The 57,671-nt window shown below is 30.3% G+C and carries 47 protein-coding genes, 3 pseudogenes and 1 riboswitch (1 of these 51 running past the window's edge); of the genes and pseudogenes, 7 read left to right on the top strand and 43 right to left on the bottom strand.

Annotated features, from left to right (window positions below):
• The 10 genes and pseudogenes from Q0649_RS02280 to Q0649_RS02235 all read right to left on the bottom strand — a co-directional run.
• Window positions 1-352, bottom strand: the beginning of a protein-coding gene (locus tag Q0649_RS02280) for an MFS transporter (RefSeq protein WP_298836810.1). 860 nt of this gene lie to the left of the window's left edge; only the first 352 of its 1,212 coding nucleotides appear in the window; its start codon is at window positions 350-352; the stop codon falls past the left edge of the window.
• 165 nt (window positions 353-517) lie between these two features.
• Window positions 518-1,450, bottom strand: a complete 933-nt coding sequence (locus tag Q0649_RS02275) for an ABC transporter permease (RefSeq protein ID WP_298836808.1) — start codon at window positions 1,448-1,450, stop codon at window positions 518-520.
• The gene (locus Q0649_RS02270) at window positions 1,440-2,570 is read right to left on the bottom strand and encodes an ABC transporter permease (protein ID WP_298836806.1); all 1,131 of its coding nucleotides are present in this window, start codon (window positions 2,568-2,570) and stop codon (window positions 1,440-1,442) included. The genes Q0649_RS02275 and Q0649_RS02270 overlap by 11 nt, the downstream gene beginning before the upstream one ends.
• Window positions 2,560-4,098, bottom strand: coding sequence for an ABC transporter ATP-binding protein (locus Q0649_RS02265; protein ID WP_298836804.1), 1,539 nt, complete (start codon window positions 4,096-4,098; stop codon window positions 2,560-2,562). The genes Q0649_RS02270 and Q0649_RS02265 overlap by 11 nt, the downstream gene beginning before the upstream one ends.
• Window positions 4,099-4,250: 152 nt before the next feature.
• Window positions 4,251-5,321, bottom strand: coding sequence for a BMP family ABC transporter substrate-binding protein (locus tag Q0649_RS02260; RefSeq protein WP_298836802.1), 1,071 nt, complete (start codon window positions 5,319-5,321; stop codon window positions 4,251-4,253).
• A 158-nt stretch (window positions 5,322-5,479) separates the two neighbouring features.
• On the bottom strand, window positions 5,480-6,511 hold the full coding sequence (locus tag Q0649_RS02255; protein WP_298836800.1) for a LacI family DNA-binding transcriptional regulator: 1,032 nt from the start codon (window positions 6,509-6,511) through the stop codon (window positions 5,480-5,482).
• Window positions 6,512-6,678: 167 nt separating this feature from the next.
• Window positions 6,679-6,822, bottom strand: a complete 144-nt coding sequence (locus Q0649_RS02250; RefSeq protein WP_298836798.1) for a hypothetical protein — start codon at window positions 6,820-6,822, stop codon at window positions 6,679-6,681.
• A gap of 458 nt (window positions 6,823-7,280) precedes the next feature.
• A pseudogene (locus Q0649_RS02245) lies at window positions 7,281-8,591 on the bottom strand (DUF6198 family protein).
• 138 nt (window positions 8,592-8,729) lie between these two features.
• Window positions 8,730-9,371: a hypothetical protein gene (locus Q0649_RS02240; RefSeq protein ID WP_298836796.1), complete on the bottom strand. Its 642-nt coding sequence runs from the start codon at window positions 9,369-9,371 to the stop codon at window positions 8,730-8,732.
• A gap of 314 nt (window positions 9,372-9,685) precedes the next feature.
• Window positions 9,686-10,039, bottom strand: a pseudogene (locus tag Q0649_RS02235) (phosphatase PAP2 family protein); the annotation flags it as partial.
• Between the two features lie 281 nt (window positions 10,040-10,320).
• Between Q0649_RS02235 and Q0649_RS02230 the strand changes: the two are divergent.
• A complete protein-coding gene (locus Q0649_RS02230; protein WP_298836794.1) occupies window positions 10,321-11,427 on the top strand; it encodes a DUF362 domain-containing protein in 1,107 nt (368 codons plus the stop codon).
• A gap of 85 nt (window positions 11,428-11,512) precedes the next feature.
• Here the strand turns inward: Q0649_RS02230 and Q0649_RS02225 are convergent, their stop codons facing one another.
• The 5 genes from Q0649_RS02225 to Q0649_RS02205 form a co-directional block, all read right to left on the bottom strand.
• Window positions 11,513-11,980 carry a chemotaxis protein CheX gene (locus Q0649_RS02225; protein WP_298836791.1) on the bottom strand — a complete coding sequence of 156 codons (468 nt, stop codon included), beginning with the start codon at window positions 11,978-11,980 and terminating at the stop codon, window positions 11,513-11,515.
• A complete protein-coding gene (locus Q0649_RS02220; RefSeq protein ID WP_298836789.1) occupies window positions 11,962-12,837 on the bottom strand; it encodes a response regulator in 876 nt (291 codons plus the stop codon). Before Q0649_RS02220 ends, Q0649_RS02225 begins: the two co-directional genes overlap by 19 nt.
• A 166-nt stretch (window positions 12,838-13,003) precedes the next feature.
• A complete protein-coding gene (locus Q0649_RS02215) occupies window positions 13,004-14,221 on the bottom strand; it encodes a methyl-accepting chemotaxis protein (protein WP_298836787.1) in 1,218 nt (405 codons plus the stop codon).
• Window positions 14,181-16,139: an FAD-dependent oxidoreductase gene (locus tag Q0649_RS02210; protein ID WP_298836785.1), complete on the bottom strand. Its 1,959-nt coding sequence runs from the start codon at window positions 16,137-16,139 to the stop codon at window positions 14,181-14,183. Before Q0649_RS02210 ends, Q0649_RS02215 begins: the two co-directional genes overlap by 41 nt.
• Window positions 16,140-16,303: 164 nt before the next feature.
• A riboswitch (cyclic di-GMP riboswitch) is annotated at window positions 16,304-16,392 on the bottom strand.
• 229 nt (window positions 16,393-16,621) lie between these two features.
• Entirely contained in the window at window positions 16,622-17,758 is a 1,137-nt protein-coding gene (locus tag Q0649_RS02205; protein ID WP_298836783.1) for a hypothetical protein, read from the bottom strand.
• A gap of 444 nt (window positions 17,759-18,202) precedes the next feature.
• Here Q0649_RS02205 and brnQ point away from each other — a divergent pair, with 444 nt between their 5' ends.
• Entirely contained in the window at window positions 18,203-19,510 is a 1,308-nt protein-coding gene (brnQ, locus tag Q0649_RS02200) for a branched-chain amino acid transport system II carrier protein (protein WP_298836781.1), read from the top strand.
• Window positions 19,511-19,609: 99 nt separating this feature from the next.
• Here the strand turns inward: brnQ and Q0649_RS02195 are convergent, their stop codons facing one another.
• From Q0649_RS02195 to Q0649_RS02180, 4 genes are all read right to left on the bottom strand, one after another.
• Window positions 19,610-20,446 (bottom strand): ABC transporter permease, encoded by an 837-nt coding sequence (locus Q0649_RS02195; RefSeq protein WP_298836779.1) that lies wholly within the window; start codon window positions 20,444-20,446, stop codon window positions 19,610-19,612.
• Between the two features lie 7 nt (window positions 20,447-20,453).
• Window positions 20,454-21,368 carry an ATP-binding cassette domain-containing protein gene (locus tag Q0649_RS02190; RefSeq protein ID WP_298836777.1) on the bottom strand — a complete coding sequence of 305 codons (915 nt, stop codon included), beginning with the start codon at window positions 21,366-21,368 and terminating at the stop codon, window positions 20,454-20,456.
• Between the two features lie 148 nt (window positions 21,369-21,516).
• Window positions 21,517-22,746: an MFS transporter gene (locus Q0649_RS02185; RefSeq protein WP_298836776.1), complete on the bottom strand. Its 1,230-nt coding sequence runs from the start codon at window positions 22,744-22,746 to the stop codon at window positions 21,517-21,519.
• Between the two features lie 67 nt (window positions 22,747-22,813).
• Window positions 22,814-23,554: an alpha/beta family hydrolase gene (locus Q0649_RS02180; protein ID WP_298836774.1), complete on the bottom strand. Its 741-nt coding sequence runs from the start codon at window positions 23,552-23,554 to the stop codon at window positions 22,814-22,816.
• A gap of 236 nt (window positions 23,555-23,790) precedes the next feature.
• Here Q0649_RS02180 and Q0649_RS02175 point away from each other — a divergent pair, with 236 nt between their 5' ends.
• Window positions 23,791-24,579, top strand: a complete 789-nt coding sequence (locus tag Q0649_RS02175; RefSeq protein WP_298836772.1) for a tryptophan-rich sensory protein — start codon at window positions 23,791-23,793, stop codon at window positions 24,577-24,579.
• A 120-nt stretch (window positions 24,580-24,699) separates the two neighbouring features.
• On the opposite strand, the gene Q0649_RS02170 is transcribed toward Q0649_RS02175, so the two are convergent.
• From Q0649_RS02170 to Q0649_RS02155, 4 genes are all read right to left on the bottom strand, one after another.
• Window positions 24,700-26,016: an MFS transporter gene (locus Q0649_RS02170; RefSeq protein ID WP_298836770.1), complete on the bottom strand. Its 1,317-nt coding sequence runs from the start codon at window positions 26,014-26,016 to the stop codon at window positions 24,700-24,702.
• 123 nt (window positions 26,017-26,139) lie between these two features.
• Window positions 26,140-26,604, bottom strand: coding sequence for a YhcH/YjgK/YiaL family protein (locus Q0649_RS02165; RefSeq protein WP_298836768.1), 465 nt, complete (start codon window positions 26,602-26,604; stop codon window positions 26,140-26,142).
• A gap of 49 nt (window positions 26,605-26,653) precedes the next feature.
• Window positions 26,654-27,568 (bottom strand): ketopantoate reductase family protein, encoded by a 915-nt coding sequence (locus Q0649_RS02160; protein WP_298836766.1) that lies wholly within the window; start codon window positions 27,566-27,568, stop codon window positions 26,654-26,656.
• A gap of 41 nt (window positions 27,569-27,609) precedes the next feature.
• The gene (locus tag Q0649_RS02155; protein WP_298836764.1) at window positions 27,610-28,296 is read right to left on the bottom strand and encodes a cyclase family protein; all 687 of its coding nucleotides are present in this window, start codon (window positions 28,294-28,296) and stop codon (window positions 27,610-27,612) included.
• 143 nt (window positions 28,297-28,439) lie between these two features.
• Between Q0649_RS02155 and Q0649_RS02150 the strand changes: the two genes are divergently transcribed.
• Complete coding sequence (locus Q0649_RS02150; protein WP_298836762.1) at window positions 28,440-29,105, top strand: GntR family transcriptional regulator; 666 nt, start codon at window positions 28,440-28,442, stop codon at window positions 29,103-29,105.
• Window positions 29,106-29,179: 74 nt separating this feature from the next.
• Here the strand turns inward: Q0649_RS02150 and yaaA are convergent, their stop codons facing one another.
• The 8 genes from yaaA to Q0649_RS02110 form a co-directional block, all read right to left on the bottom strand.
• The gene (yaaA, locus tag Q0649_RS02145; RefSeq protein WP_298836761.1) at window positions 29,180-29,944 is read right to left on the bottom strand and encodes a peroxide stress protein YaaA; all 765 of its coding nucleotides are present in this window, start codon (window positions 29,942-29,944) and stop codon (window positions 29,180-29,182) included.
• 170 nt (window positions 29,945-30,114) lie between these two features.
• Window positions 30,115-30,804: a response regulator transcription factor gene (locus tag Q0649_RS02140; protein ID WP_298836759.1), complete on the bottom strand. Its 690-nt coding sequence runs from the start codon at window positions 30,802-30,804 to the stop codon at window positions 30,115-30,117.
• Entirely contained in the window at window positions 30,797-32,236 is a 1,440-nt protein-coding gene (locus Q0649_RS02135; RefSeq protein WP_298836757.1) for a cell wall metabolism sensor histidine kinase WalK, read from the bottom strand. The genes Q0649_RS02140 and Q0649_RS02135 overlap by 8 nt, the downstream gene beginning before the upstream one ends.
• 65 nt (window positions 32,237-32,301) lie before the next feature.
• Window positions 32,302-32,901, bottom strand: coding sequence for a zinc dependent phospholipase C family protein (locus Q0649_RS02130; RefSeq protein ID WP_298836754.1), 600 nt, complete (start codon window positions 32,899-32,901; stop codon window positions 32,302-32,304).
• A 287-nt stretch (window positions 32,902-33,188) separates the two neighbouring features.
• Window positions 33,189-33,776 (bottom strand): phosphatase PAP2 family protein, encoded by a 588-nt coding sequence (locus Q0649_RS02125; RefSeq protein WP_298836752.1) that lies wholly within the window; start codon window positions 33,774-33,776, stop codon window positions 33,189-33,191.
• Between the two features lie 225 nt (window positions 33,777-34,001).
• Window positions 34,002-35,807 carry an oligoendopeptidase F gene (gene pepF / locus Q0649_RS02120; RefSeq protein ID WP_298836750.1) on the bottom strand — a complete coding sequence of 602 codons (1,806 nt, stop codon included), beginning with the start codon at window positions 35,805-35,807 and terminating at the stop codon, window positions 34,002-34,004.
• A 148-nt stretch (window positions 35,808-35,955) separates the two neighbouring features.
• Entirely contained in the window at window positions 35,956-37,542 is a 1,587-nt protein-coding gene (locus tag Q0649_RS02115; protein WP_298836748.1) for an MBL fold metallo-hydrolase RNA specificity domain-containing protein, read from the bottom strand.
• Window positions 37,543-37,731: 189 nt separating this feature from the next.
• On the bottom strand, window positions 37,732-38,439 hold the full coding sequence (locus tag Q0649_RS02110) for a carbonate dehydratase (RefSeq protein ID WP_298836746.1): 708 nt from the start codon (window positions 38,437-38,439) through the stop codon (window positions 37,732-37,734).
• 177 nt (window positions 38,440-38,616) lie between these two features.
• Here Q0649_RS02110 and Q0649_RS02105 point away from each other — a divergent pair, with 177 nt between their 5' ends.
• Together Q0649_RS02105 and Q0649_RS02100 are read left to right on the top strand one after the other, a co-directional pair.
• Complete coding sequence (locus Q0649_RS02105; RefSeq protein WP_298836745.1) at window positions 38,617-39,318, top strand: hypothetical protein; 702 nt, start codon at window positions 38,617-38,619, stop codon at window positions 39,316-39,318.
• Between the two features lies 1 nt (window position 39,319).
• The gene (locus tag Q0649_RS02100) at window positions 39,320-39,703 is read left to right on the top strand and encodes a GerMN domain-containing protein (RefSeq protein ID WP_298836743.1); all 384 of its coding nucleotides are present in this window, start codon (window positions 39,320-39,322) and stop codon (window positions 39,701-39,703) included.
• Between the two features lie 156 nt (window positions 39,704-39,859).
• Here the strand turns inward: Q0649_RS02100 and Q0649_RS02095 are convergent, their stop codons facing one another.
• The 3 genes from Q0649_RS02095 to Q0649_RS02085 form a co-directional block, all read right to left on the bottom strand.
• A complete protein-coding gene (locus Q0649_RS02095; protein ID WP_298836741.1) occupies window positions 39,860-41,044 on the bottom strand; it encodes an ABC transporter permease in 1,185 nt (394 codons plus the stop codon).
• Window positions 41,037-41,765, bottom strand: a complete 729-nt coding sequence (locus Q0649_RS02090; RefSeq protein ID WP_298836738.1) for an ATP-binding cassette domain-containing protein — start codon at window positions 41,763-41,765, stop codon at window positions 41,037-41,039. The genes Q0649_RS02095 and Q0649_RS02090 overlap by 8 nt, the downstream gene beginning before the upstream one ends.
• Before the next feature lie 161 nt (window positions 41,766-41,926).
• Window positions 41,927-42,913 (bottom strand): hypothetical protein, encoded by a 987-nt coding sequence (locus Q0649_RS02085; protein WP_298836736.1) that lies wholly within the window; start codon window positions 42,911-42,913, stop codon window positions 41,927-41,929.
• Window positions 42,914-43,314: 401 nt separating this feature from the next.
• Here Q0649_RS02085 and Q0649_RS02080 point away from each other — a divergent pair, with 401 nt between their 5' ends.
• Window positions 43,315-43,827: a DsbA family protein gene (locus Q0649_RS02080; protein ID WP_298836735.1), complete on the top strand. Its 513-nt coding sequence runs from the start codon at window positions 43,315-43,317 to the stop codon at window positions 43,825-43,827.
• A gap of 190 nt (window positions 43,828-44,017) precedes the next feature.
• On the opposite strand, the pseudogene Q0649_RS02075 reads toward Q0649_RS02080, so the two are convergent.
• From Q0649_RS02075 to Q0649_RS02035, 9 genes and pseudogenes are all read right to left on the bottom strand, one after another.
• Window positions 44,018-45,102: pseudogene (locus tag Q0649_RS02075) on the bottom strand (hypothetical protein).
• 46 nt (window positions 45,103-45,148) lie between these two features.
• A complete protein-coding gene (locus tag Q0649_RS02070; protein WP_298836733.1) occupies window positions 45,149-46,222 on the bottom strand; it encodes a hypothetical protein in 1,074 nt (357 codons plus the stop codon).
• Between the two features lie 70 nt (window positions 46,223-46,292).
• Entirely contained in the window at window positions 46,293-47,333 is a 1,041-nt protein-coding gene (locus tag Q0649_RS02065; protein WP_298836731.1) for an AI-2E family transporter, read from the bottom strand.
• 288 nt (window positions 47,334-47,621) lie between these two features.
• The gene (locus Q0649_RS02060) at window positions 47,622-49,340 is read right to left on the bottom strand and encodes a methyl-accepting chemotaxis protein (RefSeq protein WP_298836729.1); all 1,719 of its coding nucleotides are present in this window, start codon (window positions 49,338-49,340) and stop codon (window positions 47,622-47,624) included.
• A 205-nt stretch (window positions 49,341-49,545) separates the two neighbouring features.
• Window positions 49,546-49,809 carry a hypothetical protein gene (locus Q0649_RS02055; RefSeq protein WP_298836727.1) on the bottom strand — a complete coding sequence of 88 codons (264 nt, stop codon included), beginning with the start codon at window positions 49,807-49,809 and terminating at the stop codon, window positions 49,546-49,548.
• Between the two features lie 16 nt (window positions 49,810-49,825).
• Complete coding sequence (locus tag Q0649_RS02050) at window positions 49,826-51,082, bottom strand: DNA polymerase IV (protein WP_298836726.1); 1,257 nt, start codon at window positions 51,080-51,082, stop codon at window positions 49,826-49,828.
• 221 nt (window positions 51,083-51,303) lie between these two features.
• Window positions 51,304-55,719 (bottom strand): hypothetical protein, encoded by a 4,416-nt coding sequence (locus Q0649_RS02045; RefSeq protein WP_298836724.1) that lies wholly within the window; start codon window positions 55,717-55,719, stop codon window positions 51,304-51,306.
• Window positions 55,719-56,429, bottom strand: coding sequence for a DUF6063 family protein (locus Q0649_RS02040; protein WP_298836722.1), 711 nt, complete (start codon window positions 56,427-56,429; stop codon window positions 55,719-55,721). Before Q0649_RS02040 ends, Q0649_RS02045 begins: the two co-directional genes overlap by 1 nt.
• Before the next feature lies 1 nt (window position 56,430).
• Window positions 56,431-57,671 (bottom strand): hypothetical protein (locus Q0649_RS02035; RefSeq protein ID WP_298836720.1); only part of this gene is annotated, 1,241 nt, incomplete at its 5' end.

Genomic DNA, 57,671 nt, shown 5'->3' with positions numbered 1-57,671 from the left:
ATGGGAACATAAACGCTTCTCCAATTCCTTCCACAAACCTTCCTATTACAAAAACATAAAAATGCAAACTACTAAGTGCAACAATTTCAAGTATAATACCTGTAATCCATAGTATTAAACTTATTAGGAGCAAATTTTTAATCCCAAATTTATTTATAATTTTACTCACGAGTATTGCAAATATTATCATTGTTAAAAATGCTACATTTGGTATCCAAGAAATTTGTGAAACACTCACCCCAAAAACTGCTTGTATATGTGGAAACATAGGTAAAAACATTACTACACCAAATACTGTAATAAAAGACATTAGAAAATCCACTATATAGATATTTTTTCTACTATTTTCCATTAAAATCTCCCTTTAATTAAAATGCGAATTACTTATGCTCACACTATCACTAACCTAGTTACTCATTAATTACCACACAATATCTCTAATGATTTTTTACATATTAATCCCCCCAGTAATTATATACCAGAGGGTCTAATTAGCTTGTATAAATATATCCTTTGATTATTGACCTTTATAATAAGGTATACCATCAGCCTTTGGAGCTGTGGAATTCCCAACAAAAGCGACTAATATAATCAATGTCAAAACATATGGTAACATTGATAATATTGAAGGTGGGATATGAATTGCAGAGGTACTTCCACCAAGAATTACAACCAATGCCTGAGCAAATCCAAAGAGAAGACACGCAGCCATTGTACCCTGTGGTTTCCATTTCCCAAAAATAACTGCTGCAAGAGCTATAAAACCTTGCCCTGATATAGTAGACTGTGTAAAACAGTTAACCACAGCTAAAGTCATTGCAGCTCCTCCAAATCCTGAAAGAACACCCGATGTAAATACAGACAAATACTTCACTTTATTTACATTAATTCCAAGTGTATCTGCGGCGGCTGGGTTTTCACCCACTGATCTAATTCGTAGTCCAAAACTTGTCTTGTATAATACAAACCACATAATAAGAACAAGAATGAAAACTATTGGTATAGTAAGTCTCACATTCAATGTTTTTAATAACAAATTAGATGAATTTGTAGCATAACTGCCAAATAAAGTTGGTATTTGATTTGGTACTGGTTTTGTCATTGTACTTCCATCAAATAATTTTCTTCCAAGAAATAGTGCAATTCCTGGTCCAAGAAAGTTAATAGCAACACCTGATATAGTTTGATCTGCTCTAAATGAAATACACGCAATCGCATGTATTAAAGCAAGCAGTCCACCAGCGAGTCCTCCCGCCAAAAATCCAAGCCACGGATTGCTTGTAAAGTAACCCACTGCGGCTCCTGAAAAAGCTCCAATCGTCATCATTCCCTCAATTCCGATATTTACCACACCAGCATTTTCGGATATTACACCTCCAAGACCAGCAAACATTAACGGTGCAGAATACATTAGGGTAATACTAATTGCTAGTAATATACTAGTGCCCATTTTCCACCCTCCTCTTCTTCAACTTTTCAGATATCATAGTAAACATAGAGGCTACTGCAACAAAGAATACAATAACACCAATCATTATATTAACTACCTCCGACGGTGCACCAAGGTTCATCTGTATTGTACTTCCACCAAACTGAAGACCTGATAAAAGAAGTGCTGTAAATATGCACCCTAGTGGTGAACTATTAGCCATCAGTGCAACTGTTATACCATTAAATCCATATCCTGGTGCAGTTGCAAGAGTTACTAACGCATGAGGAAGTGAACCTGCCATTTGAAGAGCACCAGCAAGGCCTGCAAGCGCACCAGCAATAAACATAGTCATAATAATATTCTTTTTAACACCAATTCCAGCAAATTCAGCTGCATCTTTATTAAGTCCTACAGCTCTAACCTGGTATCCAAATGTTGTTTTATACAGTATGAACCATATAAGTATGGCAACAGCTATTGCAATAATAATTCCATAATTTATGTCAGTCGCAAGTAATATAGTAGATAATGTCTGATGACTTGTTAAAAAAGCCTGTCCATGTGGTGTTTCTTTCCAGTTAACAAGTATATTGGTCCATGCATTATGATTAATAGCAACAGAATATTGTGTATTTTTTATACCAATGCCAGGTACTGATATTAGATAATTATTAAAGTATAAAGCTATCCAATTTAGCATAATGGTTGTTATAACCTCATGAATACCAAACTTCGCCTTAAGATATCCAGCGAAAGCTCCATACATACCAGCAGCCAGCATAGCCACAAGCATTATTACAATAATACTTATACCTGGTGGCAATTTTAGTTTACTACCAATTATAACAGCTGCCATTGCTCCCACAAGATATTGACCTTCAGCACCAATATTGAAAAGTCCGGTCTTAAATGCAAAAGCAACACTTAGACCTGTTAAAATATTAGGCATTGTCAAAATCATAACCTGAATCATATTGAGGGGATTTGAAAAAATACTAGTAATCATCATAGAATAGCAATCAAATGGATTATAACCAGCAAAGGCAAGTACAATTGCTCCCACTATAAACCCAAGTATGATAGCAAGTATTATTTTAGTTACTGCCTTATTTAGCAATTGAGCAATTTTATATTTCATTTTTCTTTTCCCCTCCTGCCATTAGAAGTCCAACAACCTTTTCGTCAACTTCACCTTGTAGAAACTCAGCTACTATCTGTCCATCATATAAAACACAAATTCTATCAGCTACGTTTATAATTTCATCAAGTTCAAAGGAAATAAGCAAAATTGAATGGCCACTGTCTCGATGTTTCACAAGTGTACTATGTACAAATTCTATAGCCCCTACATCAAGTCCCCTTGTTGGTTGAAATGCAACAAGAAGTATTGGGTCATTAGAAAGTTCCCTTGCAATTACAACTTTTTGTTGATTTCCACCGGATAAAGCACTCACAGGTTTCGATGCACAATCCTCTGGTCTAATATCATATTCCTTTATAGAATCCTCTGTAAATTTATTTATTGCTTTATTATTTAAAACAAAACGATTTGAGAATTTAGGTTTATTATATTTTTCAGTTATAAAATTATACTTCACCGGGAAATCAAGAATTAACCCCCGCTTTTGCCTATCTTCATGTATTGTAGAAATTCCATGTTCAATAACATTATGTGGCGATGTATTTTGGATTTCTACTCCATTTATAGAGATTTTACCTGATTTCACTTTTTTAAGGCAAGTTATTGCTTCAACAAGCTCTTTTTGGCCATTACCGTCAATACCAGCAATCCCAACTATTTCCCCTTTTCTAACAGACAAAGAGAAATTTTTTACTCTTTCTATTTTTCTGCTGTCTTCAACGATAAGGTTCTCTATTGTAAATACTACATCATTAGGTTTAGCTTTTGTTTTTTTGACTTTTAAATTAACTTCTCTTCCCACCATCATGGAAGCGAGCTCCTGCTCAGTAGTATTTTTTACATCAACCGTATCTATATATTTTCCACGTCGAATGATTGTACAATACTGCGATGATTTTTTAATTTCTTTTAGCTTATGAGTTATAATAATTATTGTTTTACCATTCTGCGTAAGATTGTTCATAATTTTTATAAGTTCCTCTATTTCCTGAGGTGTTAAAACAGCAGTAGGTTCATCAAGAATAAGAATTTCTACACCTCTGTATAGAGCCTTCAAAATCTCAACCCTTTGCTGCATTCCCACAGATATATCCTCTATCTTCGCATCAGGTTCAACATTAAGACCATATATTTCAGATAACTTTTTAACCTCGCTGCGAGCTTTCGCAATATCTAATATGCAACCAGCCTTAACTACTTCTTTTCCAAGAATAATGTTCTCAATTACTGTAAACTTTCCAACAAGCTTGAAATGCTGGTGAACCATTCCAATTTTATGTTCTATTGCAATATTAGGATTTTTCATTTCTACATTCTCACCATTGATAAGTATTTGCCCACTATCAGGTGTATACAGTCCATAAAGAATATTCATAAGCGTTGTTTTTCCTGCCCCATTTTCACCCAGAAGTGCATGTATACTTCCTTTAGCAATTTTAAGATCTATTGAGGAAAGCGCACAAAAATCATCAAAATATTTATAGATAGACTTCATTTCCACAGCATATTGTAGCTTACCTTCCATGGTTTATTCTCCTTTTTTATATCTTATATTAAACACACTAAACCATGAGTTTTCATAATTTAGTGTGTTTAATTAAATCTATTCATTCTTTGTATGAAAATATTATCTATAATATAAAAATGCTTTAATTATTTTAGATTGTTATTAAGTAATTATTTTAATGAAGTAATGTATTTACCAAATGTATCTTTGTTATAAGGAGGAACAATCTTACCACTTACAATATCTGCAGAAACTTTCTTTGTTTTATCAAGAACGTCTTGACCACACATTTTTATAGCTTGTGCTGTGTATGGAACTCCAACACCATTCTCTTTAAGACCATAATTAAGTGTCTTTCCTCCAACATTTACTCCATCTTTAATTTGTTTTGAAACTGCTTCTGTCACGTTACCAACGTTCTTAAGTGATGAAGTAAGCATATTGTTTGGTGCAAGATAGGACTGATCCATATCAACACCTATACAAAGCTTATTTTCACTTTTTGCCTCAGCAACCATACCCTGTCCAACGTTACCCGCAGCGGTAAATATAATATCTGCACCTTTAGCATACATGTTTTGAGAAATTGCCTTTCCAAGTGATGAATCACTAAATGAATTTGCATATTGTACATTAACTGTAATAGTTTTTCCAAGCTCTTTTGCGCCATATGCAACTCCAGCTCTATAACCATAATCAAATTGATCAATTACATTTCCTGTTATTCCTCCAATAAATCCAACTTTGTTAGTCTTTGTCTTAAGCGCTGCAATATAACCAACAAGAAAAGATGATTCTTGAGCCTTAAAAATAACACCAGTAACATTACTCATATGTGGAGTCATTGCATCATCAATAACTGCAAACTTTACATTAGGATATGCTTTTGCAGAAGCTTTTACTGCATCCTCCATTAAATATCCAATTCCCCATACAAGATTATATTTGTTACTTGCAAACTGATTTAAATTAGATGGATAATTTGAGCTCTGGACCGATTCTAAATATTTAACCTGAACTCCTGAATTTTTTTTAGCAAATGACTGAAGTCCCTTCCATGATCCTTGGTTAAAGGACTGATCGTTGACACCTCCAGTATCAGTAACCATTCCATCTTTAAACGTTACTTTTGTAGTAGTATCTGGTTTGGTAGCTGTTTTGCCTGAGCTTGAACACCCCGCAAATACCATTGCAATAACTGACATAGATGTAACTAAACTAACTAATTTTTTACATTTCATAATGATCCCCCTTTATTAATATAATATAGACTTAAACTGGTAAATTTAATATTTTGTCCAGTTCTAATCCATCTAACAATTACCATTACAATTATATAACTATTATTGCTTTTTTGTACAGTTAACTTTAAAATAAAGTACAATTAATTACTCTATTTTTATTTTTGAATTTGAATATCACATGTACTCTTTCTTATAATAAGTTTAGGTTCAACTATATTACATCGAAAAGAGAGTGATTTATTTAAAATTCTTTCGATCAAAAGCTCAACTGCTTTTCCACCCATATGATGAATTGGTAACGCAATGGTTGTCAGTGGTACATAAAGCATCTTTGAAAAGAAAATATCATCGAATCCAACAACTGATATCTGCTCAGGGATTTTAATACCTTTATCTTTAAAACATTCAAATACTCCATAAGCCATCATATCATTAAAAACATGTATAGCAGTTATACTAGGATCAATATTTAAAATTTTCTGAGCACCAATATATCCTGACTCTATATGATAATTTCCTTCAACTATAAGTTCTTTCCTTTGCTCAAGCCCCTTTTCTTCAAATGCCCTCTTGAATCCCTTAATTCTGCCGTTTGTGGCCTCCAAATGAGAAGGTCCTGTGATGCATGCAATGTTTCGATGTCCGAGTTCAATAAGATGCTTTGTTGCAAGGTAACTTCCCATTTGATGATTTACTACAACACAGTCGGACATAATTAAATGATCAGATCTTTCAACTAAAACAACTGGAAGCGTATGTTCTTCCAAGAATTTTTCTATTAACAATAAATTTTCATCGTTAACGTCCTGGGAAAGTGTCATGATGATACCATCTACGTTTTTGCTTATAAGTATTTTAAGATATCTCATCGTGAGTTTATAACTATCTTCTGTATCACAAAGCATGATATCAAATCCGTATTCTGCCGCCTTTGCACTAATACCTTTTGAGAGCTCTGAGAAAAACGGATTTGATATATCTGATATTATTAATCCAAGCGTTTTACTCTCTTTTTTAACAAGACTAATTGCCGTTTGATTAGGAATATAGTTAAGTTCCTGTGCGACCTTTTTAATAAGTTTCTTTGTCTGGTTACTAACCCGTGTTTTTTTGTTATTCAAAACAAGTGATACTGTTGTAATTGAAAATCCAGTCTTAACTGCAATATCTTTTAGTGTCACATTCATATTAACCTCAATCTAAATAGTTTTGTTAAACGTTTACTTTTTTTTAAAACAAACTTCCATATAAATTTTCTTTATATGACTAATATCCAATGATAAAACGCTTTACCATGTAATAATAGCACCATTTTTTGTAAATGTACATATGTTTTTTTAATAATCAAAAATATTTAATTTGTCATATACTTCTTTGCTATTTCATCTACTTCATCTTTACTATCTGCATCAAAGGAAAACAATACTTCTGTGCCTTTCGATAAATTGGAGATATTATTTCCTGTAAAATTTTTAAAAGCATCCTTCGTAAAAAGCATCACTACAACGCCTTTATCTCCAACTACTAATCTATCTCCCTCATTTTTATTAATATATTGCCCATCAAAATAAAATCCTAATTTAGTAAAAAAGATAAATTATATTTTATAATCTATCTTTTTTATATAAATATTCACTAAAAAATACTTATTCCAATACCACCCAAAAAGCCGGTTAGTATTTTTCTAAAATAACATCCATAAGTCAATTAAAATTAAAAATTCTCCTCAATCGCTTATAAAATTAAAAACCTCTTCTAGCACTTCTTGCTAAACTTTACAATTAATATTATCTAAAACTTCTTGATTTTTTAAATTTTTTAGATGCTTTTTTTCATATATTAGTTGTGTTTGTTTTATTATTTTTACTTTGTCTATTGATTTTATAACTGCAAACGTTAATATGGCAACTGTTACTATTATGATAAATCCAAAAATAAATAATGTAATTATAATAATCACCCCTTAAATTTATTAATATTATTATAACATATTTTGTAAGAGTATACAATATATAGTACAATTAATCCAAATACCGCACTGTTAACTGTTAAATCATAGTTCTTAATACGTCCCCATTTACGTTCCGCATAGATTTGATAATAGGTTTCTCTTGCCCTATCAGTTTTATGTAGCGTTTCTTCGACATTTTTCTCTGATACTCCATATTCATACTGAATGCGCTTCATTCTACTTGCTTTATCTGCATGAATAAACAGATGGAAGCTCCCTTTAAAATCTGCTAAAATAGAATCGGAACAATGTTCCATAATTACGCAAGATTCTGTATTGGCAAGCTTCATAATAGCTCTCTTTTCTGATTCATAAATAGCATTTAGAGGATCTTTTTCCTTTTTAGAAAAAGCATATCCTTGGGATAACAACTGATTTAGTAATAAGTTTGGAATAAATTGGTCATTTTCTGCAATAAATTTTTCTTAAAGTCCGGTTTCTTCGGCAGCAGTTTTTAATAATTGCATATCGTAGAAAGAAATGCCTAAATCTGCTGATATCTTTTTACCAATATCACGTCCTCCACTACCATATTCACGACTAATTGTTACTACTAGTCGATTAGTGTTTTGAATAGTTGTTAATACTTGACTAGTATTAACAGTTACCGATTTACCTTTAAATACATCATCCATAAAACTCAAACGTTTGTTAATTAAACGAACAAGGGTTCCAACTAATAAAGCAGCTAAGACTGTTCCTTCTCTTATTCCATTTAGTCGATGAAAAATAATAAATGAAAAAAGTAAGCCACAAATTACAAGTGTAACATCGAAAACTACTTTTAATTTTCCGAACTCCTTCTTAGTAACTATTGAGATGGCACTAACTACTCCTTCACCAGCCATCATGACAACCTCAGCAGTTACTTCCATACTAACTCCAAGAGCAAGAATTAAACAACTAAGTACCAATACTCCTAATTGAGCAGGATAACTGGTCACACTTATCCATGATAACAGTCCCATAGTAAAATCCGTAAAATAGGCAAATAAAAAAGCTACCACAACTTGAAGTAGCTGAATAAACTTAAATTGTTTTCTTAATAATAAAATCTGAAAAATAATAAATAATAAGTTCATTAAGAAAGTAAATTGCCCAATGGTCATAGAAAATCCTAAACTCAACACATATGGCACACACGAAATCGGAGATGTTCCTAAATTGGACCTGGTGGATAACACAACCCCCACCGCCATAATAAATAACCCTAAAATAAAAAATAAATAACGTTTCACTATCTCACGAATTGACATTCTAGAGTTTCACTCTCCTTCTTTTTTTCATTAGTTTCTTTCTAATTAGATAAATTATTTAGCATCTTTGTTAATAGTCGAAACGTTTCTTCCTGCTGCTCAACTGTAAAATCTTCAAATGCTTTTTTTCTCATTTTTTTAATCTTTCATTTTATTAATTTCGTCTAACATTAATATGTTTAACTTATTTATTTCTTTTCTTTTTTCCATTAGGTCCTTAATTACTTTAATTCTATACTCTAATTCAATTTGATCAGTTTTAAGTTCTATTGAATTACAGAATTCATATATTTTTCTAAACTGTATTTTTGTTTGCTCAAACTCTTCATCAAAATTAACTAAATCTTTGTTTTTATAAATCATCTTTAAAGATTCTAATTGATATTTTATTATTGTAGAAAATTGTATAAGAAGTTTATCTGATTTTACTTTATAAAGATATGATAATAATTCTATGTAAATTCTTTGAAGAGTTCCCCTGTCAAATACGTCTAGATTTACTCTACTATAACTTAATTTTTTTTTAGGTCTCAAATTAAATAGTTTCCTTAAAAAGTTATCATACCCATTTGTTACCCAAACCCCATAAACTGAATAATTAGGCTCTAGATGCTTAAAATATTTGCTTATTTCATCATTACTTACAAATAGTTTTATCCCTTTATCCATACTAGTTAATCTTGTTTTATTAATCACCGTAAAAACTTCTCCATAACTTGAAAACAACTTTCCTTCTGTAGCACCTCGTATATTACCTATACACATCCAAATATCTGGCATTGATTAATCAACTCCTCCCGTTTATATTTATTTAAATCTATGTATTAATTTTCATTTCACAAATTTTCTTTAATTAAGTAGTCCCTTAACCTTTAATTGTATCCAATAATTGAAATAATATATTATTTAATTTAAAATGCCCTATACCATAATTCTACAAACAATTATCATTACCCTTCAATTTTTTACAAAAAAAAATAACAAACTCCGTAATATTTCTCTCAGAGCTTGTTAAAATCTGCTTAATTATATTATTATACATAATATGTACTATGCTTAATATTATTAAATCTACGACCTAATATATTGTTTGCTTTAATTAATACAAAGTCTACCAACTTAACAATTAAAAATCCAAAAATCATACCTGCTATTACATCTATAACCCAGTGAATTTCTAAATACATTGTTGAATAAATGACACTTAAACAAAAAAATCCCCAAATCCATTTAAATATAGTGTTACGTTCTCGAAGGACTAAAAGGAACATAGCAAAAGCTATTGACTTATGAATAGATGGTAAACCATTCAACGTACTTTTTGCTGCCTCAGCATATGACATGTTACGTGAAAGTGGGTCTGCATGACCATAAACGAGCCAAACGTTTTGTAAATAAAAGGTAACATAAAATGGAGTAATAAATAATACCTAAAATATATGTGCTGATTTCATGTCTAAATAATGAACAATTTATAACAACATCTAATTTTAATTTTAATAATCCATATCACCACGTACCTTTTATATAGTATCTAACATAAAAGTACGTGTTTTCTTTTTCTAAGAAAACATATATAATGGAGGTTGATAAGTATTTATACTAGTGAATACATACTAATTAAAATTTCAAACTAATTTTTTGTAGAATATCTTTTAGTCATAGAATAAAAGACAAAACCTATTCTTACTTAAGAATAAAATTTTATAAACCTTGGAGGTTATTAAACATGGAAAAATCAAAAGTATATTTTACTGATATGCACACAACACTTAAAGAGAATTTGCAACAAAAGTTGACACGCCTAATTAAAGCAGCTGGAATTGGTCAAATTAATTTTGACAAAAAATTCACGGCTATTAAAATTCATTTTGGAGAACCTGGCAATCTAGCATATCTACGTCCGAATTATGCTAAAACAGTAGTAGATATTGTAAAGGAATTAGGTGGAAAGCCATTCCTTACTGATTGTAACACTTTATATGTCGGTGGTAGAAAGAACGCTCTAGACCATCTAGATTCTGCTTATGTCAATGGTTTTTCTCCATTTTCTACAGACTGTCATATTATAATTGGCGATGGATTAAAAGGTACCGACGAAGTTTTAGTTCCTGTTAAAGGTGGTCAATATGTAAAAGAGGCAAAGATTGGTCATGCTATAATGGATGCAGATGTATTTATTACCTTAACTCATTTTAAGGGACATGAAGCAGCTGGCATTGGTGGTACTCTTAAAAATATAGGTATGGGTTGTGGATCCCGTGCAGGTAAGATGGAAATGCACAGCAGTGGAAAACCATATATCTCACATGATGATTGTATAGGTTGTGGTCAGTGTGCTAAGAACTGTGCTCTCAATGCTATTACAATAACACAAAAGAAAGCTACTATTAATCACGATAAATGTGTTGGCTGTGGTAGATGCATTGGTGTCTGTCCTATGGATGCCGTTTTACCTGCATCAGATGAATCAAATGATATTTTAAATAAAAAAATTGCAGAATATTCATCCGCTGTTATAAGCGATCGTCCAAACTTCCATATCAGTCTAGTTATTGATGTATCTCCCTACTGTGACTGTCATGGAGAGAACGATGTACCAATTGTTCCAGATGTAGGCATGTTTGCTTCTTTTGATCCTGTTGCACTAGATGTTGCTTGTGCAGATGCGGTAAATGGTCAACCTATCATACCTGGAAGTATCCTTGATAAAGATGGTGAAAAAAATCATGACCATTTCACTGATGTCAGCCCTGAAACTAATTGGAAGGTTGCTATCGACCATGCTGTAAAATTAAATCTAGGTAACAAAGAATATGAATTAATTACAATTTAAATTATATAACAATAAAAGCAAAAGAGAGCGAATTTAATATAATTCACTCTCTTTTGCTTTTAATAAAAATAACAATAATATACCTTTATATAGTATTCTTTTCTAAAGAAATATTTACTTCAATAATCATACCATCTACACTCATTTCCACGCATAGAACTTTATCAGCGTTACTACTTGCGGTGAAATCACCCTCAATAAGTGTTGGTGTAGAGATATCTATATTTATATTATCCTTTGAAAAATTCATTACAACATTTGCTGTTAACATATTAACAAGTTCTGAGATAGCGCTTTGTGGTAACTCATCAAAGATGTCTACAGGGGTGCCCATCATCATTATTGAGGCAATTTTTTTTGCAGTGTCAACACTCATACCATAAATGATATTGCCTTTAACATCTCCAATGATTCCAATAATAATCACAACGCCTTTGCTTTTTATATATTTACCCTTTACACTAATTCCATTCTTTTTAATATCATTTAATCCCAGCTGTGGTAATATAATATTAAATGATTCTAAAACTGGATTTATATAATTGACATCCATTCACCTTCACCTCTATTAAACCCTATGTTTATTGTCATATTTCCAAATTGAGATTTCACAATAGCAGAAAATGTATTCTCTAGTTCAGCCTTTGATATATTTATTGACTCACCATGAAATATAGTTGGTGGTGCAACTCTTAGCCCAAACAATTTGTTTTTCTTATTTATCATTGAGCATGCATTTCCTGCAAACATATTGGCTATTTCTGACATAACATTAAGTAACTCTTCATCGTTTTTAGGATCTCTTTTTAATAATATCGTTGCAAGGCTTTTAGCCGTATTATAGGCCATATCCAAAATTAGTCTACCTGAATATTTACCTGTAATCCCCATAACTATTGATATGCCTTCGCTATGTATAGCAATATTATCATTACTTTCATCTGTAATTTCTGGCACCGTCTTTGTAAGTTTATTAAAAATATTTAATATTGCCTCTTTAAATACATCAGAATATAATTTCTCAAGTTCTAAATACAATTCTTCATCTGCCATAACTCTATTTATTAATAAAGATAATTCTTCTGAATCAACTGGTTTTTGAATATACCCACACACATGAGTTTTTTTTGCTTTTCTTATAAGTTCTTCATCCATCATCGAACTAACAATTATAACTTTGATATCTTTATCAATTTTATGGATGGCTCTCGTACATTCAAATCCATCTGTTCCTGGAAGAGTCATATCCATTGTTACTAAATCTGGTCTAACTCTTGTAACTGCATCAATAACTTCTTTTAAAGATTTTGCTTCACCAACTACCTCAAATCCACTTTCTGTGAGTACGTCTGTTAATAATGCTATTTGGAAAGGTGAATCATCAACAATTAAAACTTTTACCTCTTTCATAATTACATCTACCCCTTTAACTATTTCTAAAACTATAATCATTATGTTTTATACCAATATTTCTTTTCACATATAATGATTAATTTTCGTATATTATAGTTATCGAATATATTAAAATATTATATAGACCTAATTTTTTAGTGGTAATCACTGAATAAATTATTAACTATAAATCTTTAGCTATTTCATTTAAGCTTTGTGACAAAGCCGTTAACTCTTCTATACTTGCTGTAATTTCTTGCGCTGCAGAAGCTTGTTCTTGACTAGAGGCCAGTGTTATGTCGCACTTCTTGATTGTTTCATTAGTTGCCACTTTAATATTATCTGTAAACTCTTTTATCTTTGGCACAGTACCTTTTGTTTGTTCTGAAAGTCTTCGTATTTCATTAGCTACAATGGTGAACCCACGACCTACTTCACCTGCTCTTGCAGCTTCAATAGAAGCATTTAGTCCTAATATATTTGTTCTTCCAGATATCTCTTTAATAAAAATAGATATCTCACCAATTTCTTCTGATATTGCATTAATCTTATTTATCCCTCTACTCAATTCTAACTCACTTGAATGAATTTCTGATGCCATTGCAGTAAGTTGCTGAACCGCTGCAGATATTGACATTAAACCTTCACTTAAATCATTTGATGCATCCCGTATTTTTTTAGCTGCTGATTTTGGTACTATAATCCCCAAAGATCCTACAACAACATTATTATCATCTTTATCAAATAATGGATAACTCATTACTAATATGGGAAATCCAAATAACTTACCATCATCTGTTTGAATTGATAGTTCTTTTGTTTTCATCGCTAATAAGCCTGTACTATTTGCGCCCAGCAAGTCTCCAACTTTCACACTTGGCATATCAAATTTTTCTGATGGCTGCCTACTTATGACTTTTTCAAAATCTGAAATATATAAAAATACTCCTTCTGGAAACATTTCTACCATAATAGGCGCAAAATGTGAAAAGCTCGCTATAACTGGCTGTACAATAGGAATTGCTATAGAAACAGCACCTATAATTTCATTATTTTCATTTATTATTGGAGTTGCTGTAACTGCTATATGAATTCCATATTTATTATTGTGTATATTGGAAGTCATAGTTTTCTTTGCCCTCATGCACTGCCGCTCTGCACTAGATTCTAAAATTTTCGATCCAATTTGTAACATTTTAATATCAAAAATATTTGAGGCTAACTTCCAAGTAATTGTTTCCCCTTCCATTACAAAATATATAGCTCCACCTGGTACTTGATTAACCTGAAACTCCGCTCCTGACTTAAACCCTTCTAATTCTACTAATTTAATAATACTAACATCTCCTATTTTATATATATTATATTGACATAGCCGCCTGAAAAGCCTCATGCAATGCATTTGTCACTTTTCCTACTTTTTTTGCATCTCCTAGAATAAAATATTTTATTCCTTCTGCTTTTAAATATTCTGTTATTTTCTCATCCACAACAGATTTTCTTCCCACAGCATTAACAATTGTATTTGCCTCGGTATAAATCTTTTTTCCTAAATTCCCGATAGTTAATACTTTATCTTCATATATATCAATTACAGGTGTGTTTAAATTATATTTAACGCCATACTTTTGAAATAATCCGCCTTTTCTTAAAAGTGCTACCCTAGACACTTCAAAGCCAGGATTTGCAGACGCTTCAAATACAATTACTTCTTTATGCTGTTTTGCTAAATAAAGTGCTACCTCTGTACCAACAAATCCACCACCAATAACAATTACTCTTTTTCCTACTGCCACTTTTTTCAATAATACATCTGTTGATAACACTGAATTCTCAATACCAGTTATATCAGGTATTACTTCTTCTGACCCTGTTGTAACAATTACAACATCAGCATTAATTTCTTTTATCAATTCTATATCAGCTTTTTTATCTAATATAATATTTATTTTTAAATCACCTAATTGTTTTAAATACCAACCCATAAGCTCCCCAAATTTGCCTTTAAAACTTGGAACCGCAGCAACATTTATTGTACCTCCTAATTGATTGCTTTTTTCAACAATTGTAACATCATGACCCCTTAGCGCTGCGGTTCTTGCTGCTTCTAGTCCTGCTGGCCCAGCGCCTATTACAATTACTTTCTTTTTATCTCTTGCATATGGTATCTCTTTCTCATTTAAGTATTTCCACTCTCTACCACTAAGTGGGTTAATGGAGCATCTCATATCTTTCATAAATACGATTCTACCCCCACATTCAACACACTTTACACATGGTCTAATATCTTCTGGTTTACTATCTGAAACTTTATTCACCCACTCAGGATCAGCTATAAGCTGTCTCCCAATAAATACTGCATCAGCGCCGCCGTCTTCAATTATAGCCTCTACGACTTCAGGCGTATTTACTCCACCTCCAGTTATAACTGGCACATTTACTACTTTCTTTATTTCTTTTGCATATTGTTTAAATATACCTTCCCTTCCATCTAGCACATATGCCGACGGTACATAAAGATCAATTACATCATCTGATCCACCGGTTACTTCAAAAGCATCTACTCCAGCAGCTTCTAAAGCTTTAGCCGTAAGTTTAGCATCGTCTATTGTTATTCCACCTTTTACATTAGAATCTCCTAATGACTCATCTGCACATAATCTAAAAACTACAGGGTAACTATTCCCACATTTTTCTTTTATTGCTCTTACAATTTCTAATGCAAACAAGTCCCTGTTTTCACCATAGTTGTCAATTCTTTTATTAGTTTTAGGCGACAAAAATTGCATAATTAAATATCCATGTGTTCCATGGACTTGTACCATATCAAAGCCTGCCATTTTAGCTCTTCTTGCTGCCTGCGCAAAATCATTCACAAACTGTGCTGTTTCTTTTGCAGTAAGTGCCCTTGGTGTACTCTCTGTAGATATTGGTTTACCATCAATTCTCCCTATTTCACTAGGTCCCACCGACTGTTCTACCCAGGCTTGAATTCCAGAATGAATAAGTTGTAGTACAGCTACCGCACCATTATCCTTTATCTCATCTGCTACTCTAGATAGTCCAGAAATAAATTTGTCATCGCAAATATTAATAGATGCAGGAATTTGAAGACCAGTTTCATTTACATAAGCTCCTTCAACGGTTACCATTCCTGTTCCACCTCTCGCTCTTGCAGCATAGTACTCCACCAATTGCTGTGTTACTTGTCCATCATGACCTGCATAAAGAGTTGTCATTGGTGCCATTGCAATTCTATTACGTATCTTAACTCCACCAATATAAAAAGGCTCTAAAATTTTATTAAAACTGTTATTCATTTTTATACACTTCCCTTTTAAAATATAAGAAAATTTCTAATAACTTTATCCAAATAGTATATACGTCAACATTAATACTATGTTTTTCAAAAAATAAAAAAGTGCCTTTTTATTTAAGACACCAAAATACAAACATATATATAAATTAATTTTTATAACTATATTTTGGAAACCTGGCGATCATGGAAAAATAATTTTCTTTAGACCCATAGCTTTGCGCCCTCACTTTTCAGCAAGTATGCTATTATCAATATTTACTTAATTATGATTTTACACTTATTTTTTACATTATTCAACATAATTTAAGTATATTTACCTATAATAACAAATTTTCGACTTATTGTATTATTAATCTTTAGATAAAAAAATATGTTTCTCTTTATAATCTGTTTACTTAAAGAGAAACATAGTCTTAAGTCTTAAACTTTTACTTTATTTATATTGAGTATAATTGGATATATTTTAAAAGTGTTACTGATAAATTAATTACCTGTTGTTGTTTTAGTCGTAGGTGTAGTTGTAGTTGTAGCTGGAGGCGTAGTTGTAGTCCCTGAATCTTTCGCTGGTGTAGTTGTATCTGAACCAGTCGGTGGTGTTGTTGTAGATCCTGAATCTTTCGTTGGTGTAGTTGCTTTCGTTCCATCTGTCGCCCCTGCCTTCGGTGTTGTTGGTGTTTTGGTTGTTGGTGTTTCTGGTGTTGGTGTTGTTGATGGTGTTGTTGGTGTTGTTGTTTTCGTTGTTGGTGTGCCTGATTCTTTTGTTGTTTTATCAGGTGTTGTTACCTTTGTACTATCGGTTTTCGTTGACTTTTTAGTACTGGTATTTCCAGTTGATTTCTCTGTTGAACTATTTGTACCAGTGGACTGTTTGGGAGCAACTGTTTTCACAGTAGGTGTAGTTTCGTTTTTAGAGTTCATCTTAGAATAAACTTCGCCAGAAACTCCAACGATCATAACTAAAATAATTGCTAAAATAATTACTAGTTTCTTTTTTTTCATTCTAAGTTTCTTATTTTCAGGAAACACTTCTCTATTATTTTTATTTATTGTTTGTTTATCATCTGTTACCTTACTCATGACTGCTGTAAAATCCTCTTTATCAACAGGAGGTACCTCTTGAGCTTTTTTCGTTTTCTTAAGTATTAGGTGTTTTATATTTGTTGGTATATTAAACAATAATGCTAGAATTCCATTTTCTTCTCCAGAGTATATTTCCTTAAAGTTTTCTGGTGATTTAATTACAATCACAGGCTTATTATCTTGGTCTTCTAAATATACTGTAACTGAAAACTCATCGCCCTTACCAATAAATGGAATGTAAACCTCTAGAGTGCTATCATTTACTGTGGAATCAAATTTTAACCCTCTTGTAATTTTAGCATTTTTACTCCTTAACTTAGTTTTTGATCCTATATTTATAGTTAACTCATGAATTGTTCTATTTGAGGGGTTCTTAACCGTAACAACATACCCACAATTTTCTTCACTATCCGTTTTGGTAGGTTTACCTTTTCGTATATTGCATAATATTCTAGATCCTAAATTCTTATAATAATCAAGCAATAATCCTGATGCAAATGATATTAATATAGTCAAAATTGCCGTTTTAATAATATTCATCAATTTATTCTTCTCTCCCTTATTCTTTTACTATTTTTACCAATAACATAGTTTATTATTTATCTTCATTAAATTATAAAGCAGATACATACTCGTGTCAAACTTAATAATGCACATAGCGATATTAATATGATAAAATAATTTTTAATCACATCATAAATCTTGTCCAATTGAAAATTCTTTTAATTCAAATTATTAACAAATATGAATATTGCTTCATCTTCAAACTTCATTATATATTTGTGGTATACTATATATTATATTAAATTTAAGTTAGCTAAAGAAGCCTCTCACATTGATAATTAATGTATTCCCAATCATTACCTATTTTTTTGTAAATAGCAAATAATATGAAGATTTTAATTTTCATATTATTCATTAATAACTTTTTCAAACAACGTTAGTTTTAAATGACATAAATAAATTAATCAGGAGGTATACATAATGAAGAATTCAACAAAACATTCCCTAATTATAGGTTTTGCACTATTCGCAATGTTTTTCGGTGCTGGCAACCTAATTTTCCCACCATTTCTTGGGAAAGCAGCAGGAAGTGCATATTTTACATCTATTATAGGCTTCCTAATTACTGGGGTCGGTCTTCCACTAATTGGAATAATTGCTTGTGCTAAGATTAATGGTACTTACGATAAAATGGCAAATAGAGTAGGTGAAAAATTTGCTGTAATAACAAGTGTGGCGTTAATTCTTGTTATTGGTCCATTACTAGCAATTCCAAGAACTGCTGCAACAACTTTCGAACTTGGAATACATCCTTTGTTTCCATCTGTATCACAAAATATAATAGTTATATTTTATTTTTTAGTAGTGCTTGCATTTGTACTTAAACCTTCTTCAATAATTGATAATATTGGTAAAATACTTACACCAGCACTTTTATTAATGCTCGCTATAATTATATTTAAAGGAATAATAGATCCTATTGGTCCAATTGTAAACACATCTTACAAAAACGGATTTTCAAAAGCTTTAATAGAAGGTTATCAAACCATGGATGTTATGGCTTCTGTTATATTTGCGGGAATAATTATTTCATCTGTTAAAGCAAAAGGTTATAAAAATGCAAAAGATATAATGAAGATGACAATAAAATCAGCACTAGTGGCCGTAACTGGTTTAGCCTTTGTATATGGTGGGCTTATGTATCTTGGAACGCAGTCAAGTACTTTGTTTACCAAAAGCATTGCAAGAACCGATTTAGTTACGCAAATTGTCAAGTTAGATCTTGGAAGTATCGGTTCAGTCATTCTTAGTTTATGTGTTGCACTTGCATGCCTAACAACCGCTATTGGCCTACTTGCAAGCGGAGCTGAATTTTTTACTAAGCTTTCAAGAAATAAATTATCTTACAAAACCACTGCTATTATTATGGCTGTAGTAAGTGGATTAATAGCTACGAATAACGTTGATAGCATAGTTATATTTGCTGGTCCTGTTTTACAAATTTTATATCCAATTGTAATTGTTCTAATAGTTATTACATTACTTGGTGATAAAGTAAAAAGTAATAAAGTTGTTGCTATAACTATATACACAACCCTTATTATAAGTATTTTAGATACTATAAATGGTGTATATGCTGGTAGCATTGGATTCATTAAATTTATTCCTCTAGCTAATGCTGGATTTTCATGGCTTATTCCTACTTTACTAGCTTTTGTAATTTCTAGCATATCAATAAAACCAAAACAAGACAATATAACTGAAGATGAAGCTACTTCAATAGCCTAAGGGATGATATATTGTAACTTATTTATTAATTATTAGTATTTATTAGAAAAATAGAGTTATAGGATAAACACATATCCTATAACTCTATTTTTTCTAACTCTAACTAAATATATCAGCCTCTTTACTTTTTGAGCGATTAATTTTTGAAAAATCCACCTTTGAGAAAACAAAAGTTGATAATAGTAAAAATATCATTCCAAAAATGAGTACGATCACCATGCTGATAATTGGTGTAATTACAAAATTCCCTATTTTAAAAGCAAGTTGCTCTGCTATCAATTGATTCGTTGTTAAATTAGTCTTTTCCAGTATAATAGTTCTAAAAAACGCTGTTGTATATGTCATTGGATTAAAATATGCAACATATTGCAATACTTTTGGTAACAGTGAAAGTGGAATATATGCACCACAAAGAAACGTGAGTGGCATTGTAATAGCAGTTACCACAATTTGAAATGTTTGTGAATCCTTAACCAATGTAGCTAAAAACAACCCTAACCCCGAAAAAACAAGACCAACCACAATCATCACAGCAATTACCTCAAATGGTGTTATAAATGACGTAAATTTAAGGCCTATAAAATAACCAATAAATAAAATAATGATTCCCTGCATAGTTGCTATTGTCGCTGCTGATAATAGCTGACCTGCAGCAATCTGAATTCTCTTAACCGGACTTACTAACACTTCCTTCATAAATCCCGAAACAATATCTTCAATTGTACTAGTGGCGATAGTAAGTGACGTTTGAAATACAGTGGTTATTACAATTCCTGCCAGCATATAATTTACTGGGTTTTGAATAGTATCATTTTTAAATATCGCACTAAACACATATAAAAAGAAGAATGGCATGATAATCGTGAAAACAAGCTGAACACGATTCCGAGCGAAAATTTTAATATTTCTAAACCATAAAGCTACTATAATATCCATAAATTCCTCACTTTCTTATATCTTTTCCAGTAATTTCTAAGAATACATCATTCAATGTACCTTTTTTAACTTCCAAATCTGTTATTTGCTCTTTCTGCTGACTTAATATATCCAATAGGTTTGGTATACTATCAACCTCAATTGAATAATAATTGGTTTTTTTCATGTATTTAAACCCTTCCTTGTCTAGTAATTCCTCTAACCCTTGCTCATCTTTAGTTGAAATGTTTGCCATATCTTTTGTATATTGTTGTTTCAGACGATATGGTGTGTCCATTGCAACGATTTTTCCTCCATCCATAATTGCGACTTTACTACAGATTTCGGCTTCCTCCATGTAATGCGTTGTTAAAAAGATGGTAATATTTTTTTCCTTTTGAAGTTTTACAATATATTCCCACATGTGAGCTCTTGTTTGAGGATCAAGCCCTGTAGTTGGTTCATCTAAGAATAGTACTTTAGGGTAGTGCAGTAATGATCTCGCTATTTCCACGCGCCTTTTCATACCTCCAGACAGACTACTTACCATTGCTTTTTTCCAATCCAATAAATCCACTAACTTTAAAACAAATTGGATACGCTCATCTACTTCACTTTTGGGAATAGCATAAAAATGACAATGCATAATTAAATTCTCAAGAACTGTCATTTTATTATCCAATGTCGATTCCTGAAAAACAACACCGATCACACCTCTAACTGCATCCTTTTCATGTGATACATCTTTTCCGTCAATAGTAAGGGTTCCTGATGTCTTATCGAATATGGTACAAAGTGTGTTGATGGTTGTACTTTTACCTGCTCCATTTGGTCCTAAAAATGCAAATATGCTTCCTTCTTCTACCTCAAAGGTCACATTATCTACTGCTGTAAATTTATCATACTTCTTTACAAAATTCTTAACTTCTATTATGTTTTTCATGGTATCACCCCTATCTACTGTTTTCTAGATTTTTACTGCCACATTCTCATAATTATCTTCCTTGTATAAAATTATACCGATAATTTGCCTAAACACAACTTATTTATATAAAGTATTCCATATGCCAACTATTATTGTAATAATATACTCAGACATTTTTTTCTCCCTTGAAGAAGCATTTAAATATTATCCAAGCAAGTAATGTAGATCCTGCAGCAAACCAAGTTGGAAGATTAATACTTACTGCTGTTACAAAACCCGCAATAATAGGTGGCAAAGCTTGTGCTAATGATGAGATAGATTGATTAATTCCAAGAATTTCACCTTGTTTTGTGCTATCTACCAAATTAGAAATAATAGCTGTTCCATTAGGTTGGTTAAGCCCTTGAAATATTGCTATAAATGGAACTATTAAATATAGCCATACCCTTTGATGAGGTATTAATAAAAACGGAAAACTTATTGCTAATAAAATTATTGAGTAGCTAAGTATTTTAGCTGGCTTAAATTTTTTTGAAAGTGGTCTTAAAACCGCCCCTTGTGCAATAGCTATCCAAATACCCATATAAGCAAAAAAATCGCCAACTTGAGATTGAGTAAATTTAAACTTTCCATACAAAAATACTTGGAAAAACTGTGTGAAAAAATTAAATCCTACTGTTAACAAAAATACCACTAAAAACATTACTCTTAAATCTTTAAAAGTAAAAGCTTTTTTAATATTTGTGAAGCCTGTAAATAGATTAACTTTAACTGCTCTTTTAATTACTAATGTTTCAGGAAAATTCAAAGCTACTAAAACCACATTAATAATTGCGAGTAGTATTGTAAGATAAAACGGTGTTGCATAAGTGAACCAGCTAACTATTAATGAATCAGAAAGCTTCCCACCAATATATGGTCCTATAATAAAACCTAACCCAAAAGCCATTCCAATTAAACCAAAGTTTCTAGATTTTGTTTCTGGTGTGCTTACATCAGCAATTGCGGACTGAGCTATAGATATATTTCCTCCTGTAAATCCGTCAACAATTCTTCCTAAGAATAAAAGATAAAGATTAGACGTGAGTATGCCTATTATAAAAATTGCATAACCACCAACTGTACCAACTAAAGATAACAGTAACAATTTTTTTCTACCCTTTTGATCAGCAAGAGAACCCAAAATTGGTGCACCAAAGAACTGCGCTAATGGATAAGCGGCTATCAGAAAACCGTACAATAAAGTTCTAGTTGAGAAAGAATATGTCATTTTTAATATACCATGTATTGGATCAAGTAGAAGTGCAGGTAATATTGGAATTATAATACCTAATCCCAATAGATCTAAAAATACAGTAAAAAATATCGTCCCTATAGAAAATTTTTTATTTTTCATGAATTTTACTCCATCCTTTAACTTTATTATTAATAACTAACATTCTAATATGTTTGTTATTCACTCCCTAATTTTCACTTATAAATTCAACTATAAATTTAGCTATAATATTTTGCTGCTCGTCTCTTGTTATTGTAGCTGTGTTGTCACCCTTTTGGAATCCATACCAACCATTCTGTGAATGATTACCTCCCTTAATAGCAATCCATTTTGTACTTTTAGGCAATAGTTTTTTAGAATCATCAATCTTATGCTTTCCAACAAATCCATCTTTAGTCCCATACATTGACAAAACTTTTATATCACTTGATGACAGATTGCTACTTTTCTGTGGATATGATGCTAAAAGTATTAAGCCATTAATTTGGTCTTGGTTTTTGTATGCAAATTGTGCAGCCATAACCCCACCAAGTGAATGACCAGCAATATACCACTGCTTAATTTGTGGATATTTTTCTATTACCTTTTCAGCCTTATTAGGAGAAAGTACAGCAAGCTTCAATGGCATTGGTACAATTACAACTTTAAACCCAGACTCCGCTAATTTTACAGCTAAAGGTGCATAAGCCTGAGGTGCAACCTTCCCACCCGGATAAATAATTAGACCTTTCGTAATTATTTTGTTTTTAGCGGTATATTCAATCCAAGGCGAACCTTTATATTCAACCTTATCATTTGAGTGCAGCATAATTTGGGCTTCCGGCATAGCTCTATAATAATCATTTGTATATGCTACAATTACTATTATAATTATTATGGGAATAAGTAATAAAAAATATTTCCACTTTTTTTCAATAAACAATTTCAACTTATATCACCCCTCGATGTACTATTATTTATATCTATCTTTTCCATAGTATTCACTACTTCAAGTTATGTAACCGTAATTCTATAATCTTATATATCATCCTATATTTTGATCAGTAAATCAAGCAATTATTAAAAATAATTTCTCCTTTTGAATATATAATTCTCTTTGGTTGAATACTTTATATAATGAATAGAATCTTAAATAATAATATAAAAAAGAAGGGTGATTGAATAATGTCACAAGAAAGAGGAATAAAAGTCCTAAAAACTTTTACTGTGCTTAGTTTTATTCTCATGGTTACTGTTAATGCATTAGCAAATATTTTACCAATTAACGGTATAACAACTGGTGGAGTTTCTGATTCATATCCTAATCTATTTGCACCTGCTGGCGTTACATTTGTAATATGGGGAATAATATACTTGTTACTTGCTGGATTCGTAGTTTATCAACTGGGGCTTTTTAAAGGAACTAATACTAAAGATATTGTTAAGCTTATTGGCGGCTATTTTATTATATCTTCACTAACAAATACTGCATGGATATTTAGCTGGCAGTATAAAATTATTCCACTTTCCATGATTTTAATGATAATACTACTTGTTTGCTTAATTAAAATCAATGGCAAACTAAATTCCATAGAATTAACTTCAAAGGAAAAATTAATTGTAAAACTTCCTTTTAGCGTTTATTTCGGTTGGATTACTGTAGCAACGATAGCTAATGTAGCCGCACTACTTGTTAGTTTAGGGTGGAACCCTGGGGGCTTATCTGAGCAGATCTTAACAATAGTTATTCTATTAGTTGGTCTTATTATTGGCATGGCTACAACATTAAAAAATAAGGATATTCCGTATGGTATAGTTATATTTTGGGCTTATTTAGGTATACTCATCAAACATGTTTCCTCAAGTGGTTTTGCAGGTCAATATTATGGAATTATCACTACACTAATCATTTCATTAGTTATTATTTTCATATGCCTATTATATGTTGCAAAAGAAAGAAAAAATATAATTTAATCTAGATATGTTTTAAGGGATTCCCATTATAATTTGGGAATCCCTTTTATTTTATTGTGATTATTTTTATATCTTTTTTAGAACATGTTAATTCCATTGACTTTTACATTTAAGCATTTATTAAACTTTTGCATTTGCAACTGATTCTTGATTGTTTATTTTAGTAGTTCCACATAAATTTTTAGGTAAAGTTAAAGTAATTAAAGCCGCTGTTATTAATGAACATACTAGAAAGTATATTGCAAAATCATAGTTGTATTTTTGAATAAACCAACCTACTATATATGGTCCTAAAAAACCACCTAAATTCCCTAAAGCATTTATAATACCACGAGAAGCCGCTGCCATATCACCACTAAATAAAGTTGGTGGTATTGTCCAGAACACTCCTGCTGCTGCCTGTAGAAACACTCCACAACCAACCAAAAATGCAAACGAAACCCACATATGTTGTTTAAATAGAACAGATAAATATAAACATAAAGCAAAACTTAATATAGGTATAATTATATATTTTTTTCTATTTTTACTTTTATCTGAGAGATTAGCAAATACATACAATCCGATTATAGTTCCTATATATGGAAATATAGATAAAATACCAACCATAGCCATTCCTGAATTAGTTAGATTTTTAAGAGTTGTAGGCAACCATAATGAAAATCCATATATTCCAGTTTGATAAAATAGATTTAATAGTACAAGCTTCCACATATTTTTGCTTTGGAATACATCTTTAAACCCGACTTTTTCTGATATTTTTCCTTTTACACTTTCTTGTTGTTCTAGCATTTTGTGATTTATATAATCTTTTTCTTCTTTTGAAATCCATTTAGCATCATCTGGTCTATCACTTATCATTGGAAGCCATACAAACAATACCGATAAGGATAATATTCCTTCTATTATAAAAACATATCTCCAACTATAGCTAGCTAAAATAAATCCAGAAAGTGGTCCTGTTATAATAGATGCTATTGGTACATTCATTATACAAAGAGCATTTGCCCTTCCAATTTCCTCATTAGGAAACCAATGACTTAGCATTGTAAGCAAACATGGTAAAACACAGCCTTCTGAAACTCCTAATAAAAAACGTATTATAAGTAATTGATTTACATTATGAACAAACCCACCAAGCGTGGCTATAATACCCCATACTATAACTACATAAGTTATAAGTTTCCTACCACTCTTACGTTCTGCAAGTAATCCTCCTGGAACTTGAAGAAAAAGAAATCCTATAAAAAATATACCTGCAGCAAGTCCTGATATACTTGCAGTCATTCCAAGCTCTTTGCTCATTCCTCCTGCTATCGCAAAACTTATATTAGTACGATCCATAAAACCTACAATATAAACAATAATGATTGGTGGAATAATACGAAACCAACGCTGGCATGGAATATTTGAAAGTGTTTTTGTATTTTGACTCATATCTACATCCCCTTTTTTTTAATAAATAAAAGTATCCCCTGTAAAAAGTATGATTAAATTTGTAGGTTTGATTATTAAACCGATTTCATTTTACATAAATCAATAAAATAATATATCTTTTTACTATATCAATACTACTTTTACCTTTACAACAACTTTTCTCACAATCATAGATTTTTCTAACATTACTCCTGGTCTATGCACATCGCTAGGAAAGAAAATGCAATAACATCCTGGCGTAGCTTCTATAAATCCTTCATTTTCAACTTCCTTATAAAATATTAAATCTCTATTGTCTATTCTCTCATCAACTTCATATTTACCCATATCAGGAGTAAATCCCAATCTTTCTTTTCCAGAAGCAATGAACTGAACATCTATATACTTTTCATGCACCTCTGGTCTTTTCTTTTCAATTGGTTCTGTCTGTACATCAAATACCTGTGCGTAAATATCCTTTCCCTGAATATCATAAGCTCCTACTTCCATAGTCGTAAAATCGTTTTCTTTTAGATATTTAATAGCCGTTTGAATAGCTACTGGATACTTCGTAACATCATCCTTTGAATAAATAGATGAAAATATCATATTAAACCTCCCATTTTTTTAATTGTTTAAATATTAATTACATAATTTTTTAGTTGTTTCGTTGCTCCATAGCGTGAACCATATTCACTATAAACACATGAGATGGAACCTCTACTCCATACTTTTTAGCAGCAGAAACCACTGAGCCACTTATTGTATCTACCTCCGTTAGTCGTCCATTATTTAAGTCTGTATAAATAGACGTACATCCATTAGGAGAATCCTCTGATGCTTTCTTAACCTTTGCTAGCACTGTTTTTTCATCAAATACAAGTCCCATTGCCTTCGATACTACAATTGCTTCTTTTACTAATTGCTTTGTCAAATTCCATGCACTTTTATTTGCAGCAATAAATCCCATCTTAACTTGCAATACACCCGTAACTGCACTAAGTGATACATTGGTGAATAACTTATCCCATATTAATTTTTGAATATTGCCCTGAACTATTGTTTCAAACCCACATTCGTCAAAACATTTTTTTAATGCATTAAGCATGTCATTTTTGTCATCAGCAAGCATACCTATATTCGTTCTTCCAGTTCCACCATGTCTAACATGTCCTAGTTTAATAATTGCTCCATTATCCTCTGTTGTACCAATAATAATACGTTCAATTGGTACTACTTCTGATAAAATATCCTCATGACCTGCTCCATTTTGAAGTGTCATAACATAAGTGTTACTATCAATTATTCCTTTATTTTCTTGTAGTGCTACCCTTGAATATAAGGATTTAACAAATAAAATAATTAAATCCACTTTTCCAATTCCGTCAGTTGATTTAACTGCTTTTGGCCTATATAATACATCTGAGCCATTTTCCTCAAGTTTTAATCCGTCTTTATTTATTGTATCTACAAGCTCTTGATTATTATCTACCAAATAAACTTCATTATGTTTTGATAAATAACCACCATAGATTGACCCCATAGCCCCTGCACCGATTATCGCTATTTTCATATTTGCACCCTCTCTTTATTTAGGATAGTGTTAACACTATCTTATTTAGAAAATTCTATTAACCCTTCAATTGCATATGCACGAATTGGACATGAATCCAAACCAATAATCGGTAGTGGAGAATATGACATAAAGAATGTATCTACAGATAATTCTTCCAGATTCTTTAACACTTCTAAAAATACAACATTTACTTCCATCAATACATCATGAAAAGCTTTTACATCTTCATTATTGCTTTCAATTGATACACCGTCGCCAAAACCAACACATTTTACTCCTTTTTCTTTCAACCACTGAGCAGTCTCGCGGCAAATAAATAGTCTTTTGTCATCTTCTGTATTTGATGCTGGTGTAAATGGAGCAAGTTTCATAGGTGAATCTAAGATTACTATATCGCCTTTTTTAATTCTATCACCGCAAGCCTTTTCTAAATCAATGCTTTTAATTTTTTCATTAGGTTTCATATGTGTGATGTTAACGTAAATCGCTCTTCCCATAAATGTAGTAATTGGAAGTGACTCTACATCTGACCAATTATCATTGTGATGATATGGGCACTCGACATGAGTTCCTAAATGACTAGTTAAATCCATAATTGTATGAAAATCTGGGATTGGTCCACCTGTGTTAAATCTAGTAAGTCCACATCTTCTACTTTCTGTTTTAGGATCTAACACCTTTGTTAAATCGATTACTTTTAAGTCTCCCATTTTATATGAGTTCATAATATTTCCTCCTTAAAATTTAATTTTTAATACTATTTATTTTCTTATTTCCAGTATACCGGTATACCTGTACACTGTCAAGCGTTTTTTATTGACCTTAAATATTTTTTAGTATATGATAGTAACATAGGGGAGTGCAGACTATGGCTAATTTAAATATTGATACAAAAAGTTCATTACAAGCTCAGACTTATAACTATGTGAAAGATCAAATTCTCACAAAGAAACTTAATACTAATGTCCTATACTCGGAAACAAAACTAGCGGCAGAATTAGGTATTTCAAGAACTCCTATGAGAGAGTCTCTTCAATGCCTTAGCCAAGATGGATATATTACAATTATTCCAAGCAAGGGATTTATGATAAGACAACTCAATGAAAAGGATATGTTAGAATCAATTCAAATTAGATGTGCAATAGAAGGATTTTGTACTCATGTAATTGCAGGTGAAATAGAAAGTAAAAAAGGCCAGCAATTAATAAAAGCCCTGAGTAAGTTATTAGAACGTATGAAAAAAACAAAAGATTCTAATGACTCTCATAAATCTTTTATGGATTATGACCACAAGTTTCATCTTTTATTAATTAATTATGTAGACAATAGTGAATTTAGTAAAACATTTCAAAGGCTTATGTATTTAATCCAATTAACAACATCAACTGCTCTCTCTCTTACTGGTCGTATTGACAGTACTTTGGATGAGCATGAACAATTTTTCCATTATCTTAAACAAGGCGACGGAGATATTGCATATAATATATTAGTTAAGCATCTAATGATGCCACTAAATATGCATATTATAGATTAGAAATAGACATTACAATTAAAAGGACGACTAATCATTATTTGATTAGTCGTCCTTTCTCACCACAATGAGTACATTTATCTAGTAAATACGAATTCCGCGTCCGAAGATAGATATTTGTTATAACTATACCCCTCTTCGTTAAATTCTTTTAAATCACCCGGTAAACTAATACTATTTTCAATTATAAACCGGCTCATTAATCCTCTTGCCCGTTTTGTGTAAATAGTTATAACTTTATTATTTCCATTTTTATAATCTTTAAACACAGGTGTTATCGCATTTACATTGATTTTGCTCATATCTATTACCGAGGAATATTCCTTTGATGCTAAATTTATAAGTATGTTATCATTTTGTGTCTTTAATTCCTTTTTAATATAAGCAGTAATCTTATTTCCCCAAAAATTATATAAGTTATTACCTCGTTTATTTTTAAGCTTTATTCCCATCTCTAACCTATAAGGTTGTATTAAATCAAGTGGCCTAAGTGCACCATATAATCCGGATAATATTATTAAATGCTTATTAGCAAAAGATAGCTGTTGCTGATTTAAATCACCTCCATTTAATCCCTTAAATGCTGCACCATCATATGCAAGTAATGCTTGTTTACCATTTGATAAATCATGTTCTTTTTCCCATGTAATATGCCTCATAAAATTTTGCTCTGCAAGTTTACTATTTATTTTCATTAACCCTTCCAAATCTTCCGGGGGATATTTTATAAGCTCCTTAATTAAGCTACTTGCTTCCTTGATAAATATAGGCTTAGTAAATAAACTAGTATTAACTGTCTTGTCCATTTTTAAATTTTTCGCTGGTGATAATATTGTAATCATTCGTACCTCACCCCAAGATAATTATACCATAGGTTTAACATTTACTTTTTATTTAGGCTAATTATCAATTTTATATTTTTTATTTCTAAGTAATTTAATAAAAAAATCCAAAGCGACAATCAAAATAACTTTATATGTTAATAATTTTCAAAATCGTGTTACTATATGATTTATACTTTAAACCGATATCCAGCACCCCATACAGTTTGAATATGTATGGGGTTAGATGGATCTTTTTCAATTTTTTCTCTTAACCGATTAATATGAACTGCAACAGTCTTACTGTCTCCATATGCATCCATTCCCCAAATTTTTTCATATAATATTTCTTTGTTAAAAACAACATCTGCATTTGTCACAAGAAATAAGAGCAATTCATACTCTTTATTCTTAAACTCAATCTCATGATCATCTACATATACACGATGTGCTTTGGAATTAATTCTCACATTACCAACTTGTATTTCTTCAGCTAAGAATACATTACCTCTTAATCGTTCATATTGTGCTAAATTTGCTTTTACTCTTGCAACAAGCTCAGTAGGAGAAAAAGGTTTTGAAATATAGTCATCAGCACCTAATCCCAAACCTCTTATTTTATCTATATCTTCAATTCTTGCAGTTACCATTATTATTGGAATATCAATTATTCCTCGTATTTTCTTACAAATTTCATATCCATTTATGTTGGGCAGCATCAAATCAAGTAAAATTAAATCATATTCTCCTGAGGATGCATATTTTAAACCTTTTATTCCATCTGCTACAATAAAGGTTTCAAACCCATTTATCTCTAAAAAATCTCTTTCAATCTCTGCAATAGATTTATCGTCTTCAATAATCAGAATTTTTTTAAGCATTGTTACCTCCTGTATATTTTGGGAGCATCATAATAATAGCAAGTCCACCTTCTGGTATATTCTCTGCTCGTATTGATCCACCTAACTTTTCTATGATTTTTGCTGTTATAGAAAGTCCTAATCCACTACCTTTACTAGGATTACTTCTAGAAGGATCTGTTCGATAAAAAATATCAAATAATTTTTCAAGTGCTTCCTCAGGGACACCCGATCCATTATCTTCTAATTTAATTTCCACATTATTATCGTCTGCCTCACATAGAATTCTCATTTGGCATTGCTCTATATTTTTATATTTAACACTATTTTCTAAAATATTAATTACAGCATTACGTAGCTGCACAATATCTGCTTGAACATAAATGTCTTTAACATTTTGTATAAGTGTAATAATGAGTCCCTTTTTCTTATATTCCTCTTTAAGATTAACTATCATATTAGACAATTCTTTACCAATGTCTGCTTTCTCCAGATAAAGAGGGAATTCTCCAATATCTAATTTAGAAAACAAAAACAATTGACTTACGATATGTTCCAAATCAACAGTCTTATTCTTTATGGTATCTAAGTAACGTTTCTGAATTTCAGGAGTAGATGCCACTCCTGTATCAAGTCCCTCAACATAGGCTTTTATAGATGTTAATGGAGTTCGTAGATCATGGGAAATTCCAGCAATTAATTCTTTACGATTAGCTTCATCCTTTTGCCTTGCATTTACAGAATCTAAAAGTCGCTGAGCCATTTCGTTAAAATCAGAACATATACCTTCAAATTCATCTTTTTCATTATACTCTATATTATAATCTAAATTACCATCACGAATTTGGCGCACTCCATATACTAAAGTATCTAACGGTACTATAATACTCTTAAATACAAAACGTGTTAAAAATCTATTTGTTAGCAATATAATAGCGATAATAAGCAAACTCATTATTACTACTAAGTTAAACACTACCTTATCATATGCTCCACCATCTTGCTTATTACGCGAGCTGAAATTAGTATCCTCTAAAATTATACTGTATTTACCTACGTTTTCCTTATAGATAGCTATATTATCCATAAAAAACGTATGACTACCATTTTGTGAAATAGCAGCATCCCAAATGGGAGTACTTTTAATAGTCGATAACGGATATACCAATTTCTTACCTTCATAAATGAATAATGAAATTTTCTTATCTCTATGTTTTTCATTAAAGCTGTCTAAATCCACCTTCATTTGATTAATGTTAATACTGCGCGACCAATTATGTATAAGCATGTCTGTTTTTTGTTTTGAATCATAAAATGATTTCTCGTTTTGATCATGAGTTCCCATTATCTCCATAACTGCAAACATTGTACCCCCTACCATTATAAGACCTATAATTGCAGGTATGACAATCATTAGAAAATTAGAAATAAATAAGCGTTTTTTTATTGTCAAATAATTCACCTCGCTCCATTTATTATACTATAAATAAACTAACGTTTTCATATCGTTTTGTTAATTTATATTTGAAATTGTTTCGCCTTAAAAACAATATTTCTTGATAAACTCACATTAAAATCAAAAACATTAGAGCAAACCATAGAAGTAATTTCAACGCATTGTTTAATATCCAGTAAATAAGATGCCTCACCTTCCATGTAATCATCTAAAACATTTTCAATTGACGCTTTTATTAAAGCAAGGCTATTTAATCTATGACCTTTATCATTTAAAGGCTTATTAAGTTGCTCTCCTAAATTATCATAATTATCTAGTAGATATCTTTGAAGGTCTCGTTCATACTTTAAATGATATTGAATATTCCCAACTGCTCCTGATATATGAGCATTGCAGCAAAAGTCACATAGATAATGAACAACTATTCCTAATTGCATCGAATGATAACCATTAAATTTTTTAACTAAAAGGAGCTTTTCTATCTTTTCAAGAACATATCCTATAGATTTATTCATATAATGTGGATGTGTTATAACCTGCCAGCTTTGATCAATCATCACAAGTCCAAAATTAAACATAATTTTAGAAAATCCTTTAGGCATAATTATTATATTATTCTTAAATGCTAACTCCGCTATCTTAACATGAGTTTTTACCTTCACGATTACACGCTCCCATCTAATTAGATTATTATTCTTATAAATTTCTTTTAATATTTTTATTTTACTAAAATCATATTTTTATTTTTCACCCAATGTTTCTTATCTTACTATAAACACAGTATAAAACAAAAATGTAAACTATAAATAAATCATTGTTAAACTATTTATAAACTAGAAATTAGAGGGAGTAAGGTGGGTAACATTAGTTTTTGTCACCACTTGTAAATGCCGCAGATGAGTTTGGTGTGGCGGCAAACTATTTGAATTTGTATATGAAAAGCTTAATACTAATCTTCTTTGTATAATGATTTAAGCCCTAATTTTATTGCTATTTTCTTTTCAACTATTCCATATAAATTTTCTACCTTACTTCTTAATTTTAAGTTATAAATGTAGCTTGTTGTAAAAACAATTATATACGCTCCTATAATATCCATAGGATAGTGGTGTCCAACATACACTCTTGAAAAGCTTACGATTATTGATAATATTGTCATTATCATTCCTAGTATTCTATTGTATTTTTTTAAACCTAAAGCTATACTCATTGTTCCAGTAGCATGATTACTTGGGAAGGACGAGGCTGTATCGTGAGGCAATAATAAATTCACCTTATTATGAACAAAAGGTCTGTCCACATAAAACATACTTCTAATGATTAAATTTATGATTAAATTTATACCTGTTATAACAACTGTACTAACAGCTATTTTTCTATATTCGGATTTCTTTTGTTTTATCCCTAAAATAAATGCTATTACAACAACTGCCATAAATATATAAGGTACATATTGAGAAAAGAAAATCATTGTATTATCTAAAATCACGTTTTTATTTGCTAAATTATTTATTATTCTAAAAAATTTCATATTCATTTTTACTATCTCCTCCATACCATCTACTAAATAATAAACCACTCTCATTATAGATATTTAAGATTAAATTTACATTAAAAAATTCTTAAAATAATATTAAAAGTAAAAAAGCTATACTCATAGCAAGAGTACAGCTTTTTTACTTTTAATATTATTCTATTTATATTCCAATTACTTTCTATTCATTATTTAATATTATTAAATCCTTTAGTTCTATTTGTATTATTACTCCATCTCATCTGTAAGCTTTATTATTTCGTCAATTATATTTCCTATATACTCTATAGTATCTAATAGCGGTTTGTCAGTTGTTATATCTACTCCTGCCATTTTAGCAAGTTCTATTGGCGATTTAGTGCCTCCTGCTTTTAATACTTTTCTCCAGTCATCTACAGCCGGCCTTCCTTCTTTTAAAATTCTGTTACTTACCTGCGTAGCTATTGTAAGTCCAGCACTATATGTGTATGGATAAAGTCCCATATAATAATGTGGCTGTCTCATCCATGTAAGTTCTGCACCATCAACAATTTTCACAGAATCTCCCCAGAATTTTTTAAGAACACCTTTCTTTATTTCATTAAGGTTTGTAGCTTGCACACTTCCACCTGCATCTATTGTTTTATAAACTTCTCTTTGATAAGCTGCTTCTAATAAATGCGTTACAAAGTTATGGTAATAAGTACGGCTAATCATAGAAGATAAAACCCATCTCTTAAATCTAGGTTCATCATTTGTTTTCATAAGATAATTTGACATAAGCATCTCATTCATAGTAGATGGTGCTTCTATAAAATATAATGAGGGCTGAGCATTATAAATATTTTGATTTTTGTTAATTAACGTAAAATGACCTGCATGGCCTAATTCATGAGCAAGTACAAATGCTTCTTTCATTTTCTCGGTCCAAGATAATAAAATTAGAGGATGACTACCATAAGGAGTAGCACAAAAACCACCTGTTGATTTTCCTTTGTTTTGAACAAAGTCAATCCATTTTTCATCATAAGCTTTTTTTACCATCTCTACATAATCTTCACCTAAAACTGATAATGCTCCCTCAACATATTTCTTTGATTCCTCCACAGATATGGTTGGCTCATAGGTTGGATCAACTTCAAGCTTTAAATCTGCAAAGGTCATTTCATCAAGCTTGTGAATTTTTTGGAGCAGTTTCGCATATTTTCTCATATGTGGTGCTAACTTTTCCATAATTATATCTATTTGTCTATCATATAATTCCCTCTCTACCTCTTGAGGAAACAATAAACTATCTATAACAGAATCAAATCCTCTAAGAGTTGCTATTGTTTTTTCCTTTTGTACCTGCGTTTGATAAAGTGCTGCTACTGTATGTTTATATTCTCCGAGTTTTAAGGAAAACGCTTTAAAAGCGGCTCTTCTAATTTTAGTATCAGTCTCATATTCCCATTCATCTTCAAAAAGTACGTAACTAAGAGGATATTCGATTCCATCTACAATAAAATTTTCAAAATCCATATCACTTAATTTAGTTGTCTCATATGTTGAATAAGAAGAATCTAATGTTCCAGACAAAGCAGATAATGCCTTTTCAACTTCTGGATGTAATGAATGTTTCTTAAATCTTTTTATCTCACTTAAATAATGGGCATTTTCTTTTGACTTTTCAATTGCTTCATCTATTATTTTATCATCTAGCTCATTAATTTCGCTTTCTACAAAACTTAATCTGCTCTCTAAATCAGCTAATACGTTAATAGATTTTATATATCTAGTTTGGTTTTCTTCATTAGATTGATCTGTAGAAACTTGAAGACTTGCATAATTCTCTATAAGATCTTCACCCTCCATAACAACCCTCATTTTATCTAAACAGTCATTTATAATACTAGCGTTGTTCAACTTTCGTTTATAGTTTTTTTCTATTGCTAGAGTAAGTTCTTCTAACCCTTTCAACGCTAAATCATACTGCTTCTCTGATTGGAATAGTGAAGATAAATCCCAAGTAAGTGACTTATCTACATCCTTTCTTTCTTTTAAAGCCGTTTTCATAATTTATTCTCCTTTATAAAACAGAATAGATGTAAAAAATAAAAGTCTTGAATTAATTCAGGACTTTCATTTTTATTATATATCAATTGAAGTTCAAATATTACTTTTTAAAACATGATTTTCATTTTATAATATTGTTAGATTCCTTTTAATTATAAATAATATCTTTTATAATATCAAGCAAATCTCCTTTTTCTAGACCTTCAATATTATTTATTGATTTAATGTCCTTTATCAATTTTTTTCTTAAATTTTCATCAGCTTTGTCAGCTTTATAAGTCTTATAAGCTTTATCGATCCCATAAGTTTTTTCGATTTTATCAGTTTTATTAATTTTATTAACTTCATTTATATAGAATTCCTCTCCACTTTCAACAATTCTTGCACTGTAGCCCTTAGAATCCAATAACTGTTTAAAACTATCCTGTGCTTCTTTATCTCCATGAACAAGCAGAATTTCCTTTGGTTTATCAATAAATTCCTCTATCCAGTTAAATAATCCATTTCTATCAGCGTGTCCAGATAATCCCTCTAGGTTATAGATATGAGCTTTAACCGCAATTTGTTCTCCAAATATTTTAACCGTTTTTGCCCCACCTACTATATTTCGTCCCAACGTCCCTTCTGCTTGATATCCTACAAAAACAATTGATGATTCTTCTCTCCACAAATTATATTTAAGATGATGTTTTATTCTACCTGCATCACACATACCACTTGCAGATATAACTATCACATTACTCTTTATTTTATTTATCTCCATTGAATCATTCGAGGAAACCGAGAATCTCAAACCATCAAATCTAAAAGGATACTCTCCCTTCATTACAAGTTCTTTAGCTTCAGTGTCATAATCTTCATTATGACTCTCAAATACCTTTGTTGCTTGAATAGCCAACGGACTGTCAATATAAACTTTAACATCCTTCAATTCTTCATTTTCTACATACTTATTTAATTCATATAATATCTCCTGAGTCCTCCCCACTGCAAATGAAGGTATAATGACATTTCCCCCTCTTGCAAAGGTCTCCTTAATTATTTTTAATAACTCTTTTAAATCTTCCTGAATCTCAGGATGAACTCTATTACCGTATGTGGTCTCAATTATCAAGTAATCAGTATGCTTAATAATGGTTGAATCTTTTAAAATTGGCTTATTTATATTACCCAAGTCACCACTGTACACAAGTTTTACTTCTTCTTGATCCTTTTCAGTCATATATAATTCAACAATTGCCGAACCTAAAAGATGCCCTGCATCTCTAAATCTTATTTTTAACCCATCAAAAATATCTATCATCTCATCATATGGAAATGCTCTAAAAAGTGAAAGAGAAAGTTCTGCCAATTTAACTGTATATAATGGTTCTAAAGTTTTTAATCCCTGACGTTTTCTTTTTTTATTTTTCCACTCCACCTCAGATTCATGAATATGACCACTGTCAGGAAGCATAATACTGCATAAATCCATTGTCGCCTGAGTTGATAAAATTTCTCCCTTAAATCCCATCTTATAAAGTAGTGGTATTCTTCCACTATGATCTATATGGGCATGTGATAAAATCACATAATCTACATCTCTAGGATTAAAATCAAATTCCTCATTTGCAAATACCTTTTCACCTTTGCCCTGATATAAACCACAATCAAGCAAAACCGTCTTTCCATTTATCTGTAAAATATGGCATGAACCTGTAACAGTTTTTGCTGCTCCATAGAATTGAATTTTCATAATAATCCTCCTCTTCATCATGTGAATAATTACCTAATGTACTGTTAACAGTCTTAAATTTGTTTTTCATTGAATAAGATTACCCCATCATTATACTGGTCTTTTCAAAATATTCGGACTTTTGTTTCTATTATATCAGATATCTAATAATATACATAGCTTGTCTTTGATTCTACAATTTATATACTATTATTTATTTTCTAGCTTTTCAAAAGTGTCCCTACTACAACAAATGCCACAACTACATTTAGTATCACCAAATTTTAGTGAATAAGCTTGTGAAAGTTCAACATTTGATTTTATTACTTCTTTTGTGAACTCCTCATTACTTTGTGATACCATTCCTAAAGCATTAGCTTTTTCTTGAGTATTTATTATAACTCCAGCAGGAACATACCTATTAGCTGAGATTCGCACTCCATCTGTAACAATCGCTCCCAAATCAATGTAACAACCTTCTTCTACAATAGAATTAAAAACAATAACGTTAAATCCAATAAAAGTTCTATCTCCAATAATACATGGACCATGTATTATTGCTCCGTGAGCAATACTAACTTCATTTCCTATATAAATAGAATACCCTTTATTATCAACAGTAAATTTCATATTTTTTAACCCATGTAATATTACTCCATCTTGAATATTAGTTTTATATCCAATATAAAATGGTGTACCTTCATCAGCTCTAAGTGCTACATTACACGCAATAAATACTTCTTTGCAAATTTTAACATCACCTATAATACTAGAGAAAGGACCTACAACCACAGTTTTATCAATGCTCGGATATACACTTATAGGATTAAAAGATGTAGGTGAATTGCTGCTAACAAAACATGGATATACATTAGTTGGGCCTACATCTTCATGTCTATTAATTTTATGTTTATGCATAATCTATCTCCTTAATATTTGATGTTATATTATACGTCTTATTTATAATACTTGTGAGAATATAATTTATATTTCCTTATTTAGCAAATCAGGTATTATAATAACTAATAGTAATGGGAATGCTATCAGTGTGATTTTGAATTTATATAAAAAGGTAAACAGGAGGTATAAGCTTGTATGAAAAAAAATATCCGTGTTTTATTAATTATTATTATATTTGTTTTACTACCTGGTTTTAAAAAAGTATCAGCCATTAAAAGTACGATTTCAGATAACCCAAGTAGCACAGCACCTAAAGCTGACAATTCAAAGTTGACTAAGCCTACAACTACGATAGATGATTACTATCCTTTTGAAAAAAACATAAAATATATATACACTGGTTATGGCACCGAATATAATACTTCTTCCATCTATGTGGAATATTTAATAGGGAACCGAGAACAAATTATAGTTAACAATGGTGATACAGAATCAATAAAAGTGCTCGAAAATAAAGATGGAGAATTAAGACTTATATCTTCAAAAAACGAGATTTATTATAGGGAAAATTTTACTTCGCAAGTTAGTAATAGCCCTGAAATTTTATTAAAACAACCACTTACTAAAGGTAATTTTTGGACATTGAAAGATGGTAGCAAACGAAGTATAACCAATGTTAATGCCACTATAAAAACTCCATTAGCTAGTTATAAATGTATAGAGGTTACAACTGTAAGAAAGAAAAATACAACCAAAGATTATTATGCAGCCAATGTTGGATTAATTAAGACCTTATACGCAAATAATGGTGAAGTAAGTTCTTCACTAAATAAGATAGACAAATCATTACCATTTGTTCAAACAGTTAAATTCTATTATCCAAAATGCAAACAATAGTATGGATTATGTTACAGACAAAAAACTATTTTTTCATACAAATGATATAACAAAAAAACTATTTGAAAATTATTTGAAAGAATCTCCAAATAAGAATTTAGGAAAATTAATTAGTACTAATACAAGAATAAGGAGTCTTTATTTAAATAAAGATAGTATGGTATACGTGGACTTTTCAAAAGAATTCACGCAAGAAATGAATACTAGCAGTACTTACGAAAGTCAGATACTTCAATGCATTACTAATACATTGGGTGATTATTATATGGTGAAAAAAGTTTATATCACCGTGGATGGTAAACCTTATAGTTCTAGTCATATTTTAATGAAAAAAGGTGAACCTTTTATTGTAGATTACAAAAATACAATAGTACTTACACAATAACATATCATCTAGTTTGAAATTAATGATAATATTTTCTTAAAACCCAGAGTAATAAAAATAAAATAATTATAAAAACAGTCATATTGCCTTAACATGACTGTTTTTAACATGTAAAATAATAATATTAGTTAATGAAATAACTAATAGTTTAAATTATTAAGATCTAAATATTACACTTTCTTTATTAAACATATGTCTTGCAAATATAATAGCCGCTATTGTATAAATTATAGCCCATCCTATCGTTATTCCTATATGACCATAATTGTAAATTCCACTTGTAAGTTCCTTAACCACTGAACTTACACTAAGTAGCGGTATGTTGAAATAAAGAAAAGGTATGTTTTTAGCATCCATATACATAGTTCCATAAGCAGCAAATATAGGAACAATTGAAAATGGTGTCAAATAAGTTTGAGCTTCCTTAAAAGAACGAGCATATATACTTACAGCTAGTTCAAGCGCACCGAAAAACATTGTTGTTATTATTGTTATTACTCCAATAAGTGCAATTGCTTTATAACTTAGCCCAATTGCCGTACTTCCATTTCCAAACATCCCACCAGGAATTTTCATTGAGACTATCAGTCCAATCATCGAACATACTGATACTATAAAACCCATTATTGTTATTGCATAGAGTTTTCCTGTTAATATATAATGTCTTCCAGCTTTGGTAGTTAAAAGTGGTTCAAGTGTTCCACGTTCCTTCTCACCCGCTCCTAAATCTGTTGCTGCTGCAATAGTCCCCGTTGCACTATAAAGAAGCACAAATATAGGAATAAGCATTCCGAGTATTATCTGTCCCTCTGCATTTTCTTCCTTTTGAAAACTTGTTTTAGCAACTGTTATTGGTGTCAATATCTTTATATCAATATTCCTTTTTGTTAACCTACTTCCCACTATTTCTTTACTTAATTCATCTATTATAACAGTTACCTTACTAAGCGCAATTGATGATTTTTGACTTGTATTATCGTAAAAAATCTTTATACCAGAATTATTATCTTTTGAAATAGATGCATCAAAATCCTTTGGTATTTCCACAAACAGTAGTGCCTTTCCAGCCTTTACTGCTCCTTGTCCATCAGTGCCACTTATAAATTTTATAGATTTGTCTTTTTTTAATATTTTACCTAGGCTACTATTACCCTTATCGGACATTACAATCTTAGTATTTTGATTAACATCATCCTGTGCGCTATTCATAGTTTTCCCCATAATAAAACTAAGTACTGGCATTAACAAAAGAGGAATAAGCAAACTTACTATTATTGTCTTTTTATCTCTAAGCATGTCCTTAAGTTCTTTTAGTAATATTACACTAACTAATTTATTCATGACTACCCCCTATAAGTTTCACAAAAATATCTTCCATATCTTCATTATTATATTTACTTTTAAGTGCACTTATTGTCCCTTGCTCCACAACTTTCCCCTTATGGATTATTACGACTCTATCACAAAGCTTTTCAACCTCTACCATGCTGTGACTTGAAAAAACTATAGCCTTACCTTCTGACTTACAGTTAAATATAAAATCTTGAATAAGTCTTGTGGCAGAAACATCAAGGCCAGTACTTGGTTCATCGAATAACATAACTGAAGGCTTATGGACAATGCTTCTTGCAATTGCTACCTTTTGTTTCATACCTCTTGAGAATTTACCTACCCTTTTATCTATAAATTCACTCATTTCAAGCTCGCACACAAGTTCTTCAATACTTTTTTTTGCATCAATCTCGCTCATACCATTCAATTGGGCAAAATACATTATATTTTCTCTTGCTGTAAGCCTGTCATATAGGCCTACCTCTCCACCAAATAAAATCCCAATTTCTCCTCGAATATTCTCAGGTTCTTTCACTAAATCATGCCCTGCAATTTTTCCTTCTCCCGCTGTTACCTTAAGCATAGTTGCAAGCATTCTCATTATAGTTGTTTTTCCGGCTCCATTTTCTCCAATAAGACCTAGTATTTCGCCCTTATTAACTTCAAACGAAACTCCATCCACCGCTGTAAAATTTTTAAATTTTTTAGTAAGGTTTTTTACCTCTAACAATTTAATTCCTCCCTCTGTAAAATATTGTAATTTAAAAATACTTATTATTTATCTATCATTGTCTAAACCTTAACCTATAAAAAGATACAATACAAGTCAAATATTCTTAAATGCCTCCTTTATGTCATAAACGGAAGAAATCGTAAATTTGGAATGCTTTTTTAATTACTAGATATTTTTTTCTCTAAACATTTTTCTGGGTCAATCTTTATTAAATTCCAATTCCCCTTAACATCTTTTTTATATTGTGCAATCTCTATATCAGTATCATTAGTTAATTGAAAAAATACGAACTTATAATCATTACCCTCTGTACCTTTGAAATATATATTCTTTACATACCCTTCTTGTTTTGTTGGATATCTTTCCTTTACAAGTTTACACCAATCCCCATATTTAATATCCACTACAAATTCAGCATTATGACTCCACCCATGATAAGGTGCACATAAAAAATCCTCTCCAAAAAATTGGGTATCAGAAATCTTGTACAAATTGCCTTCTTTTGATATTTCAATAAACGCATAATAATAAGCAAAATTAGAGATATTTTCTTCTGTGCCTTTCATAATTTCGATCTCAACAAAATATTTCATTGTATTTAAATTATTATTTAACTCAGGAACTTTTTTTAGTTTTATTAGATTTATGTGAAGAATATTTTCAAAAGATTTAAGGTACTCAGTATAATTCAACTTTCCTCTATATTCAGACGATAAAAAATTATATGCCACAGGATACGGTATTTGTGCGTATCCAAGTGTTCCGCAACCCGCACTTTTCCCTTCTATTGGATTCGCTGCTTGCCTTAATACGCTGAAATAATTAATTATTGTATCCTCTGGAGTTTTAAAAAGGTTACTTTGCAATATAATTTCAGAAGGCTTTTTATCGTAGAACTTATCAAAAAAATTAAAACCATTAAACCTATCATTAATAGATGGTAATTTTGATGGTCTAAAATATTTATCAAAGTCTTTCCCTTCACTATCACTAACTTGTTTATAAAACCGTCCTCCCATTGTTATCTCTATAGGAGTTCTATTTTGATGATATACAATAAAAATAACTAACGTTAATAATAAAACTGTTAATACCCCAATAATAATTTGAAGAACTTTATTCTTATTTAATTTTATAGATTTCATTTATTCCCTACCTTTTCAACATAATTCTTTTAAATATTATATTAAATAAAGTTTTATAATAGACTTCTCTAAATTACTCTTTTATGTCATAAACGAAAGAAACGACAAGAATAGTCGATTATATCTGTTTTTTATATTAACCTTTAACTTATACCAAAATAAAAAAATATTTCTATTATTTGTAATATGTTATAATATATAGGAAAAATGTAATTAACAATAGAAGGACAAACTATGTCTTATGAATTAATTAGGTATATAACTTTACTTGCAACGCAGAATAGATTGGTATAATACTAGTCAAAGTGTTGTTCACATGATTTATGCTATGGTTTAAACAGATAAATCACAATAATATTAGATAATGTTACACAACACTAATACTTTAGGGGGTACAAAATATGAAAAAAAAAATATATTATGTTATGGATACAATTTGCGGGTGGTGTTATGGGTTTAATGATGTGATTACTAAAATCCACGAAAAACATAAGGACAAATTTGATTTTGAAATAATACCCAGTGCTATGTGGGGAGATAATCTTGCTATAGTGGCAGACACTTTTTTTGGTGGATATATAAAAAATATCACTGTTTCAATAGAGGAATTAACTAGTGTATACTTTGGTGAAGCATATAAAAATGTATTAGACAACGGTGATAGAGTTCTAGATAGTTTGCCAGGAGCAAAGGCAATTGTTCTCTTTCAAAAATCAAATAAAGATATGGCATTTGATTTTTTACAACAAATTCAAAAAGCATTTTTTGTAAACGGCGAAGATCTGAATGATATTACTGTTTATACTAGAATTGCCGAAAGTTTTGGTATTTCTAAAGAAGAATTCGAAAAAAATTCACTTCACAATTATTGTATGAAGAAACTCTTAAATACTTTAAAAAAAGCAAACAATTGAAGGTAGACAGTTATCCAACAGTTATTCTTGAAAAAGGCCATAAAAGAAAAATCATATCTCTAGGCTATAGCAGCTTCGAAGCACTTGATACAATTCTAATGAGGGAATAAATTTTTACAAACCTATAGGAAGCCTGTAAAGGCCTCCTATTTGTATCTACTTATCAATTCTACAAACATCATAGTAAACATTATTTTATTAATCCTCTAGCTACATTTGTTATAAAATTTTGAACATTTGTAACCAATGTCTTAACTTCTAATGTTCCTCTGTCGGATAATTTATTAACAGAGAACTCTTGTATGTCAATAGAATATATATATACTGGCCTAACAACACCATCTTTTACAGTGTATGATGGAGTCATATTTCCTGCAGCTATCGTATGTAGTACTGATGATAAACATATGAGCATAGTTGCATTTCTAGTATGTTTCCTCATAGCATCTTGAGATTCATACACATTATCATAAACATCGGGCAATGTATATCTATCTCTTATACTGCTGGCAAGTACTACAGGAACATCATTTTCCTGGCAAGCTTTTAATATACCATCTTTAACTACCCCTGAATTTATTAATCCTTTGAGCGATCCTATTCTTCTGGCTTCATTTATAGTTGCAATATAGTTATAATGAGCAGTTGCACGTGACTCAAAAGTTTCCTGACCTGAAACTGTTTTGAACATTGCTTCTTCTAAATCATAGTAGCAAAGTTATTTCCAGATAAAACAGCTTGAGCATACCCATTTTCTACAATTGATGTAAATGCAGCTCTTGATTCGTGATCTAAAGCAATTGAGGGTCCTAAAACCCAAACTATTTTCCCCGCATGGTCCTTTTCATATTGCATAATCTTATATAATTCATCGTAATCTTTAGAAAATGCTGTTTCTCTTGATCTACCAGTTCTAAATGCAAAGGTATCAACATTTTCCTTGTGAGTAATAAAACCTTCAGTATACATATATATGCCTTCACTTCCATCTTCAGATCTTCCTAATACAACATTATCTCCAATTTTTAAATTTCTAAATTCCACAACATCTATACCCCCACTAGGAGTAACAATTGCAACACTATCCATACGACTTTCACTCGCGAGTATCCAATTGCCTTTTATTTTAAAATACTCAGGATATATTGATAATGCATGATAACCAATATGTGCAACCCCTTCTTTAATTACTTTTTTGATTTTACAATCTGGAGCATTAATAAAAAACTCATGTCCGAAATCTGGTGATGTAAACTTTGGCAGCTCAAATGCCATTTAAAATCTCCCCCTAACTGATATGTTAATTTATATTAGCATATCTTTAACATAAATTTTTTTGAACTTTTACTACAAAATCTTGAACATTAGTAACTATCGTTTTAATACCTATATATTCTCTAGCAACCGATACTTGATTAACTGCATATTCAGAAATGTCTACGCAGTAAAAATATATTGGTCTTACTTTTCCATTTACAACTTTATAAGATGAAGTCAAGTTTGCAGTCGCAACTGAGTGAAGAATAGTAGCAAGACAAATTATCACTGTAGCTTTATCTGTTTCTTTCTTCATAGCATCAAGTCCACAAGATACCTCATGATAAACCGGTGGAAGTGGCCCATCATCTCTTATAGACCCAACAAGTACTATAGGTATTTTCTTCTCCATGCAGGTTTTCATAAATCCATCTTTTATATTTCCTTCATCAAGTAATTCTTCTATAGAGCCTGCCCGTCTGGCCTCATTTATTAGATCTAAATGGTTATAATGACCCATTGGTACAGATTCTTGCGTATATATATTTTGACCAAGGGCTGTCCCTAATAACCCACCCTCTAAATCATGAGTTGCCATAGCATTCCCAGCCATAAGAGAATCAACATATCCATTGGAGCAAAGCGAGGATAGCGCTGCTCTAGTATCATAATCAAAAACAACAGCTGGTCCTAGAACCCAAACGATATATCCATTATTTTCTTTTTCATATTCTAGTAACTCATATAACTCCTTATAATCCCTTGAAAATGAGGATTCGACAGATCTACCTAATCCTACCTTAGGTAAATTATCAAATCCACTAGTATGCTTATATACACCCTCTCTTCCATCCGTGCATTTACCTAAAACAACTTTATCATGTGTTTTAAGATTTCTAAATTCCACAATTTCTACAGTATTGTTACCACGAACAACTGCAGTGCATTCGATGGATGTTTGAATTGGAAGCACCCACTCCCCTTTAATTTTAAAATATTCAGGAAATATAGAAGTTATTATAAAGCCAATCGGTGCAACTCCATCTTTCTTAACTTCCTCTACTTTAGCATCCGGTGCGCTCATAAAAAAACTCTGCGAAAAATCTGGCGATACAAACTTCGGTAATTGAAAACTCATGTAATTGTCCCCCCTTTATTGTAATTCATTTAAAATATCAATATGGTATATTATAAAATATATTTTTCCTTTAATTGTCTTTAATTTTCGAGTCATTTTTTTCGCTCAAATTTACTCCAATTAGATCTAATATAAATATAAACATTGGTATACCAAGTAGAAGACCCCAAGTTCCCATAAAATGTTCTGATATTATTAATGTTGTAAAAGTAAAAAATATCGGAAGATGTGTCGTATCAGACATAAGTTTTGGGTTTAAAACATAGCTTTCAACAGCATGAATTATAAAGATCATAATAAGTACAAAAACTACTTTAATTAATCCTCCTATTTTAAAAGCAATTAAACATAAGGGAATTAAAGAGAAAAATACTCCGGCCACAGGTACAAGACTTAAAATAAATATCATAAATGCAAGGGCTAACAATGCAGGAAAACCCATTATGGTAAGTCCTATAATTGATAATGTTGTATTTACAAAGGCTATCATTATTTGAGTTCTGATTACTTTACCAAAAGAATTCAAAAAATTATTACCAAAGTAACTTAAATAATTGTATGCTCTAGATACTTTACTATCTTTGAACTTATATAAAAATTTTAATACACTATCTTTCTCTAATACAAATACCAAACTCAATAGAAGTGCCATAAAAAAATTCAAACTCCATGCTCCAAAATCTGTTATAAAAACCATAATACTTTGGATTCCCGTTTTAGCATAACTTGCTATATTAATTTGATGAAATATTGGTGCTAAATACTTCATATTTCCTTTTGTATCTATGGCAAAATCAGTGAATTCCATTCTTTTTAAAATATGTAAACTTTGATAAATAGCAAGTGGTATATATTTCACTGCGAGCATCACTACAGTTATTGTCATAAACAAATATATAATTATAGTAATAATAGCTGGATTTACCTTTATAACTTTGTTGATTTGCTTAATTAATAAACTTTGTAGACTATTTGCTAAATAAGCAATCATAAAAGTTAATAAAATCAAATTTAAAATAGATCTTATTAAATAAGCGAATAATACCAGAGTTGCCAATAATAATATTTTCATTACTGAATCTCTTTGAACTAATTGTCTTATTGTGTGCATTTAAAATACTCCTTTATCCTCTTTTATTAGTTAACTGCCATATATTTTTAATAACTTCCCCTATATATCATACTATATATTTATAACATTAAAAGCAAATTAAGAATATCTTATCTATATTAATTTCAAAACTTCTTATACTTCTCCATATAATTCATATACATTATTAATAATTTTTATTTATATAATGTATTGTGCTAAGTATAAATATTGCCACATTTAAACATTAAATATAATTAAGCTCCGCATCAACTGATGCAGAGCTTAATTATGTTGCGTGCCTTTTTCTTAAATCTTAAATTTCTGTACTAATTGATTCAGCTTTTGTGCAAGCTGTTCCTGCATTTGTGATGTTTGTGACACTTGTGACATAGCCTTTGAAGTTTCTTCAATACTAATTTGAATATTTCCTGTATTTTCTGCAGAAAGCTGTGAATTTTGTGCAAGAGTTTGGGCTGCCGTACTAACTTCATTTATCGATGCTCCCACCTCTTCAGACATAGATGCAATTTCTTCTGACATTGCACTTATAAATTCACCATCTTTACCATATTGTTTTCCTGCCTCTGCATATTGTTCTAAAACTGGTGTAATATTTTCTATAATGAATTCAAGTAAATCATTGCTGTTTCCAGATAAATTTTCAAATGCATTTTGAACTTTAACTATAGTACTTTGAATAGTCTTAACAGTTTCAGATGATTGTTCTGCAAGTTTTCTCACTTCATCTGCAACTACTGAAAAGCCTTTTCCTTGCTCTCCTGCTTTTGCTGCTTCAATAGCTGCATTTAATGCAAGCAAATTAGTTTGTGAAGCAATGCTTGCAATCCCATCTGCCATAATTTTAATTTCATCTACAACTTTGCCATCTTCTATAGCTTTTAATATTTTCTTTTCTTTTTCTCCATAAATGCTCTTACTTTCTTCTAATGCATTATTAGCCTCTACCATAACATCTTTAGCTTTATCTTTGATTTTTGCTGCATTACTGCTACCTTCCATAGCCTTTGAAGATAATTCTTCCATACTTGAGTTAACCTCTTCAATGGATGCCGTTATTTCCTCTGATGTAGAACTAGATTCTTGAACCGCTTTATTTATTTTAACTGTTGATTGGTCTATAATTTCTATTTTAGATGCTATTTCCTCAGATGTAGCTGAAAGTTCTTCAGAGGATGCACTCATATCAGCCGAATTGCTCATTATTTCTTTTATTAATTCTTTAATGTTTTCCTGCGCAATATTTAATGCAATACCTGTTTGTCCAAACTCATCTTTCCTTGAAATGGTCATCGTACCTGAAAAATCACAACCAGATAATCGCCCTGCTAAATTTTTTATTTTATTCAATGGATACATTATACTTTTACTTAATATGTAAGCCATGAAAATTATAATTAAAAATGCTATAGTTGTATATACTATAATTGAACTCCTAGCTTTATTATACTGAGCTATATTAGCTAAGTTTGCTTTCTGCGCTGATTGATTATTTATAGCAATACATTTATTTAATTTTTCAAGCATTGAAGCTTTTAACACTACCATTTCTAAATTATTAATTTTAACTGCTTCCTTAAAATTATTAGCTTTCACAAGTTCAATAACCTTAGTTCTTACTTCCCTATATTTTACTGAATCATTTATAAAATCCCCATAAATCTTATCCTCTTCTTTTGATGTAGTCGCTAAGCTATCATATTCCTTTTCCCATTTATCAATTTCATTACTTAAATTTGCTGTAACTTCTATTTGTTTATCTAGTTTTGTTCTATCTCTTTCAAAAACAATTCTAAGCATATTCGCTGTACCATCATTTGAGATTGCTTTAATTTCTTCTAAGTCTTTAATAGACACTAAACTATCACTATATATAGACTTAGACCCTTTATTTATCTTTGATGAACTTATTATACCCTCCACTCCTATTAAAATTATAAAAATACAAATAACTGAAAATACTGATACAAGTTTTTTCTTTACACTTAAATTTGTAAAAAATTTCATTTTAACACGACCTTTCCATTTTCTAATTATAGTAATTAACCATATTTCAAACGAGAAAATAAAACACTCTTATGAAAACAAATACAAACTATACAATTTATTATAAATTATAGTAAATATCTAAATACGATAAACCCACATCTAATGATATGGGTTTACTTGTCATGACATAAATAAATAACTATTTCATTTCATGATCTTTACTTTAAATTTTATACAATATCCATTTGCAAGTTGCAAGCTCATATTTAATCTCAAATAATCTCATAGAATTATCAATCAAGCTTTGGCATTTATAAACAGTCATAATATTACCTGCAAATCTCTGCGTATCCTTTACTATAACTTTATCTATTTTTATAACTTGCATAGGTTCATCTTCTATTTGCATTCTAAACCTTACAGGCTTTATATTTCCTTTATTATCTGTATAAGAAACCATTTCTATAGGTAATGCTAAAACCTTCATTTATTTTAATCTCCTTTTAAAGCATCGCGCTCATTAATGGGTATTCTTCCTCCCCCTCTGCCATTCCTCCACACATACTATTTAACCCTGAATGAAGAAAACAAGATCTACTAATAGCTTTAGATCCATACTTTAGCCTAATCTCATCAATTGCTTTATTAAGTCTACTATCTTTTTCGTAATTAAAATTATCAAGTAAAGAACATTGGTAAAAATCATTACCACAAAAGTCCGTTATATGTACTCCCAAATGCCTTATCGGATTGCCCTTCCAAACATTGTCAAATAAATAACAAACTGTTTCATGTATTCTGCGAGTGGAATCAGTTGCTACCGTCAACTTTTTCTGACGAGAATAAAATATCATATCACTTCCTCTGACACTTATACTTACCACAGTGCAACAATTTTTCGAATCTCTTAAACGCATAGATACTGTTTCACATAATGATAACAATACTATATGTGCTGTTTCTTTATCATAAACATCAAATGGAGTAGTAGTAGAATTGCCTATACCCTTCATTTCAATGTAATTGCTCCTTCTAACCTCGGAAAATTCATTTCCATTAGCATAATTCCAAATAATTAGGCCATGACTCTTAAATTTATTCTTTAAGATTTTCAAATTATAATTTGCGAGTTCCCCAATAGTATTAATGTTTAATCCATGTAATTTAGGTGCCGTTGCTCTACCCACCATAAATAGATCTTCAACTGGTAATGGCCACATTTTACTTTTAATTTCCCGGGGAAATAGAGTGTGTATTCTATTTGGTTTCTTAAAATCTGAGGCTACTTTTGCAAGCAGCTTATTATTTGATATCCCTATATTTACTGTAAAACCAAGTTCCATACTTACCCTCTCTTTTATAGTTTCAGCGAGCTCCATATAATCTGGATATAAGTGTTCCATGTTAGAAAAGTCAAGAAAACTTTCATCTATACTAAACCGCTGAATTTTCGGAGTATACTGCTCAAATATTTGATGCATAGCTGCACTACACTTCATATAAAGCCAATATCTTGGTGGAACTATTACAATCCTCGGACACTTCGCCCTAGCACTATACAAAGTTTCTCCTGTATGAATATCGAATTTTTTAGCTGGAATTGATTTTGCAAGTACAATACCGTGCCTGCTTTCTTCATCTCCCCCTATTACAGAAGGAATCATTCTTAAATCTAATGACTCCCCTCGCTGAAGTCTATAAGCAGCTTCCCATGATAAATAGGCACTATTTGTATCTATATGAAATATCAATCTGCTCATAACCCTCTTCCTTTCTTTAATCTTTATTTTAAAATATTAGAACGTATGTTCGTAATATTATTATATACTACTTTCTTACTTTTTAGAAGTAAATTTATAAACCTTTTTTAGAAATATATGTATTCTGTTGTTTTCACAGAATTTATACAACAAAAAAAGAGCCTATTTGGCTCTTTTTTCTATGACATGCTATGATTTAAAATTCTATGTGTTTTTGTTTTTTATGATAATTCAAATCCAAGTTGCTCATGTTCTATTTTCTTAAATTCAATTTGCTCTAGTGCGACCTGGCTTCTTACCTGCATCACTACCGTCTGCTGCTTATTTCCAATAAGTTTTTGACCAAGTATATAGTTCACATCAAATCTTCCAGAAATAGCTGGAGTTGCGCCACGAGCTGGTACAATGAGCTGAACATTATTTGTTTTTAAAAATTCAAATATAGGTTCCCATATGTATATGTCTTTAGCTGCTCCAAATGGATTATCTATAAATATAGTTTTTCTTAATTTATTATTATCAGCATTAAAAGAATTTATATTTTTAATATAATTAATGATAGATATTAAAAATTGAATATATATTCCTTGTGACTGACCTGTACTGCCAACTGCCTGTTCATATTCTAATGTTTTGCTTTGCTCTGATATTTGCTCTCTTTTGTAAAGTTTTAAAACTATTTTATTCATGTCTGTTACAATAACGCAGAATAGTCTTTTAAGAGCTAATTGATTTTTAATATATTTTATCTTATCCATGGCATCATCCATATTATCAACATTTCTTATTATCTCTTCTATATACAACGACATATGGAACTTTTGCTGTTCTTCCTTAACATAAGGTAGCTGAAGACTAACCATTTGTATTATCTCATTATTCAAATTTAATCTTGATAAACGTGGCAACCTATCAAGCTCTGTTTTCACGTCTCTGCAGCGTTGGAGACATTGATTTTGAAAATTATCTTTTATTTGCTCCATATCCTTAATATCATTTTCTATTTTCCCCTTTTGAAGATATATAAGTTCTTTAATACTTTCTAAATTCTTTATAAGTGTTGTGCACTCTGAAGTTAATATAGGAGCATTAATGCTTCTTAAAAATTCTTCTGCTAGATCAAAAGCTCCCATATCTTTAAGAACTTTTATATTTTTTTCTTTATTACTTTCAAAATTCACCTTGCTATTTTTTTCTTTAATACAAACTTTATCAAAGTCTTTTTCTAGAGTTTCATAATATTTTTTTATATCTAGAGTTTCTTCTATCATGTCCTTTGTTTTATCTTTAGAAATATTACTGGATCTTAAAACTACTTCAATATTACCTATAATAACTTTTAATTTTTCAATAACTTTGTTAATCTTAATTTGTAATGTTAAAAGTTCTGATTTTTTCAAAGCAAGTTTTTCTCTTTTGCAAGTATTGTCCTCTTCAAATTGTTGAAATTTAAAGGCTTCAATTTCAATAGCTACATATTCCCCAAAATTCTTTGAAAAACTATCTTCTAATAGTTCAATCTTTCCACCAATACTACTTATCGCTAATGTATACTTTTGAACCTCTTTATTAACCACTTCTTGCTTTTCTTTTAACATTTTATGTTCTTCTTTTAATTCTTTTAGTTCTTCCTTCTTTGTTACTGAAATTTCGTTTCTTTTTTTTAATTCATAAAGCTTATCTATAGAATATTCTCTATTCTCAATTTCACTCCTATCTTTATCCATATTACTTTGGTAATTTTGTAGAAGTTGATCTTTATCTTTTATATCCGAATTTTTTTCTTCTAATGCTTTTTTACTTCCTCTGAATTTCGCATCTATTTCATCATCAGTTAAATTTAATTCTTCATATTTATCTTTTTTGTAATATGTTTTATACATTTTAGTCCATTCATCATTTACTTCATCTATTTCTATCTTTAAGTGATTATTTACCTCAAGTTCATTTTTTTGTTTACTTTCCTCTATTATCATTTGTTTTTGAATTTCCATATGTTCTAATTTTATAGAATTTAAACTTTCTACAAATTTACGAAATATATTTTCTTCCAAATCCAAGTTATCTAAATCAATTTTTAATTCGTTAATATTCTTTAAATCTTTCTCCAAAATAGTTAACCTATTTTCTAAATCTATGTTTTGTAAATTAATATTTTTTGTCTTGAGTTCGATTCCATCTATAGCTTTGCTACAAACTATTCTGCCATTTTCTAATGAAAATTTTTCAAGACTTAATTTAGCATGATCCTCTTTAATCCCCTCTATTTTATTATCATAAGAAAACTTAAACTCTTTAATATATGTATTATCTGTTTTTAAAGTTTCTTCGTTTCTTTTAAGAAGGTCCAGATTACCTCTAATTTTTGATATTTCTTTTTCTATTTTATCTTTTTCCTCTTTTATTTTGTTTAAATTTATAAATTTTGACTTATCTTTTACAGCGAACGCCAAACCATCAATGTTAAAATCAAGTCCCTCTTTAATTGTCTCTAAACTAACAATTGGAATAGCATAGTTACCAAAATCACAGTCCTTAAACTTTTCATCTTTAAGAAGTTTGCTGAAATTATAGGTTACAATAACGCAGTAAGGTAAAAATGGCATCTTACTTAAAAGAGTTTGCTTTTCATCTATTGAGAGGTCTTTAAGATATTCTATGCCGAGTATCCCGTCCTCATTGTAATTCTTATTAATATATTCTTTTACTTTTAATATTTCTTTAGTTGTGGGCATTGGTTTATCTTCATCTAACTGAGTATAATAATCTAATGATTGTTGTAATTTCTGCTCCTGCGCAAGTATTATTTTGAATAACTCTTTATATTTACTTTCTAGACTATTACTTAAAGCTAAAATATCTCGTGCCTCATAAACTTCTAATAATTTGTTGGCCTTAATTTTGTCCATATCATACTTTTGCATAAAATTATTACTTTCTGCTATTTTACCTCGAATTGAAGTTGTTTTTTCTTCATTTTTAGCAATATCAATTTTATAATTACCATTTTGTTCTGATAAAGAATCTAACAAATTCTTATTTTGTTTTATCTTTTCAAGATTTTTTACACTATCGTTTTCAATTTTTTTAATATCACCATCTATATCACCTATAATCATAATGTTAAGCTTACTTCTAAGAGTTTTAACCTTTTTCTTTAGCAAGTTAAGCCTATCTTTTGATTGTATTATATTACTTTCAGAGACAGCTATTTTATTATCAATATCTCTTTCTAACTTTGTAAATTCTTTTACCTTACTCGACAAATCATTAACCTTCCTTAAAGATTCAATTAATTTATTATTTAACTGCTTAAGTTTAATCTCATCTCTATTTTTTTTATTATAGGCTAGTCTGTTTAAATCTAATGTTAAAGTTTCATTGGCCTTAAATATATTATCAATTACCTCTTTTATTTCAGAATGTTTATTTTTATTCTCTATAAAATCTACAAAATAGTTTTTAACTTGTCTAAGATTAATTTCATTATAGACATTGTCAACTTTAAATTTAACATTTTCAAATCTCTCTTGTGAATTTTCAAGTTCACCTTGAGTTATATCTAACTTATTTTTCATAATTTGTAGCTTTATAGTTTGGATGTTTTTTTCTGTTTTTTTATCTTCTTTATTAATGTTATTTGTTTCTTCTTCTATTAAATTTAGTTCTTCATCTTTACTTTTCCTTTTGTTTTCCAAAGTATTATAGGTTTTTACAATAGACTCTTCAATTTTATCCTTTTCGTCATATACATTAACAAGTGTTTTAGTCCTAGTAATAAAGTCATTAACAACACCCGCCTGACTATCAAATTTTGAAATTTCTTTTTTCTTTTTAGATAACTCTATAATTTTGTCCTTGATACTCAACAGGGTTTTTGCCATCTCTTCCTCATCATTTACCTTACTCGTTTTAGCCATAAAAGCCTTTTGAATAATTTTTTCTATAAGTAAGTCCTCGACGATCTTTCTTGATGTTCTATAATTCTCCTCAAAGTAACCTCTCACATGACCCTCAGTCTTATTTATTCCCCTAATGATTTCCCATTCACTTTCATATAAACCATGTTCACTAATAAACCTTTGATATTCTCCCTTTCTATCCTCAAATATACCAGCAACCACAACAAAAGAATTATCACTTTGAAGAGTCCTTAATTGTTTTTTTAAACCACCATAGGTTATTCTTTCTTTATTATCTTGAAGTTGCAAATTATTTATATCATTTTCATTATAAGTATTATAAAATATACAATAATTAAAATAATCAAAAGATGCTGTGTCTTTTTTATTTTCAATATTTCCAGAGGTTTCTGTACCTTTTCTAGCACAAAAACCTGTGGTCATATACTTATATCCTGATTTATCTCCATCATCTAATCGCCATTCAATTAGTGAGTGAATAACATTACTAGAATCTTTGCCCCTAAAAAGTTTCTCTATAGGTTGCTTGTCATCCAAATGACAATTAGGTATAAGATTTTGCATGAGCAATAACATTAGAAGGCTTTTACCTCCACCATTTGCAAGGTCATACAAAGTATTACTACAAGAAAGCTCCATTTTAAAATCATCATATGTTTGAGTACCATTGTTGTATTTAACATTATTTACTCTTACTCTGTTTATTTGCGGCATTAATTAAGTCCTCCTTCTGACATTATCTCGTAGAGCCTACCCCTAAAATCTTCAAAGTAGTTTTCTATAAGTGCCTTAAATCTATCATTTGCATAATACCGTTCCTCTACTTCAATGAAAAGGCCCTGCTCTTTTAGAAAATTGAATACGATTTTTATGTAACCTAGTTTTGAACTTTTATATGCTCTAGCATTTACTGATAAATCAGTGCTATGAGTTAAAGGAAGTTCATCCCATAAAAGAGCTATAACATTAAAACTATTCTCCTCAAGTTCATTTTTCACTATTACATCCAATTTACTAATAATACTTGAAAGTGAGCCATCAACGCTGCGCATAACATCCTCACTTTTTATATATTCTTGAAATGTGTAACTTGATGAATCTTTATAAAATAGTGTGATAATATTATAAATAATAAAATAGCACATATATAATTCTTTATTAACCTTAAGCCCCAACATCTTCCTTAATTCTTCATTAGTATAACCAAAGACTTTATTCTTTTCTCCAGCAGTAATATATAAAGCACCTTTATATTGATATAAAGTTAAATTTAGCTTCTCAATCATGCTGCTAAATATATTATACATTTCTATATTTGAATTGTATTCCTCGTATAAGTCTGTATTTTCACTATTGCTTACATCCTCACCAGTGATAAGCTTTGCAAAGAGCTCAAGGGCTTTCTCCATATTCCAGTTATCCAATTTACTTCACCCTTTCAAATTTTATATTGGTAATTTTAAATAAAGATGATATTTCTATTACATCATCAGGCATTGGTATTACTCTAAATTTAAGTCCTATAAACTCATTTCGATTTTCAGGTGTTAATAAATTAATTATTATTTTATCAAAGATAGTTTTTTCGTCAACGTCAAGCTTAGATATATCATAATAATCCTTTTGCGCAATATGTAGTATAAAAGAATAATAATCTCCATTCTTTAAGATATCTCCTCTAAACTTACCTGCTAAATACAAATTAAACTCTCTTAAAGAAAATTGTCCCTTCTCCAAAAGGAATTTCATTAATAAATTCATAAATATTATGAAATTAGAAGCTATTCTTTCATCCTCTCTATCGTCAAGTGATATATATTCTGTTTCTTCATCCTCTGTAACCTCCTCTACGTCTTCCTCATTGTTGAGCGTATAGGTTAAAAGATCATCTGTATTTTTTAAATTAAAGGTCTTATTAAACTTTATCTTTAAAATTGGATTCATAATATAAGCTAGAAGCCCAACATTATCCAAAAGCAGTGTCCTTTGATAGACAGTTTTAAAGTCAAAAGACATTCTAAGTTTATTTAATGTAACCTTTTTAATGATTTCATCTGATTTTATCTTAAGGTCAGTAGATGAATTTAAAAGTGCACTATGCTTTGAAATAGCTCGTTTAATCTCCGTTTCTAGATTGTAAATATATTCCCTATTTTTCAAAAAATCCTCAGTATCATGGTTTTCGTTTTCCTCCATTCTTTCAAGAGCAATTTCTATTAGTTTCTTATTTTTATCAAATAGGCCTTGTTCCTCGTCAAACCACTTCATACTATTATTAAAAAGTTCATCCGCCTCTTTTATTCCTTCAGTAACGTTGTAACTCAAAATATTCAATATTTCATTCTTTCTTTGCATTAGTTTACTAACTTCATTATTAATACGTTTTACAACTTCAATACCACCTTTAAAATTCTTGGACTCAATCATTTTAGAGAGCAGTATCTGTTGAATACTTATTTTACTCTCATCCTTTATTTCCTTTGTATTAAGGTAAAACTCAATAGCCTCAGATGTTATATAATACCGTATTGTATTATTTGATATTTTTGATTCAATTAATTTAATCCTAGAAGACATCTGTTTTTTCTGAGCTGGATCAAAATAATTATACGAAAAAGGTTTTCCATCATTTATAATTTTCTCGAAAATATAATTTACAAGTAAAC

The organism is uncultured Clostridium sp. (assembly GCF_937920395.1).
Lineage (GTDB): Bacteria > Bacillota > Clostridia > Clostridiales > Clostridiaceae > Clostridium_AD.
Note: the sequence above shows the minus strand (reverse complement) of the source record. Positions and strands in the feature narration are given on the sequence as shown.

What these genes read in the sequence shown, in the direction of transcription:
- Q0649_RS02275 (WP_298836808.1), bottom strand. Translation starts at nt 1,450, where the DNA reads ATGGGCACTAGTATATTACTAGCAATTAGTATTACCCTAATGTATTCT.
- Q0649_RS02270 (WP_298836806.1), bottom strand. Translation starts at nt 2,570, where the DNA reads ATGAAATATAAAATTGCTCAATTGCTAAATAAGGCAGTAACTAAAATA.
- Q0649_RS02265 (WP_298836804.1), bottom strand. Translation starts at nt 4,098, where the DNA reads ATGGAAGGTAAGCTACAATATGCTGTGGAAATGAAGTCTATCTATAAA.
- Q0649_RS02260 (WP_298836802.1), bottom strand. Translation starts at nt 5,321, where the DNA reads ATGAAATGTAAAAAATTAGTTAGTTTAGTTACATCTATGTCAGTTATT.
- Q0649_RS02255 (WP_298836800.1), bottom strand. Translation starts at nt 6,511, where the DNA reads ATGAATGTGACACTAAAAGATATTGCAGTTAAGACTGGATTTTCAATT.
- Q0649_RS02250 (WP_298836798.1), bottom strand. Translation starts at nt 6,822, where the DNA reads ATGCTTTTTACGAAGGATGCTTTTAAAAATTTTACAGGAAATAATATC.
- Q0649_RS02240 (WP_298836796.1), bottom strand. Translation starts at nt 9,371, where the DNA reads ATGCCAGATATTTGGATGTGTATAGGTAATATACGAGGTGCTACAGAA.
- Q0649_RS02230 (WP_298836794.1), top strand. Translation starts at nt 10,321, where the DNA reads ATGGAAAAATCAAAAGTATATTTTACTGATATGCACACAACACTTAAA.
- Q0649_RS02225 (WP_298836791.1), bottom strand. Translation starts at nt 11,980, where the DNA reads ATGGATGTCAATTATATAAATCCAGTTTTAGAATCATTTAATATTATA.
- Q0649_RS02220 (WP_298836789.1), bottom strand. Translation starts at nt 12,837, where the DNA reads ATGAAAGAGGTAAAAGTTTTAATTGTTGATGATTCACCTTTCCAAATA.
- Q0649_RS02215 (WP_298836787.1), bottom strand. Translation starts at nt 14,221, where the DNA reads ATGCATTGCATGAGGCTTTTCAGGCGGCTATGTCAATATAATATATAT.
- Q0649_RS02210 (WP_298836785.1), bottom strand. Translation starts at nt 16,139, where the DNA reads ATGAATAACAGTTTTAATAAAATTTTAGAGCCTTTTTATATTGGTGGA.
- Q0649_RS02205 (WP_298836783.1), bottom strand. Translation starts at nt 17,758, where the DNA reads ATGAATATTATTAAAACGGCAATTTTGACTATATTAATATCATTTGCA.
- brnQ (WP_298836781.1), top strand. Translation starts at nt 18,203, where the DNA reads ATGAAGAATTCAACAAAACATTCCCTAATTATAGGTTTTGCACTATTC.
- Q0649_RS02195 (WP_298836779.1), bottom strand. Translation starts at nt 20,446, where the DNA reads ATGGATATTATAGTAGCTTTATGGTTTAGAAATATTAAAATTTTCGCT.
- Q0649_RS02190 (WP_298836777.1), bottom strand. Translation starts at nt 21,368, where the DNA reads ATGAAAAACATAATAGAAGTTAAGAATTTTGTAAAGAAGTATGATAAA.
- Q0649_RS02185 (WP_298836776.1), bottom strand. Translation starts at nt 22,746, where the DNA reads ATGAAAAATAAAAAATTTTCTATAGGGACGATATTTTTTACTGTATTT.
- Q0649_RS02175 (WP_298836772.1), top strand. Translation starts at nt 23,791, where the DNA reads ATGTCACAAGAAAGAGGAATAAAAGTCCTAAAAACTTTTACTGTGCTT.
- Q0649_RS02170 (WP_298836770.1), bottom strand. Translation starts at nt 26,016, where the DNA reads ATGAGTCAAAATACAAAAACACTTTCAAATATTCCATGCCAGCGTTGG.
- Q0649_RS02165 (WP_298836768.1), bottom strand. Translation starts at nt 26,604, where the DNA reads ATGATATTTTCATCTATTTATTCAAAGGATGATGTTACGAAGTATCCA.
- Q0649_RS02160 (WP_298836766.1), bottom strand. Translation starts at nt 27,568, where the DNA reads ATGAAAATAGCGATAATCGGTGCAGGGGCTATGGGGTCAATCTATGGT.
- Q0649_RS02155 (WP_298836764.1), bottom strand. Translation starts at nt 28,296, where the DNA reads ATGAACTCATATAAAATGGGAGACTTAAAAGTAATCGATTTAACAAAG.
- Q0649_RS02150 (WP_298836762.1), top strand. Translation starts at nt 28,440, where the DNA reads ATGGCTAATTTAAATATTGATACAAAAAGTTCATTACAAGCTCAGACT.
- yaaA (WP_298836761.1), bottom strand. Translation starts at nt 29,944, where the DNA reads ATGATTACAATATTATCACCAGCGAAAAATTTAAAAATGGACAAGACA.
- Q0649_RS02140 (WP_298836759.1), bottom strand. Translation starts at nt 30,804, where the DNA reads ATGCTTAAAAAAATTCTGATTATTGAAGACGATAAATCTATTGCAGAG.
- Q0649_RS02125 (WP_298836752.1), bottom strand. Translation starts at nt 33,776, where the DNA reads ATGAATATGAAATTTTTTAGAATAATAAATAATTTAGCAAATAAAAAC.
- pepF (WP_298836750.1), bottom strand. Translation starts at nt 35,807, where the DNA reads ATGAAAACGGCTTTAAAAGAAAGAAAGGATGTAGATAAGTCACTTACT.
- Q0649_RS02115 (WP_298836748.1), bottom strand. Translation starts at nt 37,542, where the DNA reads ATGAAAATTCAATTCTATGGAGCAGCAAAAACTGTTACAGGTTCATGC.
- Q0649_RS02110 (WP_298836746.1), bottom strand. Translation starts at nt 38,439, where the DNA reads ATGCATAAACATAAAATTAATAGACATGAAGATGTAGGCCCAACTAAT.
- Q0649_RS02105 (WP_298836745.1), top strand. Translation starts at nt 38,617, where the DNA reads ATGAAAAAAAATATCCGTGTTTTATTAATTATTATTATATTTGTTTTA.
- Q0649_RS02100 (WP_298836743.1), top strand. Translation starts at nt 39,320, where the DNA reads ATGGATTATGTTACAGACAAAAAACTATTTTTTCATACAAATGATATA.
- Q0649_RS02095 (WP_298836741.1), bottom strand. Translation starts at nt 41,044, where the DNA reads ATGAATAAATTAGTTAGTGTAATATTACTAAAAGAACTTAAGGACATG.
- Q0649_RS02085 (WP_298836736.1), bottom strand. Translation starts at nt 42,913, where the DNA reads ATGAAATCTATAAAATTAAATAAGAATAAAGTTCTTCAAATTATTATT.
- Q0649_RS02080 (WP_298836735.1), top strand. Translation starts at nt 43,315, where the DNA reads ATGAAAAAAAAAATATATTATGTTATGGATACAATTTGCGGGTGGTGT.
- Q0649_RS02070 (WP_298836733.1), bottom strand. Translation starts at nt 46,222, where the DNA reads ATGAGTTTTCAATTACCGAAGTTTGTATCGCCAGATTTTTCGCAGAGT.
- Q0649_RS02065 (WP_298836731.1), bottom strand. Translation starts at nt 47,333, where the DNA reads ATGCACACAATAAGACAATTAGTTCAAAGAGATTCAGTAATGAAAATA.
- Q0649_RS02060 (WP_298836729.1), bottom strand. Translation starts at nt 49,340, where the DNA reads ATGAAATTTTTTACAAATTTAAGTGTAAAGAAAAAACTTGTATCAGTA.
- Q0649_RS02055 (WP_298836727.1), bottom strand. Translation starts at nt 49,809, where the DNA reads ATGAAGGTTTTAGCATTACCTATAGAAATGGTTTCTTATACAGATAAT.
- Q0649_RS02050 (WP_298836726.1), bottom strand. Translation starts at nt 51,082, where the DNA reads ATGAGCAGATTGATATTTCATATAGATACAAATAGTGCCTATTTATCA.
- Q0649_RS02045 (WP_298836724.1), bottom strand. Translation starts at nt 55,719, where the DNA reads ATGCCGCAAATAAACAGAGTAAGAGTAAATAATGTTAAATACAACAAT.